We start from the raw sequence: 57,671 nt of genomic DNA on the forward strand, positions 1-57,671 counted from the left end.
TTTGAAAGAGGCGAAAATGTTATTTGTAAGTTGTGCGACGTTGTAATGAATAGGGGTACAATAGGTTTTAAGGGTGGATGTAACCCGATACCTTTCCCATACATTGTCCATGATAAAAAGATAAAGATTGCGCCAAAAGATCTTGACGCATTGTCTTATGTATTTAAGTAGGAGGGCTTATGTTTTGGAGAATAGTTAAAGGAGCGCTTTTTAGACAAAAGGGAAAGATGGTTCTTATTGCATTTACAGTTGCCCTTGGAGCTTCTCTTGCCACTTCAATGTTAAATACCATGCTCGGTGTTGGAGATAAAGTTAATCAAGAATTAAAGACCTATGGAGCAAATATTAATGTATTGCCTAAGGAAGCTTCCCTTCTTGATGATTTGTATGGCATGCAAGAAAAAGAGGGGCAGGTTCAAAAATATTTAAAGGAATCAGAACTTCCTAACATTAAAACTATTTTTTGGGCTTACAATATTGTAGACTATACGCCATATCTTAACACTTGGGTTTCTTGTAATAATGATTCTAAACATACTAAGATGGTAGGAACATGGTTTAATAATCATATGGATTTGCCTACTGGAGAATCAGTTGATACTGGTATGATTAGACTTAAAAACTGGTGGGAAGTTCAAGGCGAGTGGTTATCAGAAAATGATAGCGATTCAGTTATGCTTGGAAAGATTTTTGCAGACAGAAATGGATTTAAAGTTGGTGATGAAATCCAACTAAAAAGCACTAATTTAGACAAAAAATTAAAAGTTAAGGGTATTTTCTCATCAGGTTCTGATGAAGATGCATTTATATATGCTACTTTAAAAACAGCACAAGAATTTGCTGGAGTTACTGGAGTTGTAAATAAAGTTGAAGTATCAGCTCTTACTACACCAGACAATGACTTAGCAAGAAAGGCTGCCAAAAACCCACTATCTTTAACTATTAAGGAATGGGAAGTATGGTATTGTACAGCTTATGTTTCTGCTATTTGTTATCAAATAACAGAAGTAATGACTGATTCTGTAGCTAAGCCAATTCGTCAAGTTGCAGAAAGTGAAGGAGATATTTTAAACAAGACTACTCTTCTTATGGTTTTAATTACAGTATTAACTTTGATTGGTTCAGGCTTTGGTATTTCAAATCTTATTACAGCATCTGTAATGGAAAGATCTAATGAAATTGGACTTCAAAAAGCTATAGGGGCGTCAAATGGAAGGATAATTTCCATAATTCTTGTGGAAATAATTTTGACAGCGATATTTGGAACAGTTATAGGTTACGGTGTTGGTCTGCTACTTACTCAGATTATTGGTCTAACAGTTTTTGGATCAGCAATAGCTCCAACAGCTATGGTAGTTCCTATTGTAGCAATACTTATTATTCTTGTTACAATATTGGGTTCAATACCAGCTATAAGATACCTTTTGAATTTAAATCCAACGGAGGTACTACATGGCAGATAAACAAAGTAAAAATAAATTTTACTTAAAAATGATAATGACTTCCTTGGCAAGGAGACGTGCAAGAATGTTAACAGCACTACTTGCTATAGCTATGGGAGCAACAATTATTTCAGGACTTGTTACTATTTACTATGATATTCCTAGACAAATGGGTAAGGAGTTTAGGTCTTATGGTGCAAATATGTTGGTAATTCCAACTAACCCTGATAAAAAAATTACCAATGAACAGTTAGATGAAATTAAATCGTTAATTCCATCAGGAAAGCTTGTCGGTCAGGCACCCTATATTTATACAAATGCAAAAATTAATGAACAACCTTATATGCTTGCAGGTACAGATTTAAAGGGAGCGAAAGAAAATTCTCCATACTGGCTTATTGATGGTTCATGGCCTGAAAAACCTAGAGAAGTTTTAATAGGTAATGAAGTTTCAAAGGCTTTGGAATTAAAAGAGGGAGATAAAATTATTATAAATACTCCCAAAGTTAATGGAGAAGGTTCTATAGATACTAATTTTGTTGTTTCAGGAGTTGTAACAACAGGTGGTAAAGAAGAAGAACTTATTTTTATGGGTATTGATGATATTTCACAGCTTGTTAAAGACAAAAATTATGATGTCGTAGAATATTCAGTAGAAGCCGAACAAAATGAACTTTCAAAAATAGTATCAAATATTTCACAAAAGGATGGATCTCTAACTCCACAAATGGTAAAAAGAGTTACCGCCTCACAAGATATAGTTTTGAATAAATTACAAGCTCTTGTCTTCATTGTAACGATAATAGTATTATTCATAATGATGATATGTGTATCCACAACAATGATGGCAGTTGTAACTGAAAGGCGTAAAGAAATAGGTCTTAAGAAAGCTTTGGGCGCCACAAATTCGTCAGTAATTGTTGACTTTTTAGGTGAAGGAGCATTTTTGGGGGTTTTTGGTGGACTTTTAGGGGTTGCATTAGGATATATATTTGCCAATAGAGTAAGTATTTCGGTATTTGCTAGAAAGGTAAGTTTCTTGCCTCTTTTAGTACCTATGACAATTATTGTCTGTATAGTAATAACTATAGTTGCATCTTTAATACCAGTATCTAAAACTGTTGATATTGATCCAGCTTTAGTGCTTCGTGGAGAATAGAAAGGAATTTTATGGATATATTAAAACTCGTAGATGTTTCAAAAATTTATGGTGAACTTAAAGCCCTTGACAAAATCAATTTAAGTGTAGAAAAGGGCGAATGGATTTCTATAATGGGTCCATCAGGTTCTGGTAAAACAACAATGATGAATATTATTGGTGCCATGGATAAACCTTCACTTGGTGAAGTTATTTTGGATGGTGAAGATATAGCAAAAAAATCACCTAAGGAACTAACAGTTATTAGAAGGGATAAGATAGGACTTATTTTCCAACAATTTCATTTAGTTAATTATTTAAGTGCTTTGGAAAATGTAATGATGTCACAATATTATCATTCTATGCCAGATGCACAAGAAGCAATGGAAGCTTTGGCTGCAGTAGGTCTAGCTGATAGAGCCAAGCACTTACCCAACCAATTATCAGGTGGGGAACAACAAAGAGTGTGCATTGCTAGAGCTCTTATTAATCATCCTACAATACTTTTAGCCGATGAACCTACAGGAAATTTGGATGAAAAGAATGAATATATAGTTCTTGACATATTTGAAAAACTTCACAATGCAGGATCAACAATTATTGTTGTAACTCACGACCCTGAAGTCGGTGAAGAATCTGAAAGAATGATAACTCTTGAACATGGTAAAATTTCAAAAGAAGAAAAAATGAAAAGAAAAAGACCAGTTCTTGATTCTGTAAAAAAAGATGAAAAACTTAAGGAGTTTATATGAGAAAAATTTTAAATGTATTAATAATTTTTTCTTTGGGGCTTGTCCTAGTTGCTTGTGGAGGAGATAAAAAAGAAGAAGCTCCAAGCGTAAGCTATAAGGATGGCACATATCAAGGAGAATCTGCCAAGGATGAAAGAGGCGGACTTGTAAAGGTGGATATAAGTGTTAAAGACAATAAGATTGAATCTTGCACAATGCAAAACATTGATGGAGATGGAAAAGAAAAGGATGAATCTTATGGTCAAAGCCAAAATGAAGGACTATATAAGATAGCCCAACAAGCTATAAATCTTGCAAAGTCATACCCAGATAGATTAGTGGAAAAAGGAAATCCTGAAGGAGTGGACGTTATTTCGGGAGCAACAGAAACCTACAAGCAATTTATAGAAGCTTGCAACAATGCTCTTGCTGATGCAAAATAATGAAAGATTTATACACAGTTAATTTAGCAAAAAAGAATATAGAAAATAAAAAGGCAAGGTCAATTACCTTGATTTTACTTGTAGGAATTTTAACTTTTATTTTATTCATGTCTTCATTTATAATTTTTTTCTCTTAAAAACGGCATGAAATCTCTATCAGATAGGATGGGAGCAGACATTATAGTAGTCCCAGAAGGTTATGATTCCAAAATTACAGGTGCAATATTAAGGGGAGAACCTAATACATTCTTTTTTGACAAGGATATATTAAATAGAGTAAAAAAAATACCAGGAGTTGAAAAAGCCTGTGGTCAAGTTTATCTAGCTACACTTTCTGCTGGATGCTGTTCTTTTCCCATTCAAGTTATAGGAATTGACTTTTCTGATGACTTTAGCGTTAAACCTTGGCTTGAAAAACAGATTAAAACTCCAATTAAAGCTGGGCAAGTTGTTGTAGGTGCTAACATTGTGGGGAATATTAATCATAAGGTTAAATTTTTTAATCAAGAATTTGATATAAGAGGTAGGCTTGCAAAAACTGGCATGGGTTTTGATAATTCAGTTTTTATGACAATAGAAGAAACTCATAGATTAGCCAAGGAATATGAAAAGATAATTAATCATCCGGTGGCAAAAAAAGATGATATATCTTCTATTTTAGTAAAAGTTGAAAAAAACAAAGATCCAAAAACAATTCAAAAACTTATTAAAGAAGAATTTAAAAAAAGAAAAAGTGTATCCTTTATTGCCAAGAAAAATAATGACACAAGTTTCAGATTCAGCAAAAAACATGCTTGTATATGTGTATATATTGATAGCTTTGATTTGGATACTAGCTTTCTTTATTTTAAGTCTTGTAAATACCTTATCAGTTAAGGAAAGGAAAAGAGAATTTGCAACCATAAGGATATTAGGAGCAACAAAGAAAAAACTCAGTGAAGTAGTTCTTGTTGAATCTATGCTAATTAATGGTACAGGTGCAGTCATAGGTTCTGTGCTTTCCTTTGTTTTAAGTATAACTTTCAATAATATATTTTCATCACTTTTGAATATGCCTTTTTTAAGACCGAATATATTCCTTATGATTTTAATGTTAATAATAGTAATAATTTTGGGAACCTTGTTAGGACCAATATCTTCAATTATTGCTATTAATAAAATAAATAAAGTAGAATTATTATTGATGCAAAGGGATAATGATTAAAATAGGCTCTTTGTCAAATTTTGGGGAGACTTGTTAACTCGAGTCTCTCTTTTCATTTAAAAATAAATACTTAGACGCTAATAGAATATCAAAACTAAAATAAGTAAAAACTATTAAAAATAAACATAGCAAACAAAACCCCTAGGGGTTTTGCGGATTTTCCCATTTTCTTATCCCTACTTACAAGCAATATGGTTTTAGTGCTAAAAATACACCTGAAAAAGAAATAGCTAAATTAACCAATACCGAAAAAGATCACCCCTAATTTTTTTGAAATTATAAAGCTAAAAGGGATTTGCCACATGGTTGTAACAAACACGACTATAATCCCTAAAAATATTGAAGCAATACTTAATTGCTTAATTTGATTGTACTGTAGCTTTACAACTTATTTGAGCCCAATTAAATAAAAATACAGATTGAATTAACTAAAAAACAAAAGATATTTACCACACACATTTCAAACAAGATATTACTCAGTAAAAGATACAGAAATGGTCATTCTGTATCTTTTGTTACTAGAAGATAAAAAATATCCAGAAGCTTCTTTAACTAGAAGAAATAATGGAATTGATGAATCTTAGGAAGGAAGGTTGGTACTGGGATTTTAAGAAAAATGGTATAAATCTGATAAAAAAGTAAAGCAAGATTTGATTCACCATATTATTTGACAGATAACTTTCAGAAAATTAGGGAGAATTATATTTACACGAGAATTAAAGATGCTAACACACCTATAGATTTGATTATTAGAAGAGTTAGTAATAAAGCTTAATGTGATATTAATTTGTCAAATCAAGTGAGTTAATCTTACAATATTAGAATGTTAATTATATGTAAATTATGATATTTTATTGAGTTACAGGGTATTACAACCAATAAAATATGTTATAATAACGAAAAAGACGAAACACGCTTTTTTTATGGATAAATTTTCAATAATATTAAAAGCTGAAATGTGGTAGGAGGGGCAATGGATAAAAGATTAGAAATACGTAGTAGTATATTAAAAAATATAATTTTGAGTTTATCGGGTATCCTTATGACACTTATGTCAGGCTTTATGCTATTAGCTGGACTTTTTGGAGGCAGTAGACTTTATGGAGGCAGAATTTTATATAGTATATTCATAATTTTATATAGTATATTCATAATTTTAATTGGACTGTTTGGAAAATTGTTTTTTGGAGCGGCAACCTTATTATTCATTAAAAATATTTTCGTGAGTAAACCAACTTTAATTATAAATAACGATGGATTTTATGAGAATACAAGCATATCGTCTATGAAAAATTCTTTAATAAGTTGGGAATCAGTTCGAAAGATAAAAAATATGCCTATGATGGGTCAAGGAATGGTATCAATATTTATGAAAGATCGGGATGCATATTTGGATAAGTTACCATTATTTAAAAGGTTAATAACTAAAATGAACATTGCATTGAGATATGGAGAGATAACAATTAATATGAATCAAATCAAGGATATGGATGGGGAAGAGCTGACTAAAACTATGGAAGAATATCGAAAGAATCGTCGTAAACACAAATCTTAATTTTAAGGATATTGATATGTTAAGGATTTAGAAGATGTTTTGCAACACAATTTTTCTATTAGATTGGATATTTTTCTTACTTGTACTCCTTGTATATACATTTTAACATGGTTGTGAGTAGAGCTTTTTCAATTCTTTGATATCTTTTAAAGACATCTGTTAAAAATTTACCATATCATATTCTAGATACTCTAAGGGCAAGAGTTCCTATTTTTATTGTATAGTGACTTTTATATTAGCTATTACGGTAAGTACTTCTATTAGGTTCCTTTGATAAAAATTATTTTCTAAGTATTCATCTCTTTATTTTTCCATAAGCTCATTAAAAACCTTGATTAGATTAGTTTTTGGCAAATTGTTTTTTGACTTCTGCATTGATTAAATTTGCATATCTTCTATAATAATTGCAAACTGTCGTTGGTTCATTTGTCAGTCCTAGTTGGTATTTGTCGTTAAAACAATGTACTAGTTTTGGTTCAAATGACCTTTTCTTTTTACGCAATTATACGAACTCTATAGCAGCTTAAAAATCATTAAATTTATCCATACTGGCCAATCAATCCATGTGGAGACGGTAGCTCTATTGTCCAAACTAAACAATGAACACCATTTAGATATAGAAATCGGAAAAAATGAATTGTCAGAAATTGACTTTTCAAAAGATGCAATTTATGGAGAAATTAAAAAGTTTGTAATAGATAAATATGGACTAAAAGTTTCAAGCCTATATATTGCACAAGTAAAAAGGAAATACGGTCTAATAGAAAGAGAAAATTACAGTATTAACAAGAAAGAAAATCAAAGAGTACCAAATTGTCCAGAAGAAAAAGAAAAGGCAATAGAAAATGCTTTAGAGTATTTTGGAATGATTTAAACAATATCTAAGATTGAGGATTTTAAAATTAAGAGATTAAAAATTAATGAAGCCTTGTAAGAAAATATAGATTAGGATAGTGAACTACACAAAAATGTGATAATTGACAAATAGCCTACAAAATTATAGAACAAAAAGCGAGAAATCAATTAACAAAGGAGCATAACATGAACCAAAAAGAAAGAATACTAGAATCATGGATTATGGTGGAGCATTTATCGGAGGGAGATATCAATTTAAATGACAGTAAAATTCTAACTTTTCAAAATCTTAAAGATTATGATTTCTATGATTTATTTAAGAAAAAGATTAAATATCTTAATTTAAATTCACATCAAAAAGGCGGGATAGTTGTATATTTTGATATTTACAAATTTACAGAAGTAATAGATTTTTTGAGAGATAAATTCAACCTTCCAGTGTCCAATCAAGAAATCACTTTAGGAAACAAATTTTCATTTGCATTGTATTTCGATAAGGATTTGAAGATAAATAATGATATGACTTTTTTAACAGAAAGCTTTTATATTAGAAACTTTCATAAAATTCCTTCAGAAAAAGAGTTTAAGGAATATGAGGAAGATTTCAACAAGAAAATTCAAGAAATATTTGACTGTCCAGAAAATAAAGCTTATAAAGATTGGTTCAATAAGGCTATACTGAATATTTTAAAAATGAATAAAATAGACATTAATAATTGCAGGATGAAACCTTTGAAAAATTTGGAGACCGATGCAATTAATCTACATTCATTTTTCATTAATGATTTGCAAAAGGCGAAATCTGTTCATTCGAAAAACTTGAATGATTATTTGCCTGGAGATTGTTCAAATAGAAAAGATTTAGATAGTAGAAGTACTTCTCCTAAGTTTAATAAATATATTTTTACAGAGATTTTACAGCCAAACAACTATCCTTTGTCTAGATTTCCGAGTAATATACAATATGCACCATCTTTTATGCAACAAATCGCAATCAATTTGTCTTTAGGATATGATTCTAATAATATGAGAAGTGTAAATGGGCCTCCAGGAACAGGGAAAACAACACTTTTGAGGGACATTTTTGCACAATTATTAGTAGATCAATCCTACGAAATCACAAAACTAAACAACAAAAAGATTACGGGAAATGACGAGACTGTTTACTGGGAAAGTGGATCATACAAAGCTTCAATTGGCATACTTCCAGCACAAATAGCAGAAAATGGGATTATTGTTGCAAGTTCCAACAATGGAGCTGTGAAAAACATTGTAGATAAACTTCCACTAATATCAGAAATCGATAATTCATTGGTAGATGAAATAAAAAGAATAGATTATTTTAAAGATATTTCTAATTCTAAACTTTCAACAGAATGGATAGAAGAAAATGGAAAATATATAGAGAAATTAGAAGCCGAGAAACAATTAGAAAAATTCTGGGGATTGTTTTCTCTTGAAGGTGGAAGAAAAGAAAACATGGAGTACATAATCACTGTATTAAAGCATGTGGTTAATGATTTAAAAAACAATTATATTTCTGATAATAATGTCTATAGTGAATTTGAGAAAAAATACAATGAAGCATTATCTTATAGAAATAAGAGACAAGAGATATCGGATAAATACTTCTCTATAGAAAAATTTGAATACGAATTATTAAACAAAAAATCAAAATTCAGTAAAAATGTAAAACTCAGAGAATGCGAGTTCAGTAATTTAAAAAATAAAGTTAATTTAAAATTAGAAGAATTATATTTGAACAAAAGTCATTTGAATCAAAAAGTAAATGAATTGAAGAATGATTCGTCAAATATAAGTGAAAATAAAAAAATGATTGAAAATAGCATAGATGTCCTCAAATTACAAAAGCCAGGATTTTTCCAATTCAGTAGGAAAAAAACATATAATGAGCAGATGAGGAAATACTCTGACGATTTAATAAAAATATTAGAGCAAGAAAGATCGACAAAATTAAAGATAGATGCTTTTATAAAAGATTTAAAACATATCGAAGATCAAATTTTGTATGAAAATAAGCTTATCGAAGATAAAAACTCAGAGATTGTTCGAGCGATTCAAAATGAGGATAAAGAAATAAAAAAACTTCAAGAAAAAATAAGAGACATGAAAAATGTATTAGTAAATACAGATGCTAATGTGTTGGATTTTGCATTGCCATATGATGATTTGCAAATGAGTAATCCTTGGTTTGATGAAGAGTATCGTAGAATTCAGTCTGAACTATTCATAATTGCACTGAAAGTTCGCAAACAATTCTTATATGAAAATATAAAAAATATTGAAGCTGCAACTAGGATATGGAACAAACAACAAAATTACTTGGATAAAAATATCGTTATACAAGAAGCGTGGAATTGGATTAACATGACAGTTCCAGTTATTAGTTCCACATTTGCAAGTATGGGAAGGATGTTTTCGAATATTCAAGCAAATTCTTTGGGACATTTATTCATTGACGAAGCAGGACAAGCCTTGCCCCAAGCAAGCGTTGGCGCGATTTTTAGATGTAAGCACGTTATGGCAGTTGGAGATCCAGCCCAAATCAAACCAGTTTTAACATTAGACTCATATATACTTAGTTTGTTGGGACAAAATTATGGAGTTGGACAAGCTTATCTATCAGAAGATGCATCAACACAGACACTTATTGACAGTGTTAGTCAATATGGATTTTACAAAGATTTGAATAATCCTGAAGATTGGATAGGAATTCCTTTATGGGTACACAGACGTTGCAAGTATCCAATGTTCAACATATCAAATGAAATCTCTTATGGTGGTAACATGGTTCAAGGAAATAAATTAGACGGAAAAGCAGAATGGTATGATGTTGGAGGATCTGCGGATAATAAATATGTGAAAGAGCAAGGAGATTTTTTAGTTAAAAAAATAAGAGAACTATCAGAACATAACGAAGATATTTTAGACGAATCTAAGAAAGACCAAGTCTATGTAATATCTCCATTTAAAAATGTAGCTTATAATTTATCCAGAAAACTCGCAGCAGATCTTAAATTCACGAGATATGATAGTAAAGATAGTCCGACAAATGTAGGAACAGTACACACATTCCAAGGGAAAGAAGCACCAATAGTATTCTTGGTTTTAGGAGCGGATGAAAAAAGCAAGGGAGCTGCAAACTGGGCAATGGGATCTGAAAATCCAAACATAATGAACGTATCAGCAACTAGAGCTAAAAAAGAGTTTTATATAATTGGAGATAAAAAGCTGTACTCAAACTTGGGTAGTGATGTTATAGATAAAACGATGAACGAAATTAGAAAATTTAATTCAAAACCAAAAGAATGCTAACACGACACAAAAATCTCCCGAAACATAAGGTGATCCCATAAAGTTGGACTTAATACCAGGACTGGTAGTTTACTAGTTCTGGTATTAGTTTATTGCTTTCCACCCATATGTGTGGAAATTTTTATGATGCATTTTGTTCTCTATATTCCACCAGATTTAAATATCCTAGTTTTTATTTTATTCTATCTTTTTGTAATATTAGATATATTCTTCTAATGTTTCTTTTAATTCTTCATATGATACATTGTAAAATTAAGTGCGACACCTCAAATAAAAAAAACTCATACTAACTTCGTGTAAAATGTTAATAACCACAAAAACACATACGGAGGTTAGTATGAGCTACAAACATCTTACACTAAACGATAGAAATAAAATAGAAGTTTCGAACAAGGAAGGTTATTCTTCTAGAAGAATATCTAAAGTTTTAGGCTTTCACCATTCTACTATTGCAAGGGAACTTAAAAGATGCAAAAGTGAATATAAAGCTAAGTCAACTAAAGAATACAAAAGATCTAAATCTTGTTTAAATGGCAGCAAATTAAGTCGGCTAAAGAAATAATAAAAATTATTAGAAAAAACTAAATCTAAGGTGGTCAGCTAAACTAATTTCAAATACACTATTTAATGAAAAATTATATTTAAAAAAATTTACAACTGGATTTACTCTGGAGCAATAGATTTTGATATCAGAAAGTTAAGAAGAAAAGGAAAATCCAGACAAAGAAAAGAAACAAGGGGTAAATATAATGTTGAAAATTCCATTAGAAGAAGGTCTAAAACTATAAAAACAGACAAGAGTTTGGCCATTGGGAATTAGATACTGTTGTATCTTCAAGAGGAAAAAGCAAAGGATACTTAGCTACTTTTGTCCTAAGAAAGACAAGATTTTACGTAGAACTATCTATGAAAGACAGATCAAAAGAATCTATGCTTAAAGCTATGAAAAAACTAATAAATACACTTCCAAAATTAGCTTTAAAAAGCTTTACATCTTAATGGGTAAAGAATTTGCTTGTTACAACAAAATTGAAGATATGGGTGTAGAGTTTTATTTTGCTAATCCGTATTCGGCCTGGCAAAGAGGTAGCAATGAAAATTTAAATGGCTTGCTCAGAGAATATTACCCATAGAAGACAGATTTGGCGAAAATATCTGTGGAAAATCTAATTAAAAATTTAATGTAGCTCAATAACAGACCAAGAAAGTGTCTAAATTATCAAACTCCATTTGAAATGTTTCTGCACGAACTTAGTTTAATCTAAGTGTCGCAGTATTATTTGTAATTCATCATTTAAATAAATGGCCTAAAATAGGCATATTAAATTGAATAATCATAATCAAATGAAAAAAATAAGTAGTTAAGTTAATAACTACTTATTAGGAAATCCTGAAATTGAAAAAATATCATCAATTGAGATACTAGTAAATTTATCCTCATATTTATTTTTGATGGAGCTAATTGATGTGATTAAAGATTGGTATTCTTTTTTGGGAATAACTAGTTTAAGGACCAATATTAAATCATGTAAATTTTTTCCAGTATAATTCTCATCAAAAAACTTTTCAAATATAGCGGTTTGACCAGCTTTATTCAATGAGAAAGAATACATGACTTCATCATGGGCACAAACATTTCTGAAAAAATTACAGATTTTAATTATGTCTATAAGTTCAGTTTTACTAATTTTTTCTCTAGACTGGTAACTATCTTTATATTTTTCACCAAAATCTCTAGCAATTTTATTTTGAAGAGATTCATCTAGGGAATTATAAAAATAAGACATATTTCCTAAAGTAAGGAAATTTACAAGAACCCAAAGAGGAATATGGTCATGCTTTTTTATATAATGCTTAATAGGTTTCTTGCCATTTGAATTTTTATTTTCTCTACTTATGGCATTGGATAATGTCCCTATATTTTTCAAAACATAATTTAGCTGATGCTTTGATGCAGAATAATTTTCAATTTGTAAGTAAGGATATAGTCCATCTCTGTATAAGTCTGAAAAATGATAAGCACAGGATGTTTTTAGAAGTTTCTCAAAACGGAGCAGAGAAGAAAAAATCACTTCTTTTAATTTACGATCCATTTCATGAAGAGCATAAATTTCTTCAAAACTACTACCAGCTTTATATACATCTTCTACCTCATTAGAAGATGTATTGTCTAAAAATGGAGTTTTATAGCCATTGATAAGGTTATAATAATTAACTTGTGATAAAATAATCTTAGCATATTCTGGATTATTAATGCCTAAACCTCTATTTGAGAGTATTTCGATTTGTTCATCATAAGTTTTAAACGGTTTACTCATATACACACCTCATAAAAAAACGCCCCGCCACGTATGGCAAGGGCTTGTTCCTTAACTAAATTATAGCAGAATTATACTTAAAGTCAAGGATTGTAAGAAATAATTTTTTATGATGTATAATAAGAGATAGATATGTTCCCACATACTAGGATTTTGAAAAATCATTAAATTTATCCATGCTGACAACTCAAGCCACGTCGAGACGGTTGAACTTTTGTCCCAATTGAAACAAAAGCCGGATGACTAAATTAATGTCACGATTGAACTTGATGATGTGGATATAACATCGCAGAGACTAAGGCAACATATGATAAGATAAAAAAGTATGTGTCTGAACATAATGCTGGCATGAAGGTTTTCAATCTGTATATTTCACAGATAAAGAGAAAATGTGGAATTGATGTTGGAAAGAATTATTATTTACCTAAAAATGAAGATAGTAGGAAGCCACAGTGTCTAGAAGATAAAGAGAGTGCAATTGTGGAGGCATTGAAGCATTTTAAGATGATTCAGCAGAAATAAAATGAGTTTGATAAACTTGAATTTGTGGAGAATACCGACTTATGAAAATACATATTATTGGTTGCAGTGGTTCTGGAAAAACCTATTTAGCAAATAAACTTTCAAAAAAGTATAATATTTCCCATTTCGACTTAGATGATATTCAATGGGATAATAACGCCAAAGAATATGGCAAAAAGAGAACGCTTGATGAGCGAAAAGCGTTATTACAAGAAATATTATATAATAATAATGAGTGGATAATTGAGGGGGTATATTATTCCTGGGTACAGCAAAGTTTTGATGAAGCTGATAAAATATATGTTTTAGATATGCCTGGTTATTTATATAAAAGTAGAATTATTATGCGCTCTATAAAAAGAAAATTAGGAATACAAAAAGGAAAAAGAGAAACCTTGAAATCGGTCTATAATCTTTTGAAATGGACTGAAACTTTTCAGAATAAAAATCTTAAAGAAATAAGAAGTATTATAGATAGATATGATGATAAAGTTATTTGGCTATCAAGAAAAAAAGATGTAGATAAAATAATAAAGGCGGTATGATAACTTCCAGTTTGTATGTATGGTAAATCTAAACTGTATTTTAGCAATACTATTAATACTTTGAAAGGATTGTAACAACAATTTGGACAATATAGAAGTTAGTGTTAGATCAATGCACGAGATATGATAAGTTAGAAATTAAAGGAGATAGAGATGGAATATGATTGTGGTTTTAAAAAAGGAAATAAATGGTTTAGATATAGAGCAGCAGCAATTATAGTAGAAGATGATTGCGTCTTGTTTGCAGGAAATGAAGTTGATGACTATTACTACTCCATAGGGGGTGGAGTCCATTTAGGTGAAACATCTGAAGAAGCTGTAAAAAGGGAAGTGTTTGAAGAAACAGGGGTCAGTTATGAGATAGATCATCTTGCTGTGATACACGAGAATTTCTTTATTGGAAGTTCAGATTTAGAGGGAGTAGACTGCCATGAGATTGCCTTTTATTACATGATGAAACCAAAGGGCAATAAGAATCTTAAAAGCCAGAGCCTTACTATGGGCGGAGTAAAAGAATCTATGCGCTGGATAGCAATTAATGACCTTGATAAATACAATGCTTATCCATCATTTATGAAAGAATATCTTAGGTCGAAGCATAGCGGCGTAGAGCATATCATTACAGATGAAAGGGATTAAAAATAATTATATTATTTAAATGATATTAAAGAGGTGAAATTATGAAATATACTTTTGAAAAACTAAACAAAGAAAATTTTAGTAAGTATTATGATTATTTATCATTGGCAACGGCATTGGAACCGGAAATTATGTGCTCAACAGATATAAATAAAGAAGAACTTTATGAAAGATTAGATGATGAATTAACTAAAAGAAGCACTTCAATACTTGCTATGTATGAAGATAAGGTGGTCGGGAGAGTCGAATATCATTTTTATTCCTGTTTTCAAGACGGATATAGAATATGCTATGTTGACTGGGTGTATGTATTGCCGGAGAATAGAAATAAAGGAATAGCAAAAAATCTATTTAATGAAATGACTATTGATTGCGTTAAACATAATATTGATGAAATAAGATTAATAAGATCTACAAATAAAAATGCAAATGACTTTTACGAAAGTTTTAAATCTGCTAAAATTTGCGAGCTGCCATTTTTTATACAACATTTATATTAAAAGATTTAGGTGCATCTACTAAGAGATAAAACTTTTTAGGGACAGTTCAGATTAAATTTTGGGGCTATATTTTTAAAAAAATATTCAAAAAATATATTTTAATCTGTTATATTGTATATAGTTATTAAATGTTCGGGGTGAAGCAATGAAAAACAGTAAAAATTTTAATCTTTTTTTAATGGATGGAGAAGTTACAGGTAGAATTAAATGTACTTTGTCAAATTGGACTGGAGTGGCTTATAAAATTCCTAGAGTACATTTAGATAAATGCAAGGATAGACAGGATTTAAAGCAAAGTGGAGTATATTTTTTGTTTGGCAAGAACGACAACGAAGAAGATGAAGTATATATTGGTCAAGCTGGAATAAGGAAAAATGGTGATGGAGTTTTAGTTAGAGTTAATGAACATTTGAAAGATGACTTTTATTTTTCTGATTGTGTAATGCTGACCACACAAAACAATTCATTTGTTCCTACTGAAATTTCTTATTTAGAAAATAAATTTACTAATATGGTTATAGAGACGGATAGATTTAAAGTTAGAAATTGGAACGATCCTAATCCTGGACATGTTACTGAAGAAAAAGAATCAGAGTTAGAAGATTTTATAGAGTATTCTAAAATGGTTCTTGGTGTTTTAGGTTATAAAATATTTGTTCCTTTAATAGAGGATAAGACACAGTTAGATAAGACAAATCAAGATGATGAACTGATACTATTTTTGTCAAGAACAATTAGAAAAACTAATAGATTAATTAAAGCTAAATGTAAAAGAACTAATGAGGGTTTTGTTGTATTAAAAGATAGTATGATAGAGGAAATGGATTCACAGGCAATACCAAAATCGATTAAAGATTTAAGAGAAAAAATTAAAAATAACAATGGTATAGTTAATGGTAAGATTACAAAAGATTATTTATTTAACAGTCCTTCATATGCAGCTTCTTTTGTTCTCGGAATGGAAACAAATGGTAGAACTAATTGGAAAACTGAAAACGGGGTGACACTTAAAGATTTTGAAGAAGATGGGTTTAAATAGTAAAAAGTTATTTTAAGAAAAGTCTACAGATAATAAATACCTTTTTTTATAATTTACTGCTTTAAGATTTTGTATTGTTTTAATGATAAAAAATAGAATTTAAGATTACAAAAACGCTAAAATTTAGTTGTTATCATAGGTTTATTTAATAAATATTGGAATAATCATATAAATAATTAGTTCGTGGCAGGTCAAAACTATTTAGGATTAATTTAATTGATGAATTGCAAATAATATTGCGACACTTACTCTAAACTAAGTTCGTGCATAAATATTTCAAACGGAGTTTGATAATTTAGACACTTTCTAGGTCTATTATTAAGCTCCATTATATTTTTAATTAAATCTTCAACTTCAATTTTAGCCAAATCTGTTTTCTTTGGATAATATTCTCTTAATAAACCATTTGAATTTTCGTTACTTCCTCTTTGCCATGCTGAATATGGGTCGGCAAAATAGAAGTCTATTCCCATATTTTCAATTTCTTTATAACAAGCAAATTCCTTACCTCTATCTGAAGTGAAACTTTTTAAAGCAAATTCTGGTAGAGATTTTATTAGCTTTTTCATAGCTTCAAGCATTGAATCTTTACTTCTATCTTTCATAGGTAAAGCTATATAGAACCTTGATTTCATTTCAACGAAGGTTGCGAGGCATCCTTTGTTTTTTCCTCTTGATGACTCAACAGTATCTAATTCCCAATGCCCGAATTCTACTCTCTTTTTAACTCTATTAGGTCTTTTTCTTATAGAGGTTCCAATATTAAACCTCCCTCTAGTTTCTTTAGACTTTCTTGATTTTCCTTTTCTTCTAAGTTTGCTTAGGTCGAATTCAATAAATCCTGAATAAAGCCAATTATATATGGTTTTAAAGGAAACGATTCTAGATAGCACGGTAGATGCTATCTGTTCTTGTGACAATTTAGAGTTTAGTTTATTTAGGATTATATTTTTTATGGTATCAGTATATTTAGTTTTTCTTCCTTTATGTGATGCCTTATATCTCTTGTCTTTATCTGCATCTACTGCTTTGTAAGTCCCCTTGCATCTTTTTAGTTCTCTAGATATTGTTGAATGGTGAAACCCTAAAATTTCCGATATCCTTCTAGAAGAATATCCTTCTTTGTGTAAAACCTCTATCTTATTTCTTTCGTTTAGTGTAAGATATTTATGACTCATATTAACCTCCGTGTGTGTTTTTGTCGTTACTAACATTTTACACGAAGTTAGTTAATATGAGTTTTTATTTTTTATTTAGTGTCGCATTTAATTTTACAACTTATCAATTAAAAAAACTAAGGGCTCATTTTAAACCCTTAGTATATATAGATCATATTTTTTAATCATCTTCTATTACAAATCCGGTTATTCGAGCTTGGATTGCAAGCTGAGTACGGCTTGAAAATCCAGTTTTATCTAGAAGATGTTTTATATGGGTTTTTACAGTGTTTAGTGAAATTCCAAGGCTTTCTGAGATTTTATCGTTGCCTACTCCTGTAGTTAGGAGTCTAAGGACTTGGATTTCTCTAGGCGTTAGTTCAGTTGATTTCGCCATTCCAAGTTTGACCTCTGGGGTTTCCATCGGATATATAGATTCTCCTTTGAGCGTCCTTTCAATAATTTCTAATATTGTTTCTTCAGATGCTTCTTTGTACCAAAAACTTTCAATTCCAATTTTTCTTGCCCTATCCATCCAAGATACTTCAGGCATACTGGTAACTGCGATAATCTTTAATTCTGGTTTCAACTTTTTTATTTTTTCAGCTGCATCAAGGCCGTTTGATCCGTCCTGCATAAGTATATCCATAATTACGAGATCTAACTTACTATTTAGTACATAGGTATCTGCAAACATAGCAGTATCAACACAGTAAGTAACTTCATAGTCTGGGCACTGGTTTATATATAATTTAAACATTTCACGGGAGACGAATTGATCATCTACTATCATTATTTTATAGGTCATAGTTTACTCCTTTCGGCCAGGATAGATCTAGAATAAAATTCGAATCTAACTGTATGGCCATTTTGCCGCCACAATTTTCTATTCTTTGACGGATATTTTTTAATCCGCCTTTTTCTACTATGGGATTTTTGGATAAAATTCCATCATTTTTTATTTTGCAGTGGATATTTGAACTATTCTCACTAAGTTTAATCCATATATTTTTAGCATGTCCGTGACGAATGGCATTGTTAAGTGCTTCGTGAATTATCTCAACCAAGAGATTTAGGTCTCCTTCAGCTTTAGGAGGATTTCCATCTACGTGTACTACAACTCCGATATCTTTGGCGGTCGATATAAGCTTTTTAAATTTAGCAAAACTTTTTGATAAATCTCGATCTTCACTTGTGAAATCATTATTTTCATCAAGCATTACTAGACTCTCCATCCATAAATTTATAAGTTTTTCCCGATCTTCCTTAGACTTTTTCTCCATATCTAAATATCGTTTAAAATAGATTAAAGATTGACCAATCTTGTCATGGATTTTGATCTTTGCTTGCAAGATTTCCTTCTGTCTAGTGTACTCTCCAACATTTTTTTGATATTCTTTTAAACTTGCGTTGATTTTTTCAATCTGTTTATTTTTTTTCTCAATCTCTTGGTATAGTTCCCATTCAAGGGTTATATTATAAGCTAGAGTTTCCCTCACATTTTCGTGAAGAATAACCTTAATCTGCCAAATTTTTCCTAGGGCTTCTACTACAAGGGGATTTCTCTGCAAGATATGAACTTCTTTTTTTATTTTGTTTTTTCTTAAATCTTCTGAGCATGCTACATCATTTACAAGCATTCTGCCAAATACTTCATAGCTAATATTTTGCATTACCCTATTAACCAAGAGGGGAGTACCATCCAATTTTGAAAAACAAATGCCATCTGTAAGATTGTCCATGCTCTCTTTGATAGAATTCTTGCCTATAATTTTTTTATTAGTCTTAATAAAGTTTACTAAAAATATAGTTTCTGAGATTATGAGAAATATATCATAGATTATAAATAAATAAAGTGGAAGATCTACGAGAACTTTTGCCATGTAGAGCTTTCCTGTTCCAATCTCTGCCAAAACCTGCATCGGTAAAAAACTTAGAAGGAAGATGAGTACTCCTTTTACAAAATACTTGGAATGAATGTTGGTATTGGCTACTTCAATAATTATTTTTATGCTTGCGACTAATATGACAGTATTTAATAAAAATAAAATAGCAAGCTGATATGTTTTTAGATTAATAAGAGTCATAGATTCCTCCTTGCAAGAGAAATACATAGATTTATTTCACCATCTAGCATATCTTCTTCTATTAAGAATCCACATTTTTCATAAGTAGATCCATACTTACTTAGAAAGGACCCAGGTCTTGCACCCTTTAAATTAATACTTAGCTCAGGATTATTCTTTTTCCTATATAGGCTTACATGGAGGGAATCAATTCCAGGCATATAAAATTCTAATGCATATTGAAAAATCTCATAAAGATCAAGTGAGAACCCTGCATCAAATCTTCCATTTAACTTCCAATCCATACTTGTTTTAACACCGCTAAGTTTCAAATAATCTAAGGATTCAGAAAATGCGAGTTTTAGTTCAGAAAGTTCAAGTGACTTTTTATTCTTTGTAATTAAAAACAAATTTGAATATCTTTTGATATATACATCGAGAAAACAAGCATGCGTTAGTTTTATCTCAAATAAGTTTTCATCTTCTGGCAGGTTCATCAGAATATATTTGAGCTGATCGAACTGAGGCTTAAGCTTCATGTGAATATGTTCTCTGATTTCTCTTTGTTCCTCAACCTTAACCATATTCTTTTTTAAGGCATTTTTTGCCTTTAGAAGTTCATTTTCATTTAGCATATCCTCACTCATATTAAGTAGCTTTCTCTTTAGTTTGTTGAAATCGCTAAGATCTATAAACCAAAAAGATTTGCCGCCATTTATATTTGCACTTTCAAGTAGGGTATCCTCATCAATAAGAACAGGAGTATGAAGTGATTTTTCAATAAGATAGGGATCGATATTTCTATACTTATTCGGGCTGAAGATTATCTCACCATTTGAATCCATAATCCCAATATTTAAAGATGATAACTGCAAAAATGATTCGTAGCCTCTGTTTGAAGGTAGAAGTCTCATAAATACCAAGGATTCTATAAAAAGCACTACCATCAAGATATTAAACTCTGCACTCTTAAAAATAATCTTAAAATATTCAAAGGGCTCCCAAGCAATCATGTATAAAAAAGTATAAATTCCCCAAATAAAAATGATAAAAATGGGAAGTTTTACAGAAGTTAAATGTTTGTTTTTAAACGAATATAGCATAGTGATGGCGAGGGTAAAAAGAGCCAAGAGGCCTATGTATATAATTACTAGATAAAATATTGGTCCATACTGATTTAGACCAGTATTACTTGGATCAAGAGAAAATACAAGACCATGGTAATCGTTTGTTATCGTAAAAATCACAGCAATACTGGTAGGAATCCATAGAAGTTTCCAAAATTTACTAATATTTTCTCTCTCAGATTTTCCAACATAGAGTGATGTTAAAAAAACTAGTTGAGTAAGCACCGGTGGAAAGGTAAAATAAAGATACCTTATATATCTTATTGCAGCTTCATTTCCAATAAAGATTTCATACTTTATTGTTCTAACAGTTAGGTAAGATATTAGAAGAATACCAATAAGCATAAACCTTAAAACTACAGAATTTCTTAGAACTCTATTTCTCATATTTCTCATCCAGAGAAAAATTACAAAGGTATATAGAATAAATACAATAGTATGTACAGGAAAAACTATATAATTATAATAATCCAAAGCATGTAAAAGACAGGCGAGAAAAACCAAACAAATTGAAACAATATAACTTATGATTTCTTTGCGATACATATAAGCCCCCTTAAAAATGCCTACAAAATAAATTATTTAAAATATTAAATTAATAGAATAAAGAAATTCTTTTTTTTTATTATATCAAAAAGAATACTTTTATTCTACTTTTAATTCTATTTACAAGAATTTATTATAAATTTTACAAAATATCATCCTTTCGGGTGATGCAAAAAATTAAAAATTTTGTATAATAAAGATAGAAAGTGGAAAATATTTTTCTATAAAAAAAGGAGAATAAAAAAGAATAAAATTAGAATATAAAAAAATTTTTCTAGAATTTTAGTGATTATAGTTACTATTTATAATCTATTTACTTAGTCTCTTTATTCAGAATTTATAATTAGCTAGAAAAGTTTTGAGTCTTATAAACTTTAGTTGAGTTATATTTTAAGCTGTGCTGGAGTTTTTTGATATAAATGCTATCTAGGCTATACAAAGAACTTTCTATCTTAAAGCAAAGTTCTAATATGTGATTAAGACCACTCAAAAAATTCTATTTATTAGCTTATATAATGACTATAAAATGTTAAAATATAGGTGTGGGATTTAAAGATTAAGTTTAATAGCTATGAGCTTGAAAGTATTATGGTCAAAAAATTTTTTGCTTTGTTATTTGAAAGCATAGTTCTAATTTTAAGATTTTTTTAGAGTTTGTAGGTAAATATTTTTCCTAAAAAGATATATGTTTCATATTGGAGATGGCAAAGTTAATAGTAGATTTTAAATTATTTTTAAGTAAATTAAATTTTAAAGATTAAATAAGGAGGATATTATTATGGGATTTATTAAAGCATTTACAGGAGCCTTAAGTGGAAGTTTTGCAGACCAATGGCTAGATTTTTATGGACCAGGATCTCTTGAGTCAGGCACTTTAGGTATATTTCCAGCTAAGCCACAAGGACAAAATAAGGGTCGTGGAGAAAATACTAAGGGTAATAACAATATTATATCAAATGGAAGTAAGATTTTAGTACCTGAAGCTACTGCTCTAATTACTATGCAAGATGGTATGATTACTGGCATAGTTAATGAGCCAGGAGGATTTATCTACTCATCAGACGATGTGAATTCACAAAGTATATTCGCAGGTGATGGTCTTACTGGTTCACTTATAAAATCTACTTGGGAGAAAATTAAATTTGGCGGTCAACCAGGTTCAGAGCAATTAGCTTTCTATGTAAATCTTAAGGAGATACCAAAAAATAGATTTGGTACTCAAAGTGAAATATATTGGGATGATGCCTTCTTTGGCACACAAGTTGGAGCTGTGACAAGAGGAACATATACTTTAAAGATAGTAGATCCACTACTATTTGTTAGGAACTTTGTTCCTCAAAAGTATCTAGTTCCAAACGCTCCCGCATTTGATTTTCAAGATATGGATAATGAAGCTGCAGAAGAATTATTCAATGAAGTAGTTTCATCACTTTCAGCAGCATTTTCTAATTATACTAACGACCCAAGTAAAGGTAATCGTATGAGTAAAATTCAAGGCGATCAAATAGGGTTTGCTAAGTCATTATCTACTGCAGTTGAAGATGGCTATGAGTGGAAATCTACAAGAGGTCTTGAAATAGCAAAGACTGCTATACTTGCTATAGAGTATGACGAAGACACTAAAGCACTTATGTCAGATGTTAAGAAGGCAGATGCACTATCAAGTACTCGTGGTAACTCATTCTTCCAACAAGCAGCTGCAAGAGGTATAGAAGCAGCTGGTGAAAATGGCGGCGGAGCTAATATGGCATTTATGGGAATGGGAATGAATGCAGCTGGGAATATGATGGGAGCTGTGCAGCAAGAAAATACAGGTAATTCATATAATCCAAACTTTGCTGCTGGCAATCCAAATCCAGCCCCAAATACCAGTCAAGAAGATCCAACAGAAAAATTAATTAATATGAAGAAACTTTTAGATGCAGGAGTTATTACACAAGAAGAGTTTGATAAGGTGAAAAAAGATTTACTTGGCTTATAGAGGTGATCTTATGGCTTTAGATGGAGATACTAAAATTAGAGATATGAGTAGCAATCTCAAAGATGGTCAGGTAAAGTGTCCAAAGTGCGGTGCTACTGACATATCAACCAACACCAAGACAGGTAGGCTTAGATGTAATTTCTGTAGACACGAGTTTGAGCTGGACCTTGCTCCAAAAGATCAAGACATTAGTACTCTAGAGGGCACTACTATGGGAACTGGTGCGGCAGATATTGATAAGGCAGCAGAGGATATAGTAACAGTTAAGTGTGAAAGCTGTGGTGCAGAAGTAATTATAGATACAAAAACTAGCACTCAGGCTAGGTGTCACTGGTGCCGTAATACTCTATCTATTAACAATATAATACCTAATGGAGCAGTACCAGATGTTATATTACCATTTAAGGTTACAAAGAGTGATGCCCAAAAAGAGATTGAGAAATTTGTTAAGCAGAGAAAATTTTTCGCACATCCTAAATTCACGAGAGAGTTTAGCACTGAAAATATTTGTGGGGTCTACTTACCATATATGCTTGTTGATCTTAATGCCCACATGAGATTATGGGGAGAAGGTCAAATAGAGACAGCAAGATATGAGGTCAAGGATGGAGATGAAAAACATACAGAGTATGATGCCGATAGTTATGAAGTAGTAAGAGACTTCGACATTCTAATAGATGACCTATCTATTGAATCTAGTACAGACAAGCTTAATTACTCGGCAAAGGATAAGACAACAAACATCATTAACGCCATAATGCCATTTGATACTGAAAACTGTGTAAAATTTAATTCAGGCTATATGAAGGGTTATACTTCAGAGAAAAGAGATAGTAATATTGAAGCCTTGAGAGAAACTATTGAAGCACAAAGTTCTGATGTAGCAAGATTCGCAGCTAAGGAAACGATTGAAGACTACGATAGAGGAGTAAGATGGGAAGAGGAAGAATATAAAATAAAAGGCGACTCTTGGAAGGCAGCCTATTTACCAATTTGGCTATATAGCTATATGCAAAAGAAAAATGGAAAGAATCTTCTTCACTACGTAGCAGTAAATGCAAGAACTAAAGAGACTATGGGAAGTGTGCCTATAAACTTTACAAAGCTTTTTATTTGTTCAGTCCTTGTTGAAATATTTAGCGGAATTCTAGCATATATACTTAATATAATTGCAGCTATGAGCTACTTTGATGATACTAAGTTTCAAGACTCTAAAGACTTCTTCTGGATATTATTAATATCAGGTTTTCTTTTCTACATTACAATTTATATGCAGTATAGAAACTCAGAAGAAAGACACCACTACGAAAACGAGACCAAACATGAGATAAAGAATTTGCGATGTGAGGACAGGTTCCTTAAGAAACTCACTGGACTTATCAGCTCAGAGATAGAAGGTGAAAACTCTTCAGAACTTAAGGGTAATAGACTTGATTTAAATAAGGACAAAAAACTTAAGAAGGCAAAGGACAAGGGCGTTCTTGATGAAGCAAAGGAGAATAAGAAGAGACTGAATAAGACTCTTGACAAGTCAAAGGATAAGTTAAATTAAATCTAGGAAGAGTGAAACTATGAATAAAGATTTAGAGATGCCTACAAAAAAATAAATTATGAAAAGAAGTTTTATTCCTAGTATTATATCTTTCAAAAAAAGTGTCAAGAAACTAGGCAAAAACTTATATTAGCTGGCACTTATAAGATAAGAAACATTAAATAAAAATATTGTTCAGAGCGTAGACAAAATCCAAAAACGCTTAGTGGGCTACAGAAATTTAGAAATTCTAGTTTCTCTAATGCTGCAGGCCGCAAACTCGCTAAGCTCGACAGTGCGATTTACGGGCGCATTATTTCGTTAAAATTTCTTCCGAATGGAACGCTTCCTTTTGGATTTTGCCTTTTTGTCAACAGTCTGACACTAGATAAAAATAGTGTTTATATTTATTTGCCAGACCTAAAATTTAGCTGTTAAGTTACAAATTTATAAACTCACATAAAGCTAGAAAGTGGAGGCACTCCTTGAAAATTGGAGTGCTTCTGCCATATTTTATAAATCTAATCATTTTAGATAACCTAAAATATTTTTTACCTATTAGGATAAATAGATTTAATAAAAGATATTAAAAGGATAGGAAGAAAATAAAAAAGGAGGATATTATGAAAATAAATTCTAAGATTTTAATTTTTTTTATCATGTCTCTTGTTTTCGTATCTGGATGTCAAAAGGAAAATAAACCAACTGATCCAGTAAAAAAACTCACAGATAATACAAGCGATTCAAGCCATGATAAAAACGATGAAAATATAGGTGAAAATGGTAAAAATATTGCAAATAATGATGAAAATGATAAAAATAATTCAAGTAATTCCAATAATGATGGCAAGGAAAATTCTGACTTAGATAATACCAATAAAACTACTTCTAAATCTAATGAGAAATTAAGTGCTGTTGATGGTGCTAAAATTGGTTCTATTTCCTCATTTGTTGAGGATAGGGAGATTTGGAAGGATTTCGTTGATGAAAAACATATTGATGCTGCAAAAAGAGCTTGGCTTGGAATCCATGTACCTAGGATTCTTTTGAATTCTGAGGATGCAAAAATAGCCAATAAAGAGATTGATGACTTGGTTAAAAGCATAAAGGATAAATACAATACTTATAAGGATGATATAAGTTTTTATGATATTGGAATTTATTCCTCATTTTCTGTCTATCAAGATGAAAATGTGCTAAGTATTATGATTGAAAGTTATGATATTTGGGAAGGTGAATTTAGTAAGTACTTTGTGTATAATTTTTCTCTTCCAGATGGAAAGTTTATTGATGATTATGAACTTATGAAAAATATAGGTGTAGAAAAAGATGAAATCTTGGGGATTATTGAAAATAGTTTGAAAGAAGATCAAGATAGGCTTAACACAATAAGCTCTAGAGATATTAAAGATTATTCCTATATCTATAATCCGAATAACTACACCGGACTAGTTCTTAATGACCTGTGGGACAATTTCAAGTCAAAGACTCGTCAAATCTTTTTAGACGAGGTTGGAACTCCAAACTTTGTCTTTGCTAAGTATGATAGTGTAGATGCAAGGCATTGTCAACCAATTCTAAAACTTAAATCAGATAAGCTTGATAAAAGTTCAATTTCTAATGAATATCTAAAGATGGCTAGAAAACTTGGTATCAATCCAAATGATGAAAAATACAAAGCTATTATTATAAAACTTGGATCTTGTTTTGATGAAGAAAGCTTAAATAATACACTTGCAAAACTATACGTTTGGTCAAGTATTTTTGCAGATTATGAGGATCCGAATATGCTTGTTGCAATGAAAGAAACTGAAGGTGGGAGTATGCCATACCTAATAGGAGAAGAGTGTTACCTAATTATTCCTAAATATAAAAATGCTTCTGTTTCTCTAAAAGAATTGGAAATTTCTGAGGATGGTAATTTAAAAGAGATAGACAATTTCTACTTAGATTCTAATTCATGTAGCGGGGCAACATTTATTTGCCAAAATATAAGTGATATTGCACCAAATGGAAAGATAACTATAAGATATAGAGATGATATATTAGAATTTTCACCTTCAATTAGCTTGAAAGACGGAAGGCTTACTTTACCAGAAGAAGTACTTGACGGGGAAGATATCCTAGATTGGAAAAATTTAATGGATATGAATACATATTCATACACTATGTTCCAAATAATGAGTTCCATTATGCATAAGGGTTAGAAGATTTTAATAACTAGCCTAACTTTAAAAATGAATTGATAAATTTAATTAAAAATCACTATAAAAAAAATAGTCATATGGTATATAAGACTTAAAAAAAGTTAAAAAACCTTATGCTGCAAGACTTATTGGTTAAAATCTCTAAAAATTTAATCTATATGTAAATAGAATAAAAATCCTAAGTAAAAAATATAGACTATAGGAAAAAAGAATAATATATGGACTGAGGTCATATTATAAAGTTATTTATTGCGGAATAAAGAAAGGATGATTTATGAAAAAAAGCAAGATAAAGAAAATAATTATCTTAATTATAATATTAATAATTTTGTGCTTTCCAATTGTAGATACTTCTAAAGAGGATGTAATGGTCTCTTATAAAGCAATTTTATATTCTTTTGAGAGATATCGTGTACTAGATAGAGAAAATGGTTCATATTATACGAGAGATAAATTTTTGATTTTTCCATTTAATTTTTTAAATTAGAAAGACATATCTTTTATGTAGACTTATTAGTAAGAAAATATTTAGTACAGTAATCATACTAGGATAGCTCCATCAAGCTATATAAATTATTAAGGTATATGTAGATATGAAAATATAAATCCCAAGAGCTTTAAGAACAGTGATAATTTATATATACTATAATAAAAGTCTAAGATTAGCAGTTAGAGAATAACTCTGGCTGCTTTTTTTATACCAAAAATAAAAGAAAGCAGCATTTAAAAATGAATTATATAAGACAGACCAAACCTCTTTACCGCATAATTTCTATTGAAATCATAAGAAAAAAACAGAATAGAAAAAATTATTTGCTTAAGAATACCAATTTCAAAGTGCACAAGGTATTAGATAGGTGCAAAAAGAAATTTTACTAATAACAATTGTAAAGATTTATAAGCTGAATTGGATGAATATTTAGACTATAAATATTGAGAAAAATTATTTTCACTAAATACAAGAAAAGCTTTAAGAAAAAACACTTAATAAATCAAATGAAAATATAGATTTAGGTATTTAGATAGATTGGGAAGGATCAATTGAGCCAATAGTATCAGAAAAATATGAAAAAGATAAATTAAATATAAAAAAATATACCAAGTACTTACCACCATCTGATAATTTCTATTAGTTGTAAAGTCATTCTACATCCTTGCTTGGACTGTAAAAATGCTAGGGAATTTTATTTGCCTTAGATAATATTATATTTTTTATTGTAATAAATTTTGTGATATTATAAATATGAGGACTAAAAGACTATTCTAAGACTTTAAACATAATAATAACTTTAATATATGAATTTAAAAACTAGGCTTATACCCTTATATTAAGCAGGAAAAATTCAAATAAAACTGATAGTCCTTACTTTAAATGGTAAGATGTGTAGAGTTTAGGAAGGAACTAAAAGACTTCGGTGATTATATAATAAAACTAGTTTTAAGCAAGTTAGTAAAACTAAACTCTCCAAAATAATAAATGAAAGCAATATATCAATAGCAGAAATTTACTTTTTAACATGAAGTATTGCTATTTTTTTCATTATATTATGTGCTTATAGAGGCTATGAAAGAGCTTTTGTAGAATATGCATATGGGGCTTTCTGCTCTGAAAAATATTTAGTTGGTTAAAATTAATTAAAAAACGCTTGAAATAAAATGCTAATAAAATTCTGAGAATATATATTAAATAATTCTATAAAGGAGGAATAAATTGGAAATTATAAGAATTATACTACCAATCATAATAGTATGTGTAGTTGTGGTTTACATTATTTACATTACAAAGAAAAAAAGAGGGGGAAGAAAAGGACAAAAAAACTGATGAAACTTACATGTCAGAAGGAATGGCAATAGGTATATGTTTAGGAACAGCTATCTCAATCGCACTAGATCAGGACAATATTGCAGTTGGCATGTCTATCGGTATGATGTTTGGCATGGCTATTGGGATGAGTATAGAAAAATAAAGTTAGTGATAAAAAGATTTAGTTTTATATATTTAAGCATCTTTATAGTAGGTGCTTTTTTATTTAATTATAAACAATCCATCCTAACACATTTAACTTAGTCTTAATATTACACATATATTTATTTGATACAATTAAATTAAATAATTTGAGGGGGTGTATCATGAAGAGTACTAGAAAATTTTCAGCATGGATTTTGCTTTTTTCTATTTTTTTAAATCAAATAATGACAGGGGTTAATGCTTCAAATTTAGACAAAAAAATTTTACCTTCAGGACTTAAATACAGTGATTTACCTAGAACTATAGAAAATTATGTAAATAATCATAAAAGAACTACTTGTGGGATGAATGTTATAGTCTATGATAGGGATGGAATAATTTATGAGAATTCTTTCGGATATATTGACAAGGAATCTATGGTAAAATCTGATCTCGATTCTGTTTACGAGTGGGGATCCATATCTAAACTTATGATATGGGTGAGTGTTATGCAGCTTTATGAAAAAGGAAAACTTGATTTAAATGTAGATATTAAAAATTATCTACCAGAAAATTTCCTTAAGAATTTAAGCTATGATAAGCCCATAACTATGATAGATCTTATGAATCATAAGGCTGGTTTTCAGGATACATATTTCATACAAACTACTGATGCTTCTGAAATAACTACACTTGAAGATGCACTTAGCATTAGATCGCCCAAGCAGGTTTATGAACCAGGCGAGCATACAGCATACTCAAATTGGTCAGCTGCACTTGCAGCTTTAATTGTACAGAGAGTTTCGGGAATGGATTATGTTGAATATGTTCATAAAAATATTTTAAAACCACTTAGTATGGATCATACATCTATTGGTCCAAAATATGATGATAATACTTGGGTTAAAAGTGAAAGACAAAAGCAAAAGTGCTATGACATAGAGGGAGAAGAAATTGGCGGGAAAGCTATGTATTATATTCACTTATTCCCTGCTGGTAGTGCAGCTGGAACAATATCTGATCTTCAAAAATTTGCCCGTGCTCTTACTCCAGATGATAAAAATCCATCTCCTCTATTTGAAAAAAAAGATACTTTAAAAGAAATTTATAGTCCAACAAGTTTCTATGGCTCTTCAAAAGTCGCAAAAAATTATCATGGATTTTTTGCTAGTGAATATAAGGTAGAGACTATTGGACATGGGGGAAATACTTTTGGATTTTCATCCATGCTACAATTTGATCCTATAAGCGGAGTTGGAATGGTTCTTATGACAAATCAGGCCCATGAAACAATTTATAATTATGATATGTATGAGATAATTTATGGTAAATTCACAGACTCAAAATTATCTAAAATAAAAAGAGATCTTCCAAAAGGTCTTATATTAAATACTCGTGGAATAATTACAGGTCCACTTTCCTTTTTAGGGGCTATGGGAGTAAGTTCCTTCAGTGAGGAAGATTTAAGTAATTGGTGGTATGAGGAAAATGAAATAGTTGAGACTCAGTTTTCTGATTTTTTAGTATCTTCTCCAAAAGCTGTTACAAATATTTTGTGCATCTTGGTTTTTATAATTGCAGGAATTTACGGAATAATAAATACACTTATTTGCGGACTTATTCTAGATCCTATAAAAAAGAAAAAAGGACAAGCTATAAATAGTCCAATAAAAAAATATTCTTATATAATCTCAAGTCTTATGGGACTAGCCTTAATAAATTTATTTATTTGTTTCATGAGATTAAATAGCGGATATAGAACTGGCGATATAGGAAGTGCATTTTCATACATTATACAAAGTATAATATTTGCAATATTATTAATACTAATGATAATTGCTTTAATTAAGGCTTTTAAAGGTCGTTTTGATTTAGCTACAAAGAAAGAAAAATTTAAACTTTTTATAATAGAACTTTTAGCAGTGGGGCAGTGTATGGTTATCATGATTTTTGATATGTATAAATTTTGGGCACTTTAAAATACTACAAAAAAATATTATTTAAAAAAAGGCTTTTAGGATTAGATAACTCCTAAAGGCCTTTTTAAGTAGAATTTATAAATGTCTAAAGATGATGGTATTATTTTCTATAGAATCTACTACTGCGAGTGAGAGTAGATCAAATCCTTTTTTTCTCAAATTATCTCCACCATTTTGGAATCCCTTTTCTATGGCAACAGAAAGACCAATTATATCAGCTTTTGCTTGTTTAGAAATATCTATTAGCCCCTCCATAGCAAATCCAGTTGCTAAAAAATCATCTATAATTAATAATTTATCGGAAGAATTCAGATATTCTTTAGAAACCGTTACATTGTAGAACTTTCCATAAGTGTAAGATTCAACTTTAGAAGAAAAAACTTTAGCGCTTATATTTTTAGACCTAGCCTTTTTTGCAAAGACTACAGGAATATTATCCATATGGACAGCAGTTAAAATTGCAAGAGCAATTCCAGAAGCTTCAATAGTTAAAATTTTATTTATACCTTTTCCTGAAAAATAATTTGCAATTTCCATAGCAAGCTTATCTAAAAAATCTGTCTCTAGTCTATGATTCAAAAAAGAATCTACTTTTATTATATTTCCGTCTAAGATTTTCGCATCTTTTAATATTTTTTCTTCCAATAGTTTCATAATCCACCTCAAGTTAATTATAGCAGAGAGGAAAAATATTATCTACTATGAATAAATTTACTAATATTAAAATTGGTATTTGTAAAGAGGGGGAGGTAGAAGATATAATGAGAAAAAATGGTAAAATGCTATCTAAATTTTTATTTTAAATTCTTTATAAAAAGTTACAATTAACTATTTTATGTTTTCTAAAAGTATAACTAAATAAAATGTATTAAGTATGTCTAAAATTTTATTATATTTAAATTATTATTATGGATAATTTCATCTAGACTTATTTATCTAAGTAATCTATTATATAATGGCAGGAAAGAAAATTTAAGGAAAAAAGAATTGATGTAAATTTTTAGGGACAAAATATTTATTTTAATTAAACTTTATTTAAGGAGAAAGTATGAAAAAAAGAAAAGTAAGCGAGGAAATTAGTCTAGTTCCATATTTTGATAATTTTGAATATACATTAAATTGGTACAAAGATTTTGATGTTTGTAAGCAGGTAGATAATATAGATTTTGTATATGACATTGAAAGGTTAAAAAAAATGTATAATTATCTTAATGAAAATGGAGATTTGTATTATATAGAGTATAAAAATAAATTGGTTGGGGATATTTGCTTAACTAACGATTCAGAAATAACCATTGTTATATGTAAAGAATATCAGAATAGACACATTGGGAGAAAATGTGTTTATGAAATATTGAAAATAGCAAAAGAAAAATCATTTAAATCTGTAAAAGCAAACATTTATACCTTCAACGAACAGAGTCAAAAAATGTTTGAGTCTGTAGGATTTAAAAAAATAAGCGATGAATTATATGAAATAGAATTATAAAATAGCTAGATACTATATTAAACTTGTTAATTATAGATATTAAAAATATTTAAATAAAAGTTTCATCAAGTACTTTTTATAGTAGATTTACAACTAATTTTTTTATCTTATAGTTATTTTAGAATAAAAGTTTTATTTGATATGCAGTGGAATATTATAAAAATAATAAAGTCTACTATGATAGCTTTACAAATGAAAATATCAGAAAAAAGCTAAATATTAATACAAAAAACAATTAATAATCTTTATTTGTATTTAATAATGTTTCAAAAATATTAATAAAAATCATTAAAATTATAGTTATTAATTAAAATTTATTTTATCACAATATGATTTTTATATTATAATTAAATATGAGAAGTATTATTTAAAACATATATAAATTAAATAAAAAGTTCATCATTAGCATTTGACTATATTTAGAACTATTAATATATTTTTTAATATACTGAAAAGTTAGAGAAATTAAGGAGAACAAAATGCAAGATAAATTAAGGTATCTTTGGGCTAAAAAAAATAGGGATAATGATAATAATTTTATTTGGTTACCTCTTCTAATTCACTTAAACGATACAAAAGAGACTATGGCTTTCTTATGGGAGCACTTTCTAAGCCAAGGAGTTAGAGATTATTTAATTAACTCTATGGATACAGATGTATCTGAAAAAGAAATTCTTGCTAAAAAATTAGCTATGTTTTTGGGCACAGTTCATGATATAGGTAAAGCAAGTCCATATTTTCAGTTGAAACACTCTTTTAAGAACGATAAAGAATTAGATGAGATTATTTTAGAAAATCTAAGAAGTTCTGGTTTTAAAGATTTAGATAAATTTTTTGTTACAGATTCTAAAAATATTAGCCACCAGTCAATAGGACAGTTTATGTTATTTAAGCGTGGCGTTAATATTACTGTTGCAGATATAGTTGGCGCACATCATGGAAGAGGTGTTGAAACTGACGAACTTTATGATGAGTCATTTGAAAATCATTTTTATCAAAATAATGATAAAACAGGCGACATTTATAAAACTTGGCTTAGCTTACAAGATTACATATTTTCATGGGCACTTAAAACATGCGGTTTTTCATCTACAAAAGAAATACCTATTTTATCACAACCAGGGCAAGTTATATTTTCAGCACTTCTAATAATGGCAGACTGGATTACAAGTAATGAAAGCTATTTTCCACTAATTAGTTTAGAAAAAAGTTGTGCTGATAATGATCGTATAGAAAAAGGGTTAATAAAATGGAAAAGTGATAGAACAGAACTATGGGATCCTCTTGAAGTAAATATAGATAAGGTGTATGAGGAAAGGTTTAAGTTAAAAAGTGGAGAGAAATTTATCCCAAGAGATGCACAAAAAAGAATTACAGAGATAATAGATAGAGCGGAAAATCCTGGAATAATTATCTTTGAAGCACCAATGGGCATTGGTAAAACTGAAGCAGCCCTAGTTGCTGTAGAGCAGCTTGCAAAAAAAACTGATAGAAGCGGTATGTTTTTTGGATTACCAACACAGGCTACTTCCAATGGTATATTTTCTCGTGTAAATGATTGGCTTGAAAATTTAAAAGATGATGTCTCTAATAGAAGATCACTTAGACTACTTCATGGAAAAGCAGTCCTTAATGAAGAGTTTCTTAATTTACCAAAAAGTAGAAATATACATGATAGCGAAAATTCAAACGAAAAAGAATATAGTAACTGTTAATGACTGGTTTAGTGGTAGAAAACTTTCTATACTAGATGATTTTACAGTTGGAACAGTTGATCAATTTTTATTATTGGCACTGAAGCAAAAGCATTTGATGCTTAGACATTTAGGCTTTGCAAATAAGGTTGTTGTTATAGATGAAGTTCATGCCTATGATGCCTATATGAGTGTTTATCTTTATCAGGCAATTAAGTGGATGGGAGCTTATGGAGTACCTGTAGTAATACTTTCAGCAACACTGCCTATTGAGAGGAGAAATAGACTAATTGAAAGTTATATGGTAGGTTCAGGATATAAATTTAGAAGACTTTCTAAGCCAAATAATTTTGAAAACAATGAAGCATATCCATTATTAACAATGAATGATGGAGATAAGATACTTCAATACGACGATTTTGATATACTAAAAGGGACTGATTATGAGATAAAAAGATTATCAAAAGAAGATAGTACAGATATAACAAATCTTATAGAAGATATCACTAAACAAGGAATAGTTGGTGTAATTGTAAATACTGTGAAAAAATCACAAGAATTTGCCAAACTATGCTCAAATGTTTTTGGAAAGGAGCATGTTTTTCTTTTACACTCCCTATTTATAGCTACTGATAGGTACAAGAAAGAAAAGGAACTTTTAGACTTAATAGGTAAAAATGGCAAAAGACCAAAGTTTATGATAGTTATAGGAACACAGGTTATTGAGCAGTCACTAGACATAGATTTTGATGTTCTAATTACGGATCTTGCGCCAATAGATCTTATATTACAAAGAATGGGTAGACAGCACAGACATAAAAGAGATAATAGACCAGAAAATCTAAAAACACCTAAAGTATATGTGCTTAACTCAAAAGATTATGATTTTGATAAAGCAAGTACCTATGTTTATGATCCATACTTGCTTTTTAGAACAGAGTTCTACCTTCCAGAAAAGATAAATCTACCTAATGACATATCACATCTTGTACAATTAGTTTACTCAGATAAAAAATTAGAACTTGAATACAATCTTGAGGATGTTTATACTAATTATAGTGTGAAATTTAAAAATGATCTTACGAATAAAGAAACAAAGGCAAAAACTTTTAGATTAAAATCACCAGAAGTGAATAAAAAATCAATTGAAAAAAATATAATTGAATGGATTAAATATTCAGATACCGAAGCGGAAGCATCTGAAATAAAGGCATACGCTCAGGTTAGGGATAGTGAAGACAGTATAGAGGTAATAGCACTTAAAAAGTGCGAGAATGGATATGAATTTTTTGATGAAAAAGGAATTCTAGATCCATCAGATAATAAAATAGCGATGAAGATTGCGCAGCATACAATAAGACTACCTAAATCAGTTTATTTTGAGAATGGTATCGATAATGTTATAAAATTCTTAGAAGGTTATTATAGAGAAAATTTAAATTGTTGGGATAATCAAACTTGGTTAAAAAATAATTTGGGAATAATATTTGACGAAAATAATGAATTTAGAATTTTTGATAAAATATTATATTACGATACGAAGTATGGACTTGTTGTAAAAAAGGAGGATGAGAATGAGCGAGTTTAATTTACTAGACGAGGGCTGGATATCTGTTGTTACTGATTACAAAGGTACTACTAAACTTGTAGGAATGAAAGAATTTTTCAGAGATGCACATAATTACAAAGCTTTTGCAGGTGATACAAAAACGCAAGATTTTGCAGTTATGAGGTTCCTATTAGCAGTTTTGCATACTGTATTTTCAAGATATGATGCGAACGGAAATCCTTATGAAATGCTTGAGTTAAATAAGCGAATGCAGCAAGTAGAAGAAGTTTATGAGGAAGATGAATCTGACTATAAAGATGATTTGATGAAGACATGGAAAGACTTGTGGAATTGCGGGAAATTTCCAGAAATAGTTGATGTATATTTAGAAGCATGGAGAGATAGGTTTTATTTATTTGATGACAAGTATCCATTTTATCAGGTTACGAAAGATTTTTTTAATGATTGTGAACTTTATAGCAATAAAGGTGCTGCAAAAGATGCTGGAAGCATTTCATTTAAAACAATAAATAGAAAAATTTCAGAGACTGGGGATAATACAGCTATTTTTTCAATGGTGGGTGGCAATGATTCTGAATTAAAAGATAAATTAGATAATAATCAGCTTACTAGATGGCTTATTAACTATATGGCATACTCTGCAACTCCTGATAAAACTAAAATTAAAAGATATTTAGATATTAATGATATAGAAAAATATGATGGACATAAAGGATGGCAAAATTCTATTGGAGCTATACATTATAAAACCGATAGTTTATTTATGACATTTTTATTAAACCTTATCCTTGTACATCCTGATGATAAATTTATTGGTAAAGTTCAAACACCAGCTTGGGAACTTACTCCAGAGGAAAATATAAGGTTTTATTTGGATAATAATAGTATAAATAATTTAGCTAGACTTTATACAGACTATAGTAGAGCGGTTTATATTTCGAACGAAAGAAATCAATTCGGTAGATTTTTTAATATTGCTCAATTGCCTATATTAGATAAGAAAAACAATTTATTAGAGTGTATGACAATATGGGAAAAAACTAAAAAAAAAGATGATAATGAAGAAAAATGGTATCCAATGGAAAATAATCCTTATGAATCACTGTGGAGAAATTTTGGTATTATTTACCTAAATAATACAGTCGAGAGTAAGGATTTTCGATCTCCTTATATAATAGATTGGTTTAGAAAAATATCAAAAGAAATATCTGATGAAAGATATATAAAATTATCATCTGTTGGAATTAACAGTGCTACAGCATCGAATTTAATGAAAAATGATATTGATGATGAAATATATGTAAATCTTGAGATAAGTTATGACTTAGCTAAAAATGGATGGCTTAGGAGGATTAATAATCTTGTGGAAGATACTAAGAAATTTTTAAACGAAGAATATATGAAATACACTACTGACGTTGTAGCACTTGATACTGGATTACTTAGGTCAAATGCTACAAAAAATCAAAAAAAACTTATAGACGCAAAGATTAACTCCCTGATTGGAGAGGTTTATTTTAAAATTGACAAGCCATTCAAAGATTGGTTATCTTCTATTGATTATAAAGAAGACAAAGAAAAAAAACTATATGAGTGTAAGAAAATGATTGTGAAAATAATTAAAGATGAATCAAAAAGAGTAGCATTAGCTCATGGAGATAGAGCTTTTGTTGGAATAAAATTTAAATTAAATAATGATGTTTTGTATAATAATATTGCCATATCATTCAACAAATTAGCATTGAAATTGACAAATTACGAGAAAGGAGATTTATAATGGAGAGTAAAAAAGATAGTATCCATAGAGTAACGTCTGCTATACTAAATAAAATAAATACCACAATAGAAACTTCTAGAACAAAAGCATTATTAGCCAATATAAGAAATTCTATAAATAAAAATATATCAAACAATATTGAATCTATGTCATATTTATTTTCAAATTTGCCTGAAGAGTTTCTTGGAAATTCAATTAAGTTATGCTATGAGGAAGAAGCAATTATTACTGCTATTCAATTATATGCAATTCATCAACAGGGAGCTAAATATTCTGTGTTGAAGCTTGACTATGAAAAAGATGAAAGAAGACAAAATATTGGAGATGCTCTAAGCACACTCAGAGGTGATGATAATGAATCTATTGATAAGAGATTTAATGTTATGATAACTTCTAGTAGTTTCAAAGAGCTTAAGCATCACTTAAGACAACTAATAAAAATTTTGAAAGCAAAATCAGATGCGAAAGTTGATTATGCTAAACTTTCTGAAGATCTATATTGGTTTTTATTAGGGAAAAAAGATGGAGTAAAATTATCTTGGTCAAGGTCATACTATAGGATTAGAAAAAATAAAAAATTGGAAGGAGAAATTAAAAATGAAAACTAGATTATTTTTAGATGTACATGCAATTCAAACAGTACCACCAGCAAATATTAATAGAGACGATACGGGTAGTCCTAAGACAGCACAATATGGTGGTGTAACAAGAGCAAGAGTTAGTTCGCAAAGCTGGAAGAGAGCTATTAGAAAGTATTTTAATGACAATGGTAAAATAAACAATATTGGTATACGTTCATTGCAAATTGTAAAATATATTGCTGAAAAAATAATAAAAATTGATGAAAGCATGTTATTCGATGTTGCAATGGAAATGGCTGAAAAAACATTAAATGCTGCTAAAATATCAACCAAAGATCAAAAGGTAAAAGCATTATTCTTCATAAGCGACAAACAAGCAGAGAAACTTGCTGAAGCAAGTATTGCAAAAAATGAAGATAAAAAATATCTTCAGGATATTTTAAAAACTGAAGATTCGATAGATATATGTCTTTTTGGTAGAATGCTAGCTAAAGATTCGTCAATAAACGTTGATGCATCTGCACAAGTAGCTCATGCAATTTCTACACATGAAATAGAAAGTGAGTTTGACTTCTATACAGCTGTTGACGATTTAGCACCAGAAGATAATCAAGGAGCAGCTATGATTGATACTTTAGAATATAATTCATCAACATTATATCGTTATGCAAATATTGCTATGCATGATTTTTATGGTCAACTTGGCGATAAGGAAAGTCTAATTAATGCTACAAAACTTTTTGTTGAAGCATTTATTAAATCAATGCCAACAGGTAAGATAAATTCATTTGCTAACCAAACACTTCCGAGTGCCATCGTAGTAACATTAAGATCAGATAGGCCTGTTAATATGGTGAGTGCATTTGAAGAGGCTGTTAAATCAAACGAAGGTTATGTAAAAAAATCAGTTCAAAAACTTTTTGAAGAGTATTCATTGTATGATAATATGCTTGAAAAGCCAATATACACAGCTTATTACACTTTTAAAGATTATGGAACTGCTGATATAGGCAAAAAAGAAAATTCTATAGAAGATTTGGTAAAGGGTTTAGGAGCAGAATTAAATAATGCTTTAGAAAAGATAAAATAAGATAGGTGATATTTTGAAAACAGTTTTATTAAAACTAAGTGGGCCAATGCAGTCTTGGGGCACATCATCACACTTTGAAACTAGAAACACAGATTATTATCCATCAAAATCAGCCATCATAGGCATCCTTGCAGCTAGCTTTGGCTATAGAAGAGATGAGGACGAAAAAATCGGTAAGCTTAATGAATTAGACTTTGCTGTTAGGGTTGATCAAGTAGGAACATTAAGGAAAGATTTTCATATTGCGGCTAAATATAAAGATAATGGAGATTTTGAAAGAAATTATATAACATATCGTTATTATCTAGAAGACTCCATTTTTATAGTAGCACTATCATGCAAAGATGAAAAGTGGATGGATGAGATTATTTATGCACTGAAGCATCCATATTTTCAACAATTTATGGGAAGACGATCTTGTCCAGTTCCAGTCAATTTTGTTTTGGAAGAAAATGAACTAGGAGCAATAGATGCGCTTAAAAATCTTGAGTGGCAAGCCTCAAAAGATTATCAAAAGAAAAATAAAGTGTACATCGCAGATTTATATGCTGATAAAGAACTACTTGATGATGAAGCTTATATGATTAGAAATGATAGAGTAGTATCTTTCTCACAAAAAGAGCGTAAATTCGGACCTCGTTTTGAAGCAAGAACTAGTATTAAATTATATTATAAAGAGTACAAAAAAGAAGATGATGTTGAAAAAGATATTGATTTTTTCGATAATCTAGATGAGTGAGGTGAATAATGTATTTATCAAGGGTTAAAATAGATGCATATAATAGGAGAATGTTAAGAGATTTAACACATTTAGGAGCTTATCATGCTTGGGTTGAAGACTCTTTCCCAGACGAAAGAGAATCTTCAGTAGAAGATAGGACTAGAAAGCTATGGCGAGTAGATCAAATTAATGGTGAGTCTTATTTGCTAATTTTGAGTAAAAATAAACCAGATTTAGAAAGATTAGAAAAGTATGGAGTTAAATCAAGCGCTGAAACAAAATCTTATGATAGGCTACTAGATTCTATAGAAGAAGGCTTGAAAGCAAGATTTAAAGTGAATCTAAATACTGTAAAATCTATTTGTGATGATAAAAAACATATTAAACGTGGACGTTTGGTGCCAGTGGGTCTAGAAGAACTCAATAGCTTCTTTCTTGATAGAACAGAAAAAAATGGATTTTCAGTTAAAGAAGATGAATTTAGCATAACAAGTAGAGGAGAAAAACTTTTTATTAAAAAAGATGAGAAAAAAGAAATTCTTACAAAAGTTAATTTAGTTTCTGCTACTTATGAAGGAGTATTAACAGTTATAGATTCCGAGAAATTTAAAGATACATTGATAAATGGGCTGGGACGCAAAAAAGCTTATGGATTTGGCCTATTAACAATAATACCATATCATGGATAAAATAAGTGGTGCTAAAAAAACTGAACTAACAGAACTTCCTAGAATTTCTGATAGAGTAAGTTTTATATATGTTGAACATGCAAAGATAAATAGAATAGACAGTGCGATAACTGTTTTAGATTACAGAGGAACTGTAAGCATACCAGCGGCTATGATAGGTGTTTTGCTTCTGGGCCCAGGAACAGAGATAAGCCATAGAGCTATTGAACTTATTGCTGATACAGGAACTTGTATTATTTGGGTTGGGGAAAGAGGAGTAAGATATTATGCTTCAGGCAGGGCACTTGCTCATTCTACAAAACTGTTAGAAAAACAAGCTAAACTAGTTTCTAATAATAGATCTCGATTAGAAGTTGCTAGAAAAATGTATAGTATGAGATTTGATGGAGAAGATGTAAGTAAACTTACAATGCAGCAGCTTAGAGGTAGAGAAGGTTCGAGAATAAGAAAGATATATAGACTACTTTCAGAAGAATATAATGTTGAGTGGAATGGAAGAGAATATAAAATAGATGATTTTGATGATGGAACAGCTGTAAACAAAGCATTATCGGCTGCAAATATTTCACTTTATGGAGTTTGCCAGAGCATTATTTGTGCACTTGGTATGTCATCTGGACTAGGATTCATTCATACTGGTCATGATAAATCATTTGTTTATGATATTGCAGATTTATATAAAGCAGAAATTACAATACCTACAGCTTTCCAGATAGCATCAAGTGCTAAAGAAACTTATGATATTGCAAAGCTTGCAAGACTTGCCATTAGAGATAAGATGAAAGATGGGAAAATAATGCTTAGAATCGTAAAAGACTTACAATATTTGATGAATGTAAAAGAAAATGAAGAGTTTTGCATTGATGCCTTAGACTTATGGGATGACAAAAATGAAAATGTTAAGCATGGAATAAGTTATAAAGAGGATTGATATGCCACTTACAGTTATTACATTAAAAAATGCCCCACCATCATTAAGAGGTGACCTTACAAAGTGGATGCAAGAGATAGCTGTTGGTGTATATGTTGGAAACATTAACAGTAAGGTTAGAGAGGAACTTTGGAAGAGAGTTGTTGAAAGTGTAGGCGAGGGTGAGGCAACAATTAGTTATGCCTACAGAAATGAAATAGGGTATAATTTTGAAACACATAACTCCAGTAGAATGGTGATAGATTATGATGGAATACCATTAGTATTAGTTCCTAAAACTGAAAGAGAAAAAAATGATGACCCTAAATATGGGTTCAGCAAAGCGGCTAAAATTAGAAAAGCTAAAAAATTTACAGGAAATAGTAAATCCTCTTATAGTAAAAAATTCGTAGTTATTGATTTAGAAACTACAGGGCTCAACTATCAAGAAGATAGAATCATAGAAATAGGAGCTATAAAATATTCAGAAAAACTTGAAGAATACAGCTGTATAGTAAATTATAATGGAGAATTAAGTGATATAATTAGGAACCTAGCAGGATTAAAAGAAGAAGATTTTAAAAAAGGTAAAGATGAAAAAGAAGCAATAGAAGAATTATTAAAATTTATAGACAATTCAATTTTGATAGGTTACAACTTAGACTTTGATATAAAATTTATTAATGCTGCACTAAAAAGGATTGACTTACCAAAGCTACAAAATAAAACTTATGATATAATGAAATACGTAAAAAGAGAGAAACTTTTTTTGCAAAATTATAAACTACAAACAGTTTTAAAAGAATATGGAATTGATGAAAAAGTGCCTCATAGGGCACTAGAAGATGCAAGGTTAAGTCTAAAACTTATAAGTAAAGTAAATAATTTAAGGGATAAATTAAATTACAAATAGCTAAAATTCTGGGATCTTTTAATGTATTTCCCGCACACGCGGGGGTGATCCTAATTAAGGAAGTCACAATATCCTTCAAAGATAGTATTTCCCGCACACGCGGGGGTGATCCTGGTGTATCCCCCATCTGTTTGTTTGTTTAAAAGTATTTCCCGCACACGCGGGGGTGATCCCGATAACAACATGATTAATTTAATAATTAAAGTGTATTTCCCGCACACGCGGGGGTGATCCCACGCCTATTTGGTCTCTTTTTTTCTATTGGCTGTATTTCCCGCACACGCGGGGGTGATCCTAGCTGAGCTTTGTAATTGGTGATCAATAGTTAGTATTTCCCGCACACGCGGGGGTGATCCTGTTTTATTATTCTGCAAATAGTGAATCTATAAGTATTTCCCGCATGCGCGGGGGTGATCCTGCTTCTAACGCACCTATCGACAATTGAAACTTATATTTCCCGTGTGTGCGGGGATAATCCTACAGAATATGATGAAAAATTTATCTAGGTAACTCAAAAATAAATTTAATTAAATAATTTGAATAAGAACTAAATTAACTTATTAACTTTTATTATTAGAATTAGTATTTATGCAGGGCATTAGCCAATAAGGATAGAATTTTATGATTGTGGCTATATATAAAACCATCCACTTTAAAAGCAATATTATGAAAGTTAGTGAAAGTTTGGAGGAGTGATTTTTTATGAAAAGAGTTATGGTAATTGGCTGTCCTGGAAGTGGAAAGAGTACGTTTTCTAAGGCTTTACATAAAAAAACAAGTCTTCCACTATTCCATTTGGATTTGATGAATTGGAATTCTGATAGAAGTACGGTGGAAAGAAATATATTTATAGAACGCTTGTATAAGGCAATTCAGAAAGATGAATGGATAATAGATGGGGATTATGGTTCTACAATTGAAATTAGACTAAAAGCCTGTGATACAGTATTTTTTTTAGATTATCCAGTTGAAATATGTTTAGATGGTGTGATTGGGCGAAGAGGAAAAAACGGTCAGATATGCCATGGGTTGAGGCAATTGATGAAGTTGATGAGGAGTTTATTGAATTTATTTATAATTATAATAAAGTAAATAGGCCTAGTGTGCTGCATTTACTAGAAAAATATTCGGATAAAAAGATTTTTATTTTTAAAAATCGAGAGGAAGCAAGTAACTATTTAGAAGAAATATAAGTGTAAAATTCGGCTTTTGTAAATTCAGTATTTTATCTTAGCTTCAGAAAGTAATCATTTTAATACTTTTATGTTATTATAAGATTAAGAAGTTGAATTTAGATAGATTTTCTATAAAAGGCTGGATTTGTTTTAAATCATAAAATCTAGCAAGTCCAATAGATTATTTTAAAATACTTTAAATCTTATAGTGTTTAAAAATAAAAATAAAAAAGATATTTTTAGAAAATATGATAAAAATAAATTTAATTTTAAAGGAGGAGACTATGTGGCTGATTCTTGGAATTGGAGCTATGATATTTGCTTTATTAAATGTAACTTTTACATTTAAAGAGAAAAATACTAATTGGTATAGATTTATTAGTTTATCTTTAACAGCTCTTACAGTTTGTGCATTTTATTCTGATGGTACTAGGCGTGTGGTTAAAGAAGATTGGAGCGGTCTTATGGACACTATGCCAATTATTAGTAAGACATTGTGGATTTTAGTTATATTATCGATTTTAATTAATTCTATTTCCCTTTTTAAAGAAAGAAAATGAAATAGGTTTTTTAATAAAATTTTATTTTTCATTCAATATGATTTAAGACTTTTAATTTTTTTTGTTTTTATTTTTTATGAAATTATATTTATTAGAAAATTTTAAATTTAGAAAAGTTAAGATATAATTATAGCTACTATAAAACGTAGTTAATATTTTATATAAATAGTACTCCAAATTTTTTTTTGAGTATTGTTTTTTTGCTGTATCTGTATTATAATATATAATACAGATAATACAAAAACACGAAGGAGATATTATGATTTTAAAAATAGATATGGCAAGCGACGTTCCTATTTACCAACAGGTGCGAGATGAGATTGTGTGCTTGATAGGTATGGGAGAACTTTCTTCTGGAGATGAGCTTCCTACTGTAAGATCTCTTGCAGAGGATCTTGATATAAATCCGATGACTATACAAAAATCATACAATATGTTGAAAAATGAAGGTTTTGTTGAAATTCATAGACGATCTGGGGCTCAGGTTTCTAGCTTGAAAAATTTAAGACAAAATGAATTTGAAAATACCTTTAAAAAACTATTACTTGAAGCTAAAGCTCGTGGTTACAATTTAGATGAACTTATAAGGAAGGTGCAAAATGATATTTGATTTAATTATTGTAAGCTCTTTATTTTTAGTTATTATTTTGATCCAATTTCAAATAAAGCAAATAACAAAGTATAAAAATGGGTATATTTTGGCTACTTCTATTCCATTTGACTTAATTGAAGATGAGAGAATAAAAGAAATTACAGAAGAATTGAAAAGGGAAAATTCTATATTATTTAAAATTTTTTTGCCTCTTCCTCTTTTAATTTTTATTGCGGAAACAGAGCTAGTAAAAATGCTTTTATTTGTTTTTGTAATTACTATTTATGCTATTTTGATTAATATTTTTACCAATAAGTCAATGAAAGAACTTAGGGAGTATAAAAAAATTAAGAATATAAAATCAAATATAAAGTATGCTGACTTAAAAGCAAATGTGGAAATAAAAAAGAATATGCCTAGTAAATTTATGCACATACTTCCTATGATAATACTTTTACCGGGACTATTCTTCTTAGACTTTGAAGTGAAAACTTCTACTTTATTTTTAATAACAGGAGCTATTTTAAATCTTAGCTTAATATATTTTGCTATTGTTATAGAAAAATCTCCCAATATAATTTACTCAGAATTGGAAGAAGTGAATGTGGATTTGAATGTAAGAAATAAAGGAAATTTCAGTAAATTTATATTAATATTTACTCTTATCTTATCCATAATAAACTTGATAGGAACTATTCTATCCTATAATAATCCTTATTCCTATTTGCCATTTATAGTTTATATAGTTTTTGTGACTTTAGGATTAATATTTATTATTATTAAACAAAATAATATTTCAAAAGAAAAAAATATAAATTTAAATGTAGATGAAAAAGACTACTACGATATTTTTGGGTATAAAAATGAGGACGACAAAAGGATTTTAGTTCCATCAAAATTATCTCCAGGCAATATGGATATAAATCGTGGGAGACCTTTAGGTAAGGCGATATTTTATGGCAGCATTGCAATTGGAATTCTTTTTTTCGCATCTTTACCATATTTTTTGACTCCGGCTAATTATAAATATAACTTTGAAAACGATAGAATTTTAATCTCGGCTAAGCTTTATAAAGATGAAATAAATTATAAAGATATTGAAGAGGTTAAAATATTAGATGAATTTCCAGGAAAAGATGTTATAAGAATAAATGGAACATCATTAAAAAGTCAAAATTATGGATCTTTTTCAATTAAGGGAATTGGAAATGTAAGACTATATTATTATAAAAGCTCTAAAAAGGTTATTTTTATAAGAGCGGACAAGAATTATATATTTAATCAAAAGACCGATAGGGATACAAAAGAGCTTTATGAAAAAATTATCAGTATGAAGTTTAAATAAAAACGATAAATTTAATAGAGAAATATTCCTATAAGATAAGAATAAAATTTACAAAATTTAATAAAGCTTAGTTTTTAAAAGCATTTTGTTATTTTTGAAAAAAATAAAAATCGGAGGTAGTTATGAAATCATATCAAGATATAAATAAAGAGACAATTGATAAATGGGTAGAAGAAGGTTGGGAGTGGGGTAGGCCCATTTCGCATGAAGATTTTGTCAATGCTCAAAATGGTGTGTGGAATGTTTTTTTAACTCCAACAGTCCCTGTTCCTCATAATTGGCTTGGGGATTTGAAAAATAAAAAAATATTGGGTTTAGCTTCTGGAGGAGGTCAGCAAATTCCAATTTTTAGTGCTTTGGGTGGAATATGTAGCGTTCTTGATAATTCTTCTAAACAAATTGAAACAGAACTTAAAATTGCAGAAAGAGAAGGTTACAAGCTAGATGCTCTTGAAGGAGATATGACAAAAATTTTTCCTTATGGTGATGAAACTTTTGATATTGTTTTTCATCCTGTCTCAAATTGTTATGTGGAAGATGTTTATCACGTATTCAGTGAAGCATATAGAGTACTCAAAAAAGGCGGAATTTTCTTAGCTGGATTAAATAATGAAATTAACTATATTGTAGATGATGAAGAAAGGGAAATAGTTTGGAAAATGCCATTTAATCCTTTAAATGATGAAAAAGCTAGGGATTATCTTATAAAGGATGATGCTGGAATGCAATTTTCTCACAACATGACTGAACAGATAGGTGGGCAGCTTAAAGCAGGATTCACTTTACTTGATATATATGAAGATACAAATGGATATGGAAGGCTTCATGAATTGAATATTAAATCATTTATTGCAACAAAATCAAGAAAATTATAAAAGAATTTTTAAAGGATTAATACAGATTTAGTTTTAGAAATTAAAAAGATTTTCTTAATTGAAACAGTAAGAACTATTAATAATTATAGTTTATTTTACATTAGATAAAAATTTATATTCAAAAATAAAAATTTTGCATCATTTAAAAAATGTTGCCCCAATAACAAACAATGATTATTTAATTATAATAAAACAAAAGAAAAATAAGGAGTTAATTCTAATGACAAAAAAGATAGATTTAAATAAAAGTGTTTTCGAACTTACTCAGGAGTATCCAGAATTAATTAATATCATGGAAAAACTTGGCTTTAAAGAAATTACAAAAAAATCAATGCTACATTCAGTAGGGAAAATTATGACAATTCCAAAAGGAGCTAAAATCAATAATATTTCTATGATGAATGTTATAACAAGTTTGATGGATTGTGGATTTGAAATTACTGGTGAAATGCCAGATAGTACTTTTACAAATAAACTAACATTAAGTAATATTGAAATGGATGGCACTCAGAAAAGCCGAACTGAACAGATAAAATCATATTTGAAAAGATTAAGTGCAGGAGAAAGCTTAGATGCTGTTAGGACTGATTTTGTAAGGGAATTTGAAAAAGTTGAACCTTCAGAAATTATTAAAGCAGAGCAAGAGCTTTTAAATGAAGGAACTCCCATTTCAGAAGTTCAGCGCCTATGTGATGTTCACTCAGCACTCTTTCATGGATTGACTACGGAAGAAAAATTTTCTAATGATAATAGTAAGTCAAGTGATTCTAACTATAGAAAAAGAGCCGAAGAAGCACTGGCAAAACTAGACTCCCTTCCAAAGAGGGATTATTCAAATAAAAATGCCCTTGCTGCCGAGATGGAGAGAATCAAAGGTCATCCACTTCACACACTTAGTGAGGAAAATAAAGTACTTTCAAATCTTATTACAGAGTTTAATAAAAGCAGAGATGAATCTATACTAGCTAAAATTTGCGAACTATCAGTTCACTACGCTAAGAAGGGTGATCTTATATATCCACTACTAAAGGAAGTATATGGAATATCTGGTCCTTCAAATATTATGTGGACTACAGATGATGAGTTGCGAGATGAACTTTCTAAACTAATGAGAGAAAATGAACGCGGTAAAGAGTGGAATTCAAGAATAGATATTGTACTTAATCGAGCTAAGGAAATGATTTATAAGGAACAAAATATCCTATTTCCAATATGCGCTGTAAATTTTACTAAGGATGAATGGTATGGCATTTACTATGACTCTAAGGACTATGATATTTGTTTTGATACTAAGATGGATATTTGGGATGAAGCAGAAAATTCATTTTTAACAAAAAAAATGTCAAATATTAATGAAAAGATTGAAATGCCAGGAGGGCATCTTACAATTGAACAACTTACAGCACTCTTAAATACAATTCCAATAGAAATTACATTTGTAGATGAAGATAATATCAATCGTTATTTCAATGAGGGTCACAAGGTTTTTAAAAGACCTACAATGGCGCTTGATCGTGAAGTGTTTTCTTGCCATCCGCCTAAAATTGAGCCAATGGTACGTCAAATAATAGATGATTTTAGAAATAATCGTCGCGATACTGTAACCGTTTGGATGGAAAAGGGTGGACATACAATGCTTGTAAAATATATGGCAGTGAGAGATAAGACTGGAAAGTATGTTGGTACAGCTGAATTTGTACAAGACATGGAATTTGCTAAAGAACATTTTTTTTCTAGCAGAGGATAAATTAAAAAAATATCCTGTGATAATATTAGAATAAATTAATTTTATTATCCTTAATTATCTATTAGTAATTTTTTGTAATAGTTTTAGAAAGCTTTATAAACTAAAATTATTTCTAAGGAGGACTTTAAATGAATCGTGGTAAAAGACCAAAAATAAAACTTACTATTACTGACCGAAGAGGAAAGAAAGGCTGTCACCGTGGGCACAAGGTGGGAGATGTGTTTGATTATGATACCGAGCGCGGAGAGATCTGTCCAATGGCAATGCACTGCGCATTCCCATATATTGATATTTTAAGATATGGTGGAAGTCTTCCAGGTCAAGAGGAAGGGACTGCAGAGTTTTGCTGTTCAGATGCAGATGTAATTATGGTTTTTAAAGCAGAAATAGAAAAATAATTTTATATTTCTCCTTTATTTATAATGTAATTTTTCGATATTTTATTCTTGGCTTTTTAATGAATTTTTAGCCAAATTATTATTAGATTTTATATTTATGTAAAATAGAAGTTTTTAGAAAGGGAAAAATACTATGATAAAAACCTATATACCAAAATACGAAGATCTTTGGTTTAGAAAATTGATTTTATCTGATCCAGAGACTATGTCATATAACAAGGCATGGGGCGGCATTATTGATTTTCCAGAATCAAAATGGGATAGGTGGTATAAAAATTGGATAATAGATACTGCTGGTAAAAGATATTATAGATATTTGACTGATGAAAATAATAAATTTGTTGGTGAAATAGCTTATTATTTTGAAGAGAATAAAAAAATATATTTAGCTAGTATAATAATATTTTCAAAATATCGCGGAAAAGGCTACGGAAGAAGTGGATTAAAACTATTATGCCAAAAGGCAAAAAATAATGGATTAAGGGAGCTTTATGACGATTTAGCTACCAATAATAGTGCAATCAAATTGTTTACAGAACTAGGATTTAAAGAAGAATATAGAAATAAAGATATAATTATGCTTAAAAAAATCCTATGAAAGCGCTAAGAAAGACAAGTTATTAATTGATTATGGAATATCTAAGATAAATTTAAGTTTGAAGGATAATTATGGTCTTGCTAACAGATGTTAAAAATAGAGAAAAAAGTATAATTTATTTTTCAGCTATGGCTAATTCTAAAGGTATATTAAAAAGTAACAGCGCATAATATGCCTTAGATTATTTATAGTTTTTCGATATTTTTAAAGTGATAAAATACAAATTAATGTTTAATAAAAAAAAGCTTAATTATCCGTGATAAAAATAGATAATAAAGGCATAAAATTTTAAAATTAATCGCATAAAATCCCAATAGACTCAAGAGATTTTAAATATCTTTTAGGATAATTGAAGGAGGTATTATTTTGAAGAAAAATAGAAAAAAATTATTTATTTTTCTAGCTATATTATTAATACTGTGCTTTCCAATTAAATACAATTATAAGGACGGAGGAACAGTCTCATATAAGGCAATTTTATATTCATATACGAAATATCATAAACTAGAAAATGATGGTTCATATTTCATAGATACTGAATTTTTAATCTTTCCATTTAATTTTTTAGGATAAAAAACAAAATTAATTTAAAAGATTTGATGTAGGATAAATTATCATAAGCTTACCTTGAATTATTATAAAATTTTTTAGAATGTTTGTTTAAATATAATAAGTTTAGTTTTATAATTTTCCATATCTACTTTAGACCAAATATATGGGTAAGAGTTGATATTCTTTAAAAAGGCTAGCTACAAAGAGTTAGCCTTAGTTTAATTCATCTCCAAGATTTCTTAACTTATCAACCTGGTCCTCTCTTCCAAGAACAATTAACACATCTCCAATTTTAAAAGTATAGTTTACTGGAGGGTTGAATAACATTCTACTATCTTCAAATTTTTTTATAGCTAGGACAATTAATCCAGTTTTTTTTGGAATTTGTGCTTCAATCAAATTTTTATTTTCTAGGTAAGATCCTTTCTTTACTATAACTTCTTCTAGATCAAGCTCAACATCACCAATTCTAGTTACTACATCTAAAAATGAAATAATATTTGGCTTTATCATTAGAGATGCCATTCTTTTGCCACTAATTTCGATAGCAGATAAAGTTTTATTTGCTCCAACTTTTATTAGTTTATCACTTCCAGATTTAGATGTTGAATTTGCTATAATGTATATTTCTTTATTGAGATTTCTTGCTGTTAATACAGTTACTATGTTATCAACTTCAGAATCTAAAGCGGATATAAGTCCCTTTGCTTTTTCAATTCCTGCTTTTTCCAAAATGTTTTCTTCAGTTGAGTGACCTTCGATAACTAAAATATTATGGTGACTGTAGCTATCAAGAGCTTCACGATTATCTGTGATTACAACAAAGTTAAGATTTTCATCTATAAATTTTTCTATAATAACTTCTGCAAGTTCACCTGATCCACATATTATATAATGCCCATTTAGAGCAGAAATTTTTTTATCCATTTTATTTCCCTTCCACAAATCTACAACCTTACCTTCAACAAACATTGCAACAACTGTTGTGAAGGCATAGCCAACTATTCCAACACCTAGAAAAATCATAAAGACAGAAAATATTTCAGATAGTTCACTAGTTGTTCCAATTTCGCCAAAACCTACAGTTGATATTGTAATAACTGTCATATATAAAGCATCTACAAAATTAACTTTTAATAGAATCATATAGCCAACTATTCCTACAATTAATAAAAGTGCAAATGCAATAAGAATAAATCTAAGCTTTCTTTTATCTTCCATAAGCCCTCCCTACTTATTTTGATTATAGTCTAAATCTAAGTAAAAAGCTATATTTAATAATATATTAAACTATTTATTATTAAAATAATTTAAAATAGTATTTAAATTTAATGTAAACTATAATAAAATAGAATATAAGTGAAAGATATTTTATTTATTATTAGCTATATAGGGAATTTCATTCTTATAATTTTAAAAAAGGAGATTATTTAAAATGGATAGGACAATTAAAGTAACAGGAAAAGGCAAGGTATCAGCTAAACTAGATTTGATAAGAATCAATATTTCAATTAAAGAAATAAATAAAGAATATAGTAAAACATTAGAGATGGTTTCAAAGTCGACTAAAAGTCTAAAGGAAACTATTATAAGGGCTGGACTGGATATAAAAAATTTAAAAACTTTAAGTTTTAATATTTCTTCACAATATGAGAGTTATTATGACAAGGATAATATATATAGATCAAAGTTTATAGGCTATTGTTATAAAGAAAAATTATATATCCAATTTCCAAATGACAATAAAATTCTTTCTAGGGTCCTTTATGAATTATCTAGATGTGAAGTTGAAGTTGAGTTTTCTATCGTTTATACAGTTAAAGATGTGAATAAAATTAAAAATTCTCTACTAGAAAAAGCAGTTGAAGATTCAAAAAATAAAGCGGAAATTCTTTCTAAAGCTGCTGGCGTCTCTCTTGGGAAAATAAAAAATATTAATTATTCTTGGGGAGAGCTAGAAATATATTCAAGGCCTATCCAAGATTTTGAATTAATGAAATCCGATACGGTAGAATCATATGACATGGATATAGAGGCAGATGATATTGATCTTGAAGATAGTGTAACTATTGAGTGGGAGATAAGTTAAAACAAATTTATTCTAAGTTACTTGAGAAGACCTTACATTTAACAACAAATAAGATTTTCTTAGCTTAAAAATTATTTTTAGAAAATACAAGTTGGAGGGGTATTATTTTGGTAAATTTATCAATTATTCTTTATTATCTTTTTTTTGCACTAATATTTTTTATAAAAATTCCCAACTATTTGCTTATGATTGTTGGGATTGGAGTATTTATTTCTATATCATATTATTTTTTAAAAAGTACAAATTATAAATATTTTTCAATATCATCACTTTTATTAAGTGCTTTAGTATCTGCTATTATAATATTAATTTTAGGCAGCTTACAAACTCTTGTTATTGGATTTGATATTACTAATAATCTAAATCATATTATTTTTAAACTATATTCTATTTTATGTTTATTTGTTACCTATACATTAATAGCTAAACTTAAAGAATATAATAAGAAGAAGATTAAATAGGAAAATATAAAAAAGTCTAAAAAAAATAATTAAAAAATATGAAATATATTTTAATGCTTAAAAAAAGGCTGGAGCTTATTTTAAAATCTCTTGAAGTTAAGAAGGCAAATACTGAATTAATAAAAATGATTTCTCTATTTAGAGTCCATCTTAGACTTTTAAAGGGAATAGGATCTAGCTCAATTATAGATTTGGCTAGGGAGTAATTAGAAGAATATCTACCTCTAAAATTTTCAATTTTTGCGGCTCTTTTAGATAGGAAGTATGCTTCTTATATTGTTTTAAGAGTGGATAGGGGAGTATATGGGCTAAATCTATATTTGTGTTAGAAAAATATAGCCATATAGCAGCTTATAGCGCTTTATTTAAAAAGGCTAAAGAAATTGCTGCTTTTTACTGCGAATAAAGTTATTTTGATTACAAGAAGAGTTTTAATCTGACTTTTTATATATTTTAAGTATTTTACTCAAATGATTTTTTCATTTGAGCTTTTTACTTTTTTAAGTGATTTAAGAGTGCATTTTTGGGGAATAAATTAAAGGAAATGACAAATGAATTGGAGGATATATTATGAAAAAATTTATTATAATTACTATAATACTTCTTTCTATTTTACTTATATTTTTTAAATTAGAAAATGTAAATAAGGTAAAAGAAATTTCAGAAACCCCCGATTTAGATGATTTAAATGGTAAAAGTCTATCAACAATTTATCTAGCTGGAGGCTGCTTTTGGGGAGTAGAAGGATATTTTTAAAAAAATCCCAGGTATTGTAGATACTGAGGCTTGTTATGTAAATGGTAAAGTCCCAAAAACTTCTTATGAAAAGCTAGATGAAACTGAGCATAGCGAAGCTATTAAGTTAGTTTATGATGAGGATAAAATTTCATTGCAGGATATTCTTAATCACTTTTTTAGAATTATAGATCCAACTTCTATAAATAAACAGGGTAATGATGAAGGCAGACAGTATAGATCAGGGATTTATTATATAGATTCTGAAGACAAACTTATTATTGATGAGGTTCTTAAGCTAAAGCAAAAAAAATTAGATAAAAAAATAGCGGTTGAAGTATTGCCACTTAAAAATTATGTAGCAGCTGAAGACTATCACCAAGATTATCTTGATAAAAATCCAGGTGGATATTGTCATGTCGATCTTTCCTTAGCAAGTAAAACACTTGAAGATGATTCTGATGATGAAAAATTAGACAAAGATGACCTAAAGAAAGAGTTAAGTGAAGAAGAATATAAGGTTACTCAGCTTGGTGAAACTGAAAAAGCCTATAGCTCTAAATATGACAAGTTTTATGAAAAGGGAATATATGTAGATGTGGTTAGTGGAGAGGCTCTTTTTGCTTCAAGTGATAAGTACGATGCTGGATGTGGCTGGCCTTCTTTTTCTAAACCAATTGACGACAATATTATATTTAAGAGAGATGATTCTTTTAATATGAATAGGATAGAGGTTAAGAGTAAAAAAGCTTCTTCTCACCTTGGCCATGTGTTTAACGATGGACCAAAGGATAAGGGGGGCGTGAGATATTGTATAAATGGAGCGGCCCTAAAATTTATTCCTTTAGAGAAGATGGAAGAAGAGGGATATGGAGAATATATAGATTTAGTAGAATAAAATTATTAAAGATTTATAAAGATTTTATTAGAGAATTAAACTTATGATAATCTAATTTTTGCTAGGATATAAAATATGGAGTATTAAATAAAATTTATATTTTCTATTATTTTATTCTTATATATTTAATATAAATTTAATTACGATTTAATACCTATAATATATAATATATTCGCTAGAAGTATAGAATATTTTTTTAGGAGGCAAAATGATCGAGATAAAAAACTTAACTAAGGTTTACAAGCTAAGTAGCAAGATGAAAAAAGAACTCAAAACAAATGATGATAAAAAAATCGCTGTGAATAATCTTAGTTTATCAATTAAAGATGGGGAAGTTTTTGGACTATTGGGAACCAATGGAGCTGGGAAAACTACTACACTTAGAATTATTGCAACTTTATTAAAGCCTACTGAAGGCAGTGTAGAAGTAAGTGGCTTTGATACAGTAATTGAGGGAGATAAAGTAAGAAAAGAAATTGGATTTCTAACTTCTGAGATTAAACTTGATCCAAATTTTAGCCCAGACTATTTATATGATTTTTTTAGAGAATTAAGGTCTATACCTAAAGACGTGGCTACAAATCAAAAGGAAAAATTATTTAAATATTTTGATATAGAAAATTTTAAGGACAAAAAAGTTGAAGAACTATCTACAGGAATGAATCAAAAAGCTGCTATTGCAATTTCTCTAATGCACAATCCCAATATAGTTATTTTTGACGAACCTACTTCTGGACTTGATATAGTAACTGCAAGATCTGTCTTGGACTATATAAAACTTTTGAAAGAACAAAATAAAACTGTTATTATGTCAACTCATAACATGAGTGAAGCTGAGAAAGTTTGCGATAGGATAGGAATTATTATTGATGGAAAGTTAGTTTTTGTAGGAACACTTAGTGAGGTAAAAGAAAAGACTAAGACTAAAGACTTAGAAGAAGCTTTTTTTACCCTATATCTTGAAAATAAAGGAGAGTTATAATGCCGCTTTTAACAATACTAAAAAAAGAATTATCCAGAGTTTTTTCAGATAGAAAAATGGTTTTTGGAATTTTTATAATGCCTCCTTTAATGATGGTTATTATCTTTACTCTTTTGGGAAAGACCATTGGTGGAGTAGAGGAAAAAGCCCTAAGTAAAACTTCCAAAGTCTATACTATAAATATGGATAAGGAAACAGAAAAAGACTTACTAGATTCCAATATAAATGTTGAATTTGAAGAAATTACTGAAAATAAGCTGGAAGATAGTAAAAAAAGTTTAAGGGATGGAGATATAGATGCCATTATTGAGCTTCCACTTAGGTTTAGGGAAAATATTGAAAATTATGATAGGGACAATATCCCTAATATAAAATTATTATACAATCCATCAGAAGATAGTTCTCAAATAGCCTATAATAAATTAGAGAAAGTTTTTGAAGAAAATATAAAGCAAAAGATTATTAGCCAAAGACTAGAAGATGAAAATATATTAAAAGTATTTACTATAAATAGGGATGACAATGGTCAAATTTACAAGGAAGAGAAAATGTCAGGAAAATTTCTTGCAACCATGCTACCATATTTTATAATTATGATGCTTTTTTCTTCAATTATGGGACTTGCAATTGACACTTTTACAGGAGAAAAAGAAAGAGGAACTATGGCAAGTTTACTTTTAGCTCCTATAAATAGACTTGAGATTGTTTTGGGTAAACTTCTTGGGCTTACTATTATTTCTATGCTCTCATCAGCAATATATACTCTAGCTCTTGGAATTGTCATTCCAAAAACTGTTAACAATGGAAATGGACCGGAAATAAGTTTATCAATCGCTCAATTCTTGCAAATTGGAGTAATTATGCTTTCAATGGCATTTCTACTTGTGGCACTTATAACTGTTATAGCAACATATGCTAAAAACACAAAAGAAGCTGCTGCATATATTTCTCCTCTATATATTGTAGTTATAGTTGCCGGCGTTTTAACTATGACTGGTGGAAGTGATATTAGCCTTTTTAAATATTTGATTCCTATATATGGAAGTTCTGTTGCTATTTCTAATTCAATTGTTGGAGAGTTAACTAGTATAGAATTTATATTATCTTTTGGATCCAATATTTTATTTGGATTAATATTTTCCATAATTGTTTCTAAAATGTTTAATAGTGAAAGGATTATGTTTAACTCATAATATTTTTGATTTTATTCGTTAAGGCCTAGATTTCTAGGCTTTATTTTTTTACTAAAAATTAATTATTTAAAAATATGGAAAGCTATATTTTTATAGATTTTAAAAAAAGAAGCTTAAAGTAGTTATATAAGCTATTAACTAATTAAATATTTGGAAATTAGTAGGTAAAATTTTGTAGGAGGTAATTATTTATTATATATAAATAATAATTTTTTTGAGCCTGTGTTTTTTATTAGATATTTGAAGCAAATATAGAAAAATATGATAAAATATACTTAAATTAAAAGAGTTAAAGGAGAAGAATAATGTTATCTAAATTGAGACTGTGGTTTATCAATCAAAAAAATTTTTTGAAATTGTCTAAATTTATTATTTTGACAATTTCTCTACTTTTAATTACTTGGCTTATTGACCATATTTATCCAAGTTTAAAACTATTTATACCAAAACAATTACTTTTATCTGTAGAAGTTTCTGTAAATTTTCTTTCGAATATTTCTGGAGTATTCTTAACTATTAGTATATTTTGTTTTACAACAATTGTAACTGTACTAAACAAATATAGCAGCAGTATATCTCCAAGATTACTACAAAGCTTTATAGACAGAACAAATGTTATAAGCCTATATGGAATATTTGTAAGTGGATTTTTTTATTCTGTAATTACAATTCTTCTTCTTCAAGATATAAATCCAGAAGAAAGCGTGGTTGCGGGAAGCTTTGGAATTGCATATTCAATTATTGCTATGATTGGATTTATAATATTTTCAAAAAGAGTTTTAGAGAATATTAAAATTTCAAATATTATTGAAGGAGTTTACCTTGATTGTGATAAGCTAGTTGATAAAGAGTTAGAACTTAGGGAAAATGCTAAGCGTTATAATAATGATAAACTTACTGAAGAAATACCAATTCTTGCAGAAAGTACAGGTTACCTTTTTAAAATTAATTCAGATGCAATTCTAAAAAAACTTGAAGGGATGAAGGCAGAGTTAACAATAGATAAAAGGATAGGTGAATATACTATTGAAGGAGAATCTTTAGGCTATTTAAAAATTTTTACTGAAGAGAGACTAAACGAGGAAGAAAAAGAAAAATTAAGGGAAAAAATTAGTAGCTTTTTAGTAATAAATATTTTTAATAATAGTGCTGAAGATTATCATCATGGAATAATTATGCTTACTGAGATTGCAAATATGGCATTAAGTCCAGGAACAAATGATCCTAA

51 protein-coding genes, 3 pseudogenes and 1 CRISPR repeat array (2 of these 55 only partly in view) are annotated in these 57,671 nt (G+C 29.3%); of the genes and pseudogenes, 46 read left to right on the top strand and 8 right to left on the bottom strand.

Annotated elements, in window-relative coordinates:
* The 7 genes and pseudogenes from VLK81_RS04500 to VLK81_RS04530 all read left to right on the top strand — a co-directional run.
* Window positions 1-171 carry the 3' end of a DUF2318 domain-containing protein gene (locus VLK81_RS04500; RefSeq protein WP_324620462.1) on the top strand. 1,092 nt of this gene lie to the left of the window's left edge, so 171 of the gene's 1,263 nt are visible here — the last part of the coding sequence; its start codon lies off the left edge, out of view; it ends in the stop codon at window positions 169-171.
* Window positions 172-179: 8 nt separating this feature from the next.
* Window positions 180-1,463: an ABC transporter permease gene (locus tag VLK81_RS04505; protein ID WP_324619483.1), complete on the top strand. Its 1,284-nt coding sequence runs from the start codon at window positions 180-182 to the stop codon at window positions 1,461-1,463.
* Complete coding sequence (locus VLK81_RS04510; RefSeq protein ID WP_070700769.1) at window positions 1,453-2,601, top strand: ABC transporter permease; 1,149 nt, start codon at window positions 1,453-1,455, stop codon at window positions 2,599-2,601. Before VLK81_RS04505 ends, VLK81_RS04510 begins: the two co-directional genes overlap by 11 nt.
* A gap of 11 nt (window positions 2,602-2,612) precedes the next feature.
* Window positions 2,613-3,332: an ABC transporter ATP-binding protein gene (locus VLK81_RS04515; protein ID WP_002840489.1), complete on the top strand. Its 720-nt coding sequence runs from the start codon at window positions 2,613-2,615 to the stop codon at window positions 3,330-3,332.
* Complete coding sequence (locus tag VLK81_RS04520; protein WP_324619484.1) at window positions 3,329-3,754, top strand: FMN-binding protein; 426 nt, start codon at window positions 3,329-3,331, stop codon at window positions 3,752-3,754. The genes VLK81_RS04515 and VLK81_RS04520 overlap by 4 nt, the downstream gene beginning before the upstream one ends.
* A pseudogene (locus tag VLK81_RS04525) lies at window positions 3,754-4,958 on the top strand (ABC transporter permease). Before VLK81_RS04520 ends, VLK81_RS04525 begins: the two are co-directional and overlap by 1 nt.
* A gap of 973 nt (window positions 4,959-5,931) precedes the next feature.
* Window positions 5,932-6,513, top strand: coding sequence for an STM3941 family protein (locus VLK81_RS04530; RefSeq protein WP_324619485.1), 582 nt, complete (start codon window positions 5,932-5,934; stop codon window positions 6,511-6,513).
* Window positions 6,514-6,515: 2 nt separating this feature from the next.
* On the opposite strand, the gene VLK81_RS09780 is transcribed toward VLK81_RS04530, so the two are convergent.
* A complete protein-coding gene (locus tag VLK81_RS09780; protein WP_378142942.1) occupies window positions 6,516-6,614 on the bottom strand; it encodes a hypothetical protein in 99 nt (32 codons plus the stop codon).
* Between the two features lie 482 nt (window positions 6,615-7,096).
* Here VLK81_RS09780 and VLK81_RS04535 point away from each other — a divergent pair, with 482 nt between their 5' ends.
* From VLK81_RS04535 to VLK81_RS09840, 3 genes and pseudogenes are all read left to right on the top strand, one after another.
* Window positions 7,097-7,387, top strand: coding sequence for an RNA methyltransferase (locus VLK81_RS04535; RefSeq protein WP_324619486.1), 291 nt, complete (start codon window positions 7,097-7,099; stop codon window positions 7,385-7,387).
* 167 nt (window positions 7,388-7,554) lie between these two features.
* A complete protein-coding gene (locus tag VLK81_RS04540) occupies window positions 7,555-10,704 on the top strand; it encodes a DEAD/DEAH box helicase (RefSeq protein ID WP_324619487.1) in 3,150 nt (1,049 codons plus the stop codon).
* Between the two features lie 337 nt (window positions 10,705-11,041).
* Window positions 11,042-11,969: pseudogene (locus tag VLK81_RS09840) on the top strand (IS30 family transposase).
* A gap of 108 nt (window positions 11,970-12,077) precedes the next feature.
* Here the strand turns inward: VLK81_RS09840 and VLK81_RS04550 are convergent.
* Window positions 12,078-13,022, bottom strand: coding sequence for an Abi family protein (locus VLK81_RS04550; protein ID WP_324619489.1), 945 nt, complete (start codon window positions 13,020-13,022; stop codon window positions 12,078-12,080).
* Between the two features lie 563 nt (window positions 13,023-13,585).
* Here VLK81_RS04550 and VLK81_RS04555 point away from each other — a divergent pair.
* From VLK81_RS04555 to VLK81_RS04570, 4 genes are all read left to right on the top strand, one after another.
* Window positions 13,586-14,089 (top strand): AAA family ATPase, encoded by a 504-nt coding sequence (locus VLK81_RS04555; protein ID WP_324619490.1) that lies wholly within the window; start codon window positions 13,586-13,588, stop codon window positions 14,087-14,089.
* Window positions 14,090-14,242: 153 nt separating this feature from the next.
* Window positions 14,243-14,728, top strand: coding sequence for an NUDIX hydrolase (locus VLK81_RS04560; RefSeq protein WP_324619491.1), 486 nt, complete (start codon window positions 14,243-14,245; stop codon window positions 14,726-14,728).
* A 41-nt stretch (window positions 14,729-14,769) separates the two neighbouring features.
* Entirely contained in the window at window positions 14,770-15,228 is a 459-nt protein-coding gene (locus VLK81_RS04565) for a GNAT family N-acetyltransferase (RefSeq protein ID WP_324619492.1), read from the top strand.
* A 145-nt stretch (window positions 15,229-15,373) separates the two neighbouring features.
* Complete coding sequence (locus VLK81_RS04570) at window positions 15,374-16,267, top strand: GIY-YIG nuclease family protein (protein WP_324619493.1); 894 nt, start codon at window positions 15,374-15,376, stop codon at window positions 16,265-16,267.
* 245 nt (window positions 16,268-16,512) lie between these two features.
* On the opposite strand, the gene VLK81_RS04575 is transcribed toward VLK81_RS04570, so the two are convergent.
* From VLK81_RS04575 to VLK81_RS04590, 4 genes are all read right to left on the bottom strand, one after another.
* Window positions 16,513-17,445: an IS30 family transposase gene (locus VLK81_RS04575; protein ID WP_324619494.1), complete on the bottom strand. Its 933-nt coding sequence runs from the start codon at window positions 17,443-17,445 to the stop codon at window positions 16,513-16,515.
* Between the two features lie 160 nt (window positions 17,446-17,605).
* A complete protein-coding gene (locus VLK81_RS04580; protein WP_324619495.1) occupies window positions 17,606-18,232 on the bottom strand; it encodes a response regulator transcription factor in 627 nt (208 codons plus the stop codon).
* The gene (locus VLK81_RS04585; protein ID WP_324619496.1) at window positions 18,222-19,511 is read right to left on the bottom strand and encodes a sensor histidine kinase; all 1,290 of its coding nucleotides are present in this window, start codon (window positions 19,509-19,511) and stop codon (window positions 18,222-18,224) included. Before VLK81_RS04585 ends, VLK81_RS04580 begins: the two co-directional genes overlap by 11 nt.
* Window positions 19,508-21,004, bottom strand: a complete 1,497-nt coding sequence (locus VLK81_RS04590) for a hypothetical protein (protein ID WP_324619497.1) — start codon at window positions 21,002-21,004, stop codon at window positions 19,508-19,510. The genes VLK81_RS04585 and VLK81_RS04590 overlap by 4 nt, the downstream gene beginning before the upstream one ends.
* Window positions 21,005-21,941: 937 nt before the next feature.
* Between VLK81_RS04590 and VLK81_RS04595 the strand changes: the two genes are divergently transcribed.
* The 6 genes from VLK81_RS04595 (at window position 21,942) to VLK81_RS04620 (ending at window position 30,809) form a co-directional block, all read left to right on the top strand.
* Complete coding sequence (locus VLK81_RS04595) at window positions 21,942-23,144, top strand: SPFH domain-containing protein (protein WP_324619498.1); 1,203 nt, start codon at window positions 21,942-21,944, stop codon at window positions 23,142-23,144.
* A gap of 10 nt (window positions 23,145-23,154) precedes the next feature.
* Complete coding sequence (locus VLK81_RS04600) at window positions 23,155-24,696, top strand: TFIIB-type zinc ribbon-containing protein (RefSeq protein ID WP_324619499.1); 1,542 nt, start codon at window positions 23,155-23,157, stop codon at window positions 24,694-24,696.
* A gap of 602 nt (window positions 24,697-25,298) precedes the next feature.
* On the top strand, window positions 25,299-26,882 hold the full coding sequence (locus VLK81_RS04605) for a hypothetical protein (protein ID WP_324619500.1): 1,584 nt from the start codon (window positions 25,299-25,301) through the stop codon (window positions 26,880-26,882).
* Window positions 26,883-27,156: 274 nt separating this feature from the next.
* On the top strand, window positions 27,157-27,369 hold the full coding sequence (locus tag VLK81_RS04610; RefSeq protein WP_324619501.1) for a hypothetical protein: 213 nt from the start codon (window positions 27,157-27,159) through the stop codon (window positions 27,367-27,369).
* 1,270 nt (window positions 27,370-28,639) lie between these two features.
* Complete coding sequence (locus VLK81_RS04615) at window positions 28,640-28,849, top strand: DUF2700 domain-containing protein (RefSeq protein WP_324619502.1); 210 nt, start codon at window positions 28,640-28,642, stop codon at window positions 28,847-28,849.
* Between the two features lie 163 nt (window positions 28,850-29,012).
* Window positions 29,013-30,809, top strand: a complete 1,797-nt coding sequence (locus tag VLK81_RS04620) for a serine hydrolase domain-containing protein (RefSeq protein WP_324619503.1) — start codon at window positions 29,013-29,015, stop codon at window positions 30,807-30,809.
* A gap of 75 nt (window positions 30,810-30,884) precedes the next feature.
* Here the strand turns inward: VLK81_RS04620 and VLK81_RS04625 are convergent, their stop codons facing one another.
* Complete coding sequence (locus VLK81_RS04625) at window positions 30,885-31,463, bottom strand: xanthine phosphoribosyltransferase (RefSeq protein WP_324619504.1); 579 nt, start codon at window positions 31,461-31,463, stop codon at window positions 30,885-30,887.
* Between the two features lie 394 nt (window positions 31,464-31,857).
* Between VLK81_RS04625 and VLK81_RS04630 the strand changes: the two genes are divergently transcribed.
* The 19 genes from VLK81_RS04630 to VLK81_RS04720 all read left to right on the top strand — a co-directional run bounded on the left by VLK81_RS04630 (window position 31,858) and on the right by VLK81_RS04720 (window position 50,106).
* Entirely contained in the window at window positions 31,858-32,298 is a 441-nt protein-coding gene (locus VLK81_RS04630; RefSeq protein WP_324619505.1) for a GNAT family N-acetyltransferase, read from the top strand.
* A 479-nt stretch (window positions 32,299-32,777) separates the two neighbouring features.
* Window positions 32,778-34,013, top strand: a complete 1,236-nt coding sequence (locus tag VLK81_RS04635; RefSeq protein ID WP_324619506.1) for a CRISPR-associated endonuclease Cas3'' — start codon at window positions 32,778-32,780, stop codon at window positions 34,011-34,013.
* The gene (cas3, locus tag VLK81_RS04640) at window positions 33,970-35,580 is read left to right on the top strand and encodes a CRISPR-associated helicase Cas3' (protein WP_324619507.1); all 1,611 of its coding nucleotides are present in this window, start codon (window positions 33,970-33,972) and stop codon (window positions 35,578-35,580) included. The genes VLK81_RS04635 and cas3 overlap by 44 nt, the downstream gene beginning before the upstream one ends.
* Window positions 35,567-37,339, top strand: coding sequence for a type I-E CRISPR-associated protein Cse1/CasA (locus VLK81_RS04645; RefSeq protein WP_324619508.1), 1,773 nt, complete (start codon window positions 35,567-35,569; stop codon window positions 37,337-37,339). Before cas3 ends, VLK81_RS04645 begins: the two co-directional genes overlap by 14 nt.
* On the top strand, window positions 37,339-37,947 hold the full coding sequence (gene casB, locus VLK81_RS04650; RefSeq protein WP_324619509.1) for a type I-E CRISPR-associated protein Cse2/CasB: 609 nt from the start codon (window positions 37,339-37,341) through the stop codon (window positions 37,945-37,947). The genes VLK81_RS04645 and casB overlap by 1 nt, the downstream gene beginning before the upstream one ends.
* On the top strand, window positions 37,937-39,010 hold the full coding sequence (gene cas7e / locus VLK81_RS04655) for a type I-E CRISPR-associated protein Cas7/Cse4/CasC (RefSeq protein WP_324619510.1): 1,074 nt from the start codon (window positions 37,937-37,939) through the stop codon (window positions 39,008-39,010). Before casB ends, cas7e begins: the two co-directional genes overlap by 11 nt.
* Before the next feature lie 13 nt (window positions 39,011-39,023).
* Entirely contained in the window at window positions 39,024-39,749 is a 726-nt protein-coding gene (gene cas5e, locus VLK81_RS04660; RefSeq protein ID WP_324619511.1) for a type I-E CRISPR-associated protein Cas5/CasD, read from the top strand.
* Between the two features lie 8 nt (window positions 39,750-39,757).
* Window positions 39,758-40,420, top strand: a complete 663-nt coding sequence (cas6e, locus tag VLK81_RS04665; protein ID WP_324619512.1) for a type I-E CRISPR-associated protein Cas6/Cse3/CasE — start codon at window positions 39,758-39,760, stop codon at window positions 40,418-40,420.
* Window positions 40,413-41,351 (top strand): type I-E CRISPR-associated endonuclease Cas1e, encoded by a 939-nt coding sequence (cas1e, locus tag VLK81_RS04670; protein ID WP_324619513.1) that lies wholly within the window; start codon window positions 40,413-40,415, stop codon window positions 41,349-41,351. Before cas6e ends, cas1e begins: the two co-directional genes overlap by 8 nt.
* A gap of 1 nt (window position 41,352) precedes the next feature.
* On the top strand, window positions 41,353-42,243 hold the full coding sequence (gene cas2e, locus VLK81_RS04675; protein WP_324619514.1) for a type I-E CRISPR-associated endoribonuclease Cas2e: 891 nt from the start codon (window positions 41,353-41,355) through the stop codon (window positions 42,241-42,243).
* A 23-nt stretch (window positions 42,244-42,266) separates the two neighbouring features.
* Window positions 42,267-42,661: direct repeats of the CRISPR family, unit length 29 nt; unit sequence GTATTTCCCGCACACGCGGGGGTGATCCT.
* 284 nt (window positions 42,662-42,945) lie between these two features.
* Window positions 42,946-43,335 carry a P-loop NTPase family protein gene (locus VLK81_RS04680; RefSeq protein WP_324619515.1) on the top strand — a complete coding sequence of 130 codons (390 nt, stop codon included), beginning with the start codon at window positions 42,946-42,948 and terminating at the stop codon, window positions 43,333-43,335.
* Between the two features lie 367 nt (window positions 43,336-43,702).
* Window positions 43,703-43,978, top strand: a complete 276-nt coding sequence (locus VLK81_RS04685) for a hypothetical protein (RefSeq protein WP_324619516.1) — start codon at window positions 43,703-43,705, stop codon at window positions 43,976-43,978.
* Window positions 43,979-44,237: 259 nt separating this feature from the next.
* Complete coding sequence (locus VLK81_RS04690) at window positions 44,238-44,588, top strand: GntR family transcriptional regulator (protein ID WP_324619517.1); 351 nt, start codon at window positions 44,238-44,240, stop codon at window positions 44,586-44,588.
* A complete protein-coding gene (locus VLK81_RS04695; RefSeq protein WP_324619518.1) occupies window positions 44,578-45,915 on the top strand; it encodes a PH domain-containing protein in 1,338 nt (445 codons plus the stop codon). The genes VLK81_RS04690 and VLK81_RS04695 overlap by 11 nt, the downstream gene beginning before the upstream one ends.
* A gap of 122 nt (window positions 45,916-46,037) precedes the next feature.
* A complete protein-coding gene (locus tag VLK81_RS04700) occupies window positions 46,038-46,790 on the top strand; it encodes a class I SAM-dependent methyltransferase (protein ID WP_324619519.1) in 753 nt (250 codons plus the stop codon).
* A 220-nt stretch (window positions 46,791-47,010) separates the two neighbouring features.
* Window positions 47,011-48,537: a DUF438 domain-containing protein gene (locus VLK81_RS04705; RefSeq protein ID WP_324619520.1), complete on the top strand. Its 1,527-nt coding sequence runs from the start codon at window positions 47,011-47,013 to the stop codon at window positions 48,535-48,537.
* 128 nt (window positions 48,538-48,665) lie between these two features.
* The gene (locus tag VLK81_RS04710; protein ID WP_324619521.1) at window positions 48,666-48,935 is read left to right on the top strand and encodes a TIGR04076 family protein; all 270 of its coding nucleotides are present in this window, start codon (window positions 48,666-48,668) and stop codon (window positions 48,933-48,935) included.
* A 133-nt stretch (window positions 48,936-49,068) separates the two neighbouring features.
* Window positions 49,069-49,533 carry a GNAT family N-acetyltransferase gene (locus tag VLK81_RS04715; protein WP_324619522.1) on the top strand — a complete coding sequence of 155 codons (465 nt, stop codon included), beginning with the start codon at window positions 49,069-49,071 and terminating at the stop codon, window positions 49,531-49,533.
* Between the two features lie 366 nt (window positions 49,534-49,899).
* On the top strand, window positions 49,900-50,106 hold the full coding sequence (locus VLK81_RS04720; protein WP_324619523.1) for a hypothetical protein: 207 nt from the start codon (window positions 49,900-49,902) through the stop codon (window positions 50,104-50,106).
* 192 nt (window positions 50,107-50,298) lie between these two features.
* Here the strand turns inward: VLK81_RS04720 and VLK81_RS04725 are convergent, their stop codons facing one another.
* Window positions 50,299-51,306 carry a potassium channel family protein gene (locus VLK81_RS04725; RefSeq protein ID WP_324619524.1) on the bottom strand — a complete coding sequence of 336 codons (1,008 nt, stop codon included), beginning with the start codon at window positions 51,304-51,306 and terminating at the stop codon, window positions 50,299-50,301.
* A gap of 214 nt (window positions 51,307-51,520) precedes the next feature.
* On the opposite strand from VLK81_RS04725, the gene VLK81_RS04730 reads away from it, so the two are divergent.
* The 7 genes and pseudogenes from VLK81_RS04730 to VLK81_RS04760 all read left to right on the top strand — a co-directional run.
* A complete protein-coding gene (locus VLK81_RS04730) occupies window positions 51,521-52,174 on the top strand; it encodes an SIMPL domain-containing protein (RefSeq protein WP_324619525.1) in 654 nt (217 codons plus the stop codon).
* A 107-nt stretch (window positions 52,175-52,281) separates the two neighbouring features.
* On the top strand, window positions 52,282-52,635 hold the full coding sequence (locus tag VLK81_RS04735; RefSeq protein ID WP_324619526.1) for a hypothetical protein: 354 nt from the start codon (window positions 52,282-52,284) through the stop codon (window positions 52,633-52,635).
* Between the two features lie 38 nt (window positions 52,636-52,673).
* On the top strand, window positions 52,674-52,841 hold the full coding sequence (locus tag VLK81_RS04740) for a hypothetical protein (RefSeq protein WP_324619527.1): 168 nt from the start codon (window positions 52,674-52,676) through the stop codon (window positions 52,839-52,841).
* A gap of 364 nt (window positions 52,842-53,205) precedes the next feature.
* Window positions 53,206-54,268 (top strand): annotated as a pseudogene (msrB, locus tag VLK81_RS04745) (peptide-methionine (R)-S-oxide reductase MsrB).
* Window positions 54,269-54,476: 208 nt separating this feature from the next.
* Complete coding sequence (locus VLK81_RS04750) at window positions 54,477-55,250, top strand: ABC transporter ATP-binding protein (protein ID WP_324619528.1); 774 nt, start codon at window positions 54,477-54,479, stop codon at window positions 55,248-55,250.
* The gene (locus VLK81_RS04755) at window positions 55,250-56,443 is read left to right on the top strand and encodes an ABC transporter permease (protein WP_324619529.1); all 1,194 of its coding nucleotides are present in this window, start codon (window positions 55,250-55,252) and stop codon (window positions 56,441-56,443) included. The genes VLK81_RS04750 and VLK81_RS04755 overlap by 1 nt, the downstream gene beginning before the upstream one ends.
* A gap of 305 nt (window positions 56,444-56,748) precedes the next feature.
* Window positions 56,749-57,671, top strand: the 5' portion of a protein-coding gene (locus VLK81_RS04760; RefSeq protein WP_324619530.1) for a DUF2254 family protein. The gene runs 391 nt beyond the window's last position; only the first 923 of its 1,314 coding nucleotides appear in the window; it begins with the start codon at window positions 56,749-56,751; its stop codon lies beyond the right edge, outside the window.

This window comes from Citroniella saccharovorans (assembly GCF_035481615.1).
GTDB lineage: Bacteria > Bacillota > Clostridia > Tissierellales > Peptoniphilaceae > Citroniella > Citroniella saccharovorans.

Excerpts from the sequence above, each read along its gene's own strand:
- VLK81_RS04505 (WP_324619483.1), top strand. The coding sequence starts at position 180 with ATGTTTTGGAGAATAGTTAAAGGAGCGCTTTTTAGACAAAAGGGAAAG.
- VLK81_RS04510 (WP_070700769.1), top strand. The coding sequence starts at position 1,453 with ATGGCAGATAAACAAAGTAAAAATAAATTTTACTTAAAAATGATAATG.
- VLK81_RS04515 (WP_002840489.1), top strand. The coding sequence starts at position 2,613 with ATGGATATATTAAAACTCGTAGATGTTTCAAAAATTTATGGTGAACTT.
- VLK81_RS04520 (WP_324619484.1), top strand. The coding sequence starts at position 3,329 with ATGAGAAAAATTTTAAATGTATTAATAATTTTTTCTTTGGGGCTTGTC.
- VLK81_RS04530 (WP_324619485.1), top strand. The coding sequence starts at position 5,932 with ATGGATAAAAGATTAGAAATACGTAGTAGTATATTAAAAAATATAATT.
- VLK81_RS09780 (WP_378142942.1), bottom strand. The coding sequence starts at position 6,614 with ATGTATATACAAGGAGTACAAGTAAGAAAAATATCCAATCTAATAGAA.
- VLK81_RS04540 (WP_324619487.1), top strand. The coding sequence starts at position 7,555 with ATGAACCAAAAAGAAAGAATACTAGAATCATGGATTATGGTGGAGCAT.
- VLK81_RS04550 (WP_324619489.1), bottom strand. The coding sequence starts at position 13,022 with ATGAGTAAACCGTTTAAAACTTATGATGAACAAATCGAAATACTCTCA.
- VLK81_RS04555 (WP_324619490.1), top strand. The coding sequence starts at position 13,586 with ATGAAAATACATATTATTGGTTGCAGTGGTTCTGGAAAAACCTATTTA.
- VLK81_RS04560 (WP_324619491.1), top strand. The coding sequence starts at position 14,243 with ATGGAATATGATTGTGGTTTTAAAAAAGGAAATAAATGGTTTAGATAT.
- VLK81_RS04565 (WP_324619492.1), top strand. The coding sequence starts at position 14,770 with ATGAAATATACTTTTGAAAAACTAAACAAAGAAAATTTTAGTAAGTAT.
- VLK81_RS04570 (WP_324619493.1), top strand. The coding sequence starts at position 15,374 with ATGAAAAACAGTAAAAATTTTAATCTTTTTTTAATGGATGGAGAAGTT.
- VLK81_RS04575 (WP_324619494.1), bottom strand. The coding sequence starts at position 17,445 with ATGAGTCATAAATATCTTACACTAAACGAAAGAAATAAGATAGAGGTT.
- VLK81_RS04580 (WP_324619495.1), bottom strand. The coding sequence starts at position 18,232 with ATGACCTATAAAATAATGATAGTAGATGATCAATTCGTCTCCCGTGAA.
- VLK81_RS04585 (WP_324619496.1), bottom strand. The coding sequence starts at position 19,511 with ATGACTCTTATTAATCTAAAAACATATCAGCTTGCTATTTTATTTTTA.
- VLK81_RS04590 (WP_324619497.1), bottom strand. The coding sequence starts at position 21,004 with ATGAGAAATAGAGTTCTAAGAAATTCTGTAGTTTTAAGGTTTATGCTT.
- VLK81_RS04595 (WP_324619498.1), top strand. The coding sequence starts at position 21,942 with ATGGGATTTATTAAAGCATTTACAGGAGCCTTAAGTGGAAGTTTTGCA.
- VLK81_RS04600 (WP_324619499.1), top strand. The coding sequence starts at position 23,155 with ATGGCTTTAGATGGAGATACTAAAATTAGAGATATGAGTAGCAATCTC.
- VLK81_RS04605 (WP_324619500.1), top strand. The coding sequence starts at position 25,299 with ATGAAAATAAATTCTAAGATTTTAATTTTTTTTATCATGTCTCTTGTT.
- VLK81_RS04610 (WP_324619501.1), top strand. The coding sequence starts at position 27,157 with ATGAAAAAAAGCAAGATAAAGAAAATAATTATCTTAATTATAATATTA.
- VLK81_RS04620 (WP_324619503.1), top strand. The coding sequence starts at position 29,013 with ATGAAGAGTACTAGAAAATTTTCAGCATGGATTTTGCTTTTTTCTATT.
- VLK81_RS04625 (WP_324619504.1), bottom strand. The coding sequence starts at position 31,463 with ATGAAACTATTGGAAGAAAAAATATTAAAAGATGCGAAAATCTTAGAC.
- VLK81_RS04630 (WP_324619505.1), top strand. The coding sequence starts at position 31,858 with ATGAAAAAAAGAAAAGTAAGCGAGGAAATTAGTCTAGTTCCATATTTT.
- VLK81_RS04635 (WP_324619506.1), top strand. The coding sequence starts at position 32,778 with ATGCAAGATAAATTAAGGTATCTTTGGGCTAAAAAAAATAGGGATAAT.
- cas3 (WP_324619507.1), top strand. The coding sequence starts at position 33,970 with ATGATAGCGAAAATTCAAACGAAAAAGAATATAGTAACTGTTAATGAC.
- VLK81_RS04645 (WP_324619508.1), top strand. The coding sequence starts at position 35,567 with ATGAGCGAGTTTAATTTACTAGACGAGGGCTGGATATCTGTTGTTACT.
- casB (WP_324619509.1), top strand. The coding sequence starts at position 37,339 with ATGGAGAGTAAAAAAGATAGTATCCATAGAGTAACGTCTGCTATACTA.
- cas7e (WP_324619510.1), top strand. The coding sequence starts at position 37,937 with ATGAAAACTAGATTATTTTTAGATGTACATGCAATTCAAACAGTACCA.
- cas6e (WP_324619512.1), top strand. The coding sequence starts at position 39,758 with ATGTATTTATCAAGGGTTAAAATAGATGCATATAATAGGAGAATGTTA.
- cas1e (WP_324619513.1), top strand. The coding sequence starts at position 40,413 with ATGGATAAAATAAGTGGTGCTAAAAAAACTGAACTAACAGAACTTCCT.
- cas2e (WP_324619514.1), top strand. The coding sequence starts at position 41,353 with ATGCCACTTACAGTTATTACATTAAAAAATGCCCCACCATCATTAAGA.
- VLK81_RS04680 (WP_324619515.1), top strand. The coding sequence starts at position 42,946 with ATGAAAAGAGTTATGGTAATTGGCTGTCCTGGAAGTGGAAAGAGTACG.
- VLK81_RS04685 (WP_324619516.1), top strand. The coding sequence starts at position 43,703 with ATGTGGCTGATTCTTGGAATTGGAGCTATGATATTTGCTTTATTAAAT.
- VLK81_RS04690 (WP_324619517.1), top strand. The coding sequence starts at position 44,238 with ATGATTTTAAAAATAGATATGGCAAGCGACGTTCCTATTTACCAACAG.
- VLK81_RS04695 (WP_324619518.1), top strand. The coding sequence starts at position 44,578 with ATGATATTTGATTTAATTATTGTAAGCTCTTTATTTTTAGTTATTATT.
- VLK81_RS04700 (WP_324619519.1), top strand. The coding sequence starts at position 46,038 with ATGAAATCATATCAAGATATAAATAAAGAGACAATTGATAAATGGGTA.
- VLK81_RS04705 (WP_324619520.1), top strand. The coding sequence starts at position 47,011 with ATGACAAAAAAGATAGATTTAAATAAAAGTGTTTTCGAACTTACTCAG.
- VLK81_RS04710 (WP_324619521.1), top strand. The coding sequence starts at position 48,666 with ATGAATCGTGGTAAAAGACCAAAAATAAAACTTACTATTACTGACCGA.
- VLK81_RS04715 (WP_324619522.1), top strand. The coding sequence starts at position 49,069 with ATGATAAAAACCTATATACCAAAATACGAAGATCTTTGGTTTAGAAAA.
- VLK81_RS04725 (WP_324619524.1), bottom strand. The coding sequence starts at position 51,306 with ATGGAAGATAAAAGAAAGCTTAGATTTATTCTTATTGCATTTGCACTT.
- VLK81_RS04730 (WP_324619525.1), top strand. The coding sequence starts at position 51,521 with ATGGATAGGACAATTAAAGTAACAGGAAAAGGCAAGGTATCAGCTAAA.
- VLK81_RS04740 (WP_324619527.1), top strand. The coding sequence starts at position 52,674 with ATGAAATATATTTTAATGCTTAAAAAAAGGCTGGAGCTTATTTTAAAA.
- VLK81_RS04750 (WP_324619528.1), top strand. The coding sequence starts at position 54,477 with ATGATCGAGATAAAAAACTTAACTAAGGTTTACAAGCTAAGTAGCAAG.
- VLK81_RS04755 (WP_324619529.1), top strand. The coding sequence starts at position 55,250 with ATGCCGCTTTTAACAATACTAAAAAAAGAATTATCCAGAGTTTTTTCA.